At 63.9% G+C, this 56,550-nt stretch carries 51 protein-coding genes and 3 pseudogenes (2 of these 54 only partly in view); 33 read left to right on the top strand and 21 right to left on the bottom strand.

The annotated features are described in order from the left end of the window. Both argJ and V1280_RS28355 read right to left on the bottom strand, forming a co-directional pair. Nucleotides 1-755: the 5' portion of a bifunctional glutamate N-acetyltransferase/amino-acid acetyltransferase ArgJ gene (gene argJ / locus V1280_RS28360; protein ID WP_334531913.1), read on the bottom strand. It extends 487 nt beyond the left edge of the window; the window shows 755 of its 1,242 coding nt (coding positions 1-755); it begins with the start codon at nt 753-755; its stop codon lies off the left edge, out of view. Between the two features lie 105 nt (nt 756-860). Beyond that, nucleotides 861-1,787, bottom strand: a complete 927-nt coding sequence (locus V1280_RS28355) for a peptidylprolyl isomerase (RefSeq protein ID WP_334531911.1) — start codon at nt 1,785-1,787, stop codon at nt 861-863. 352 nt (nt 1,788-2,139) lie between these two features. Between V1280_RS28355 and secA the strand changes: the two genes are divergently transcribed. Beyond that, nucleotides 2,140-4,980, top strand: a complete 2,841-nt coding sequence (gene secA, locus V1280_RS28350; RefSeq protein ID WP_334531909.1) for a preprotein translocase subunit SecA — start codon at nt 2,140-2,142, stop codon at nt 4,978-4,980. A 214-nt stretch (nt 4,981-5,194) separates the two neighbouring features. On the opposite strand, the gene V1280_RS28345 is transcribed toward secA, so the two are convergent. Further along, nucleotides 5,195-5,629 carry a MarR family winged helix-turn-helix transcriptional regulator gene (locus V1280_RS28345; protein WP_234684745.1) on the bottom strand — a complete coding sequence of 145 codons (435 nt, stop codon included), beginning with the start codon at nt 5,627-5,629 and terminating at the stop codon, nt 5,195-5,197. 179 nt (nt 5,630-5,808) lie between these two features. Here V1280_RS28345 and V1280_RS28340 point away from each other — a divergent pair, with 179 nt between their 5' ends. The 7 genes from V1280_RS28340 to V1280_RS28310 all read left to right on the top strand — a co-directional run bounded on the left by V1280_RS28340 (nt 5,809) and on the right by V1280_RS28310 (nt 13,472). Beyond that, the gene (locus V1280_RS28340) at nt 5,809-6,993 is read left to right on the top strand and encodes a substrate-binding domain-containing protein (protein WP_334531900.1); all 1,185 of its coding nucleotides are present in this window, start codon (nt 5,809-5,811) and stop codon (nt 6,991-6,993) included. Nucleotides 6,994-7,146: 153 nt separating this feature from the next. Next, nucleotides 7,147-8,661, top strand: a complete 1,515-nt coding sequence (locus V1280_RS28335; RefSeq protein WP_334531897.1) for an amidase — start codon at nt 7,147-7,149, stop codon at nt 8,659-8,661. Between the two features lie 138 nt (nt 8,662-8,799). Further along, entirely contained in the window at nt 8,800-9,657 is an 858-nt protein-coding gene (locus V1280_RS28330; protein WP_148776439.1) for a branched-chain amino acid ABC transporter permease, read from the top strand. 4 nt (nt 9,658-9,661) lie between these two features. After that, complete coding sequence (locus tag V1280_RS28325; protein ID WP_334531891.1) at nt 9,662-10,876, top strand: substrate-binding protein; 1,215 nt, start codon at nt 9,662-9,664, stop codon at nt 10,874-10,876. Nucleotides 10,877-10,959: 83 nt separating this feature from the next. Beyond that, nucleotides 10,960-12,063: a branched-chain amino acid ABC transporter permease gene (locus tag V1280_RS28320; RefSeq protein WP_334531888.1), complete on the top strand. Its 1,104-nt coding sequence runs from the start codon at nt 10,960-10,962 to the stop codon at nt 12,061-12,063. Continuing rightward, entirely contained in the window at nt 12,053-12,784 is a 732-nt protein-coding gene (locus V1280_RS28315; protein WP_334531885.1) for an ABC transporter ATP-binding protein, read from the top strand. Before V1280_RS28320 ends, V1280_RS28315 begins: the two co-directional genes overlap by 11 nt. After that, nucleotides 12,777-13,472: a branched-chain amino acid ABC transporter ATP-binding protein gene (locus tag V1280_RS28310; protein WP_334531882.1), complete on the top strand. Its 696-nt coding sequence runs from the start codon at nt 12,777-12,779 to the stop codon at nt 13,470-13,472. Before V1280_RS28315 ends, V1280_RS28310 begins: the two co-directional genes overlap by 8 nt. Before the next feature lie 258 nt (nt 13,473-13,730). Here the strand turns inward: V1280_RS28310 and V1280_RS28305 are convergent, their stop codons facing one another. The 5 genes from V1280_RS28305 to V1280_RS28285 all read right to left on the bottom strand — a co-directional run bounded on the left by V1280_RS28305 (nt 13,731) and on the right by V1280_RS28285 (nt 18,908). After that, a complete protein-coding gene (locus V1280_RS28305; protein ID WP_334531879.1) occupies nt 13,731-14,579 on the bottom strand; it encodes a DUF3883 domain-containing protein in 849 nt (282 codons plus the stop codon). A gap of 102 nt (nt 14,580-14,681) precedes the next feature. Further along, entirely contained in the window at nt 14,682-16,193 is a 1,512-nt protein-coding gene (locus tag V1280_RS28300; RefSeq protein WP_334531877.1) for a murein L,D-transpeptidase family protein, read from the bottom strand. 442 nt (nt 16,194-16,635) lie between these two features. After that, nucleotides 16,636-17,598: an acetyl-CoA carboxylase carboxyltransferase subunit alpha gene (locus V1280_RS28295; protein WP_334531874.1), complete on the bottom strand. Its 963-nt coding sequence runs from the start codon at nt 17,596-17,598 to the stop codon at nt 16,636-16,638. A gap of 189 nt (nt 17,599-17,787) precedes the next feature. Continuing rightward, nucleotides 17,788-18,744 carry a site-specific tyrosine recombinase XerD gene (gene xerD / locus V1280_RS28290; protein WP_334531871.1) on the bottom strand — a complete coding sequence of 319 codons (957 nt, stop codon included), beginning with the start codon at nt 18,742-18,744 and terminating at the stop codon, nt 17,788-17,790. A 17-nt stretch (nt 18,745-18,761) separates the two neighbouring features. Then, nucleotides 18,762-18,908 carry a histidine kinase gene (locus V1280_RS28285; RefSeq protein WP_148775412.1) on the bottom strand — a complete coding sequence of 49 codons (147 nt, stop codon included), beginning with the start codon at nt 18,906-18,908 and terminating at the stop codon, nt 18,762-18,764. Nucleotides 18,909-19,078: 170 nt separating this feature from the next. Between V1280_RS28285 and V1280_RS28280 the strand changes: the two genes are divergently transcribed. From V1280_RS28280 to V1280_RS28265, 4 genes are all read left to right on the top strand, one after another. Then, nucleotides 19,079-19,708, top strand: a complete 630-nt coding sequence (locus V1280_RS28280) for a shikimate kinase (protein WP_334531866.1) — start codon at nt 19,079-19,081, stop codon at nt 19,706-19,708. Beyond that, nucleotides 19,705-20,853, top strand: a complete 1,149-nt coding sequence (gene aroB, locus V1280_RS28275; protein WP_334531864.1) for a 3-dehydroquinate synthase — start codon at nt 19,705-19,707, stop codon at nt 20,851-20,853. Before V1280_RS28280 ends, aroB begins: the two co-directional genes overlap by 4 nt. A 42-nt stretch (nt 20,854-20,895) precedes the next feature. After that, complete coding sequence (locus tag V1280_RS28270) at nt 20,896-22,200, top strand: HlyC/CorC family transporter (RefSeq protein ID WP_334531861.1); 1,305 nt, start codon at nt 20,896-20,898, stop codon at nt 22,198-22,200. Nucleotides 22,201-22,317: 117 nt separating this feature from the next. Beyond that, complete coding sequence (locus V1280_RS28265) at nt 22,318-23,421, top strand: ISAs1 family transposase (RefSeq protein WP_334530142.1); 1,104 nt, start codon at nt 22,318-22,320, stop codon at nt 23,419-23,421. A gap of 188 nt (nt 23,422-23,609) precedes the next feature. On the opposite strand, the gene V1280_RS28260 is transcribed toward V1280_RS28265, so the two are convergent. Beyond that, nucleotides 23,610-23,879 carry a BolA family protein gene (locus tag V1280_RS28260; protein WP_234684900.1) on the bottom strand — a complete coding sequence of 90 codons (270 nt, stop codon included), beginning with the start codon at nt 23,877-23,879 and terminating at the stop codon, nt 23,610-23,612. A 135-nt stretch (nt 23,880-24,014) separates the two neighbouring features. Here V1280_RS28260 and V1280_RS28255 point away from each other — a divergent pair, with 135 nt between their 5' ends. Further along, nucleotides 24,015-24,653, top strand: a complete 639-nt coding sequence (locus V1280_RS28255; RefSeq protein ID WP_334531856.1) for a J domain-containing protein — start codon at nt 24,015-24,017, stop codon at nt 24,651-24,653. Nucleotides 24,654-24,940: 287 nt separating this feature from the next. Here the strand turns inward: V1280_RS28255 and V1280_RS28250 are convergent, their stop codons facing one another. After that, complete coding sequence (locus V1280_RS28250; protein ID WP_334531853.1) at nt 24,941-26,035, bottom strand: citrate synthase/methylcitrate synthase; 1,095 nt, start codon at nt 26,033-26,035, stop codon at nt 24,941-24,943. An 80-nt stretch (nt 26,036-26,115) separates the two neighbouring features. Here V1280_RS28250 and V1280_RS28245 point away from each other — a divergent pair, with 80 nt between their 5' ends. Then, nucleotides 26,116-27,345 (top strand): citrate synthase family protein, encoded by a 1,230-nt coding sequence (locus V1280_RS28245; RefSeq protein WP_334531850.1) that lies wholly within the window; start codon nt 26,116-26,118, stop codon nt 27,343-27,345. Nucleotides 27,346-27,561: 216 nt separating this feature from the next. Here V1280_RS28245 and V1280_RS28240 read toward each other — a convergent pair whose 3' ends face one another. Further along, nucleotides 27,562-28,221 (bottom strand): DedA family protein, encoded by a 660-nt coding sequence (locus tag V1280_RS28240; protein ID WP_334531847.1) that lies wholly within the window; start codon nt 28,219-28,221, stop codon nt 27,562-27,564. A gap of 297 nt (nt 28,222-28,518) precedes the next feature. On the opposite strand from V1280_RS28240, the gene cobS reads away from it, so the two are divergent. The 6 genes from cobS to V1280_RS28210 all read left to right on the top strand — a co-directional run bounded on the left by cobS (nt 28,519) and on the right by V1280_RS28210 (nt 35,287). Continuing rightward, on the top strand, nt 28,519-29,517 hold the full coding sequence (gene cobS / locus V1280_RS28235; protein WP_334531844.1) for a cobaltochelatase subunit CobS: 999 nt from the start codon (nt 28,519-28,521) through the stop codon (nt 29,515-29,517). A 145-nt stretch (nt 29,518-29,662) separates the two neighbouring features. Then, a complete protein-coding gene (cobT, locus tag V1280_RS28230) occupies nt 29,663-31,567 on the top strand; it encodes a cobaltochelatase subunit CobT (protein WP_334531841.1) in 1,905 nt (634 codons plus the stop codon). Next, the gene (locus V1280_RS28225; RefSeq protein ID WP_334531838.1) at nt 31,564-32,634 is read left to right on the top strand and encodes an esterase-like activity of phytase family protein; all 1,071 of its coding nucleotides are present in this window, start codon (nt 31,564-31,566) and stop codon (nt 32,632-32,634) included. The genes cobT and V1280_RS28225 overlap by 4 nt, the downstream gene beginning before the upstream one ends. Nucleotides 32,635-32,670: 36 nt before the next feature. Continuing rightward, nucleotides 32,671-33,366: a hypothetical protein gene (locus tag V1280_RS28220; RefSeq protein WP_334531835.1), complete on the top strand. Its 696-nt coding sequence runs from the start codon at nt 32,671-32,673 to the stop codon at nt 33,364-33,366. A 117-nt stretch (nt 33,367-33,483) separates the two neighbouring features. Further along, entirely contained in the window at nt 33,484-34,596 is a 1,113-nt protein-coding gene (locus V1280_RS28215; RefSeq protein ID WP_334531832.1) for an NADH:flavin oxidoreductase/NADH oxidase, read from the top strand. A gap of 280 nt (nt 34,597-34,876) precedes the next feature. Next, entirely contained in the window at nt 34,877-35,287 is a 411-nt protein-coding gene (locus V1280_RS28210; RefSeq protein ID WP_334531829.1) for a hypothetical protein, read from the top strand. Nucleotides 35,288-35,489: 202 nt separating this feature from the next. Here the strand turns inward: V1280_RS28210 and V1280_RS28205 are convergent, their stop codons facing one another. Continuing rightward, nucleotides 35,490-35,735 carry a PilZ domain-containing protein gene (locus V1280_RS28205; RefSeq protein WP_187437594.1) on the bottom strand — a complete coding sequence of 82 codons (246 nt, stop codon included), beginning with the start codon at nt 35,733-35,735 and terminating at the stop codon, nt 35,490-35,492. A 308-nt stretch (nt 35,736-36,043) separates the two neighbouring features. Continuing rightward, the gene (locus V1280_RS28200; RefSeq protein WP_334531822.1) at nt 36,044-37,369 is read right to left on the bottom strand and encodes a DUF2235 domain-containing protein; all 1,326 of its coding nucleotides are present in this window, start codon (nt 37,367-37,369) and stop codon (nt 36,044-36,046) included. Between the two features lie 351 nt (nt 37,370-37,720). Between V1280_RS28200 and V1280_RS28195 the strand changes: the two genes are divergently transcribed. Beyond that, the gene (locus tag V1280_RS28195; protein WP_334519177.1) at nt 37,721-38,944 is read left to right on the top strand and encodes an IS4 family transposase; all 1,224 of its coding nucleotides are present in this window, start codon (nt 37,721-37,723) and stop codon (nt 38,942-38,944) included. A gap of 166 nt (nt 38,945-39,110) precedes the next feature. Here the strand turns inward: V1280_RS28195 and V1280_RS28190 are convergent, their stop codons facing one another. Next, nucleotides 39,111-39,245 (bottom strand): hypothetical protein, encoded by a 135-nt coding sequence (locus V1280_RS28190; RefSeq protein ID WP_334531820.1) that lies wholly within the window; start codon nt 39,243-39,245, stop codon nt 39,111-39,113. Between the two features lie 232 nt (nt 39,246-39,477). On the opposite strand from V1280_RS28190, the gene V1280_RS28185 reads away from it, so the two are divergent. From V1280_RS28185 to V1280_RS28170, 4 genes are all read left to right on the top strand, one after another. Next, the gene (locus V1280_RS28185) at nt 39,478-39,753 is read left to right on the top strand and encodes a hypothetical protein (RefSeq protein WP_334531817.1); all 276 of its coding nucleotides are present in this window, start codon (nt 39,478-39,480) and stop codon (nt 39,751-39,753) included. Then, nucleotides 39,750-40,043: a hypothetical protein gene (locus tag V1280_RS28180; protein WP_334531814.1), complete on the top strand. Its 294-nt coding sequence runs from the start codon at nt 39,750-39,752 to the stop codon at nt 40,041-40,043. The genes V1280_RS28185 and V1280_RS28180 overlap by 4 nt, the downstream gene beginning before the upstream one ends. A 227-nt stretch (nt 40,044-40,270) precedes the next feature. Further along, on the top strand, nt 40,271-40,549 hold the full coding sequence (locus V1280_RS28175; protein WP_148778901.1) for a DUF1488 domain-containing protein: 279 nt from the start codon (nt 40,271-40,273) through the stop codon (nt 40,547-40,549). A 121-nt stretch (nt 40,550-40,670) separates the two neighbouring features. Continuing rightward, entirely contained in the window at nt 40,671-41,366 is a 696-nt protein-coding gene (locus V1280_RS28170) for a hypothetical protein (RefSeq protein ID WP_334531809.1), read from the top strand. Between the two features lie 234 nt (nt 41,367-41,600). Here the strand turns inward: V1280_RS28170 and ftsZ are convergent, their stop codons facing one another. From ftsZ to V1280_RS28155, 3 genes and pseudogenes are all read right to left on the bottom strand, one after another. Further along, nucleotides 41,601-42,857 (bottom strand): cell division protein FtsZ, encoded by a 1,257-nt coding sequence (gene ftsZ, locus V1280_RS28165; protein WP_334531806.1) that lies wholly within the window; start codon nt 42,855-42,857, stop codon nt 41,601-41,603. A gap of 52 nt (nt 42,858-42,909) precedes the next feature. Further along, nucleotides 42,910-43,524 (bottom strand): hypothetical protein, encoded by a 615-nt coding sequence (locus V1280_RS28160; RefSeq protein WP_334531803.1) that lies wholly within the window; start codon nt 43,522-43,524, stop codon nt 42,910-42,912. 117 nt (nt 43,525-43,641) lie between these two features. Further along, nucleotides 43,642-43,802, bottom strand: a pseudogene (locus V1280_RS28155) (DUF2235 domain-containing protein); the annotation flags it as partial. Between the two features lie 139 nt (nt 43,803-43,941). On the opposite strand from V1280_RS28155, the gene V1280_RS28150 reads away from it, so the two are divergent. After that, the gene (locus V1280_RS28150) at nt 43,942-45,039 is read left to right on the top strand and encodes a dsDNA nuclease domain-containing protein (protein WP_334531800.1); all 1,098 of its coding nucleotides are present in this window, start codon (nt 43,942-43,944) and stop codon (nt 45,037-45,039) included. A gap of 162 nt (nt 45,040-45,201) precedes the next feature. On the opposite strand, the gene rpmB is transcribed toward V1280_RS28150, so the two are convergent. After that, entirely contained in the window at nt 45,202-45,507 is a 306-nt protein-coding gene (gene rpmB / locus V1280_RS28145; protein WP_148751926.1) for a 50S ribosomal protein L28, read from the bottom strand. 551 nt (nt 45,508-46,058) lie between these two features. Between rpmB and V1280_RS28140 the strand changes: the two genes are divergently transcribed. The 5 genes and pseudogenes from V1280_RS28140 to V1280_RS28120 all read left to right on the top strand — a co-directional run bounded on the left by V1280_RS28140 (nt 46,059) and on the right by V1280_RS28120 (nt 52,811). Then, nucleotides 46,059-46,868: a DUF3108 domain-containing protein gene (locus tag V1280_RS28140; RefSeq protein WP_334531792.1), complete on the top strand. Its 810-nt coding sequence runs from the start codon at nt 46,059-46,061 to the stop codon at nt 46,866-46,868. Between the two features lie 586 nt (nt 46,869-47,454). Then, complete coding sequence (locus V1280_RS28135) at nt 47,455-50,832, top strand: helicase-related protein (RefSeq protein ID WP_334531789.1); 3,378 nt, start codon at nt 47,455-47,457, stop codon at nt 50,830-50,832. 72 nt (nt 50,833-50,904) lie between these two features. Beyond that, nucleotides 50,905-51,174, top strand: a pseudogene (locus V1280_RS28130) (RNA-binding S4 domain-containing protein); the annotation flags it as partial. A 132-nt stretch (nt 51,175-51,306) separates the two neighbouring features. After that, a complete protein-coding gene (fdxA, locus tag V1280_RS28125) occupies nt 51,307-51,645 on the top strand; it encodes a ferredoxin FdxA (protein WP_140975910.1) in 339 nt (112 codons plus the stop codon). Nucleotides 51,646-51,995: 350 nt separating this feature from the next. Then, a complete protein-coding gene (locus V1280_RS28120) occupies nt 51,996-52,811 on the top strand; it encodes a CarD family transcriptional regulator (RefSeq protein ID WP_334531782.1) in 816 nt (271 codons plus the stop codon). Nucleotides 52,812-52,895: 84 nt separating this feature from the next. On the opposite strand, the gene V1280_RS28115 is transcribed toward V1280_RS28120, so the two are convergent. Both V1280_RS28115 and V1280_RS28110 read right to left on the bottom strand, forming a co-directional pair. Beyond that, nucleotides 52,896-54,287 carry an adenylate/guanylate cyclase domain-containing protein gene (locus V1280_RS28115; RefSeq protein WP_334538442.1) on the bottom strand — a complete coding sequence of 464 codons (1,392 nt, stop codon included), beginning with the start codon at nt 54,285-54,287 and terminating at the stop codon, nt 52,896-52,898. A gap of 120 nt (nt 54,288-54,407) precedes the next feature. Beyond that, a pseudogene (locus V1280_RS28110) lies at nt 54,408-54,538 on the bottom strand (two-component system response regulator); the annotation flags it as partial. A gap of 123 nt (nt 54,539-54,661) precedes the next feature. Between V1280_RS28110 and V1280_RS28105 the strand changes: the two are divergent. After that, on the top strand, nt 54,662-55,267 hold the full coding sequence (locus V1280_RS28105; RefSeq protein ID WP_334531779.1) for a hypothetical protein: 606 nt from the start codon (nt 54,662-54,664) through the stop codon (nt 55,265-55,267). Here the strand turns inward: V1280_RS28105 and V1280_RS28100 are convergent, their stop codons facing one another. Next, nucleotides 55,268-55,975: a hypothetical protein gene (locus V1280_RS28100; protein ID WP_334531776.1), complete on the bottom strand. Its 708-nt coding sequence runs from the start codon at nt 55,973-55,975 to the stop codon at nt 55,268-55,270. A 108-nt stretch (nt 55,976-56,083) separates the two neighbouring features. On the opposite strand from V1280_RS28100, the gene V1280_RS28095 reads away from it, so the two are divergent. Continuing rightward, nucleotides 56,084-56,550, top strand: the 5' portion of a protein-coding gene (locus tag V1280_RS28095; protein WP_334531774.1) for a LysR substrate-binding domain-containing protein. 421 nt of this gene lie beyond the right edge of the window; the window shows 467 of its 888 coding nt (coding positions 1-467); the start codon lies at nt 56,084-56,086; its stop codon lies beyond the right edge, outside the window.

Raw genomic sequence — 56,550 nt, 5'->3', positions numbered from 1 at the left:
GGTGCGCCGTGCTCGGCGGCAGCGCCGGTGGCGAAAGCCAGCAGCGTATCCGAGGTCGAGGTGTCACCGTCGATGGTGACCGCATTAAAGGTGTCTTCGACGCCGGCCTTGAGCAGCGCCTGCAGCGCGGCGGGCGCGATCGGCGCGTCGGTGAAGATGAAGGACAGCATCGTCGCCATGTCGGGGGCGATCATGCCGGCGCCCTTGGCCATGCCGTTGATGGTGACCTTGGCCTTGCCGAGCTTCACGGTCGCGGTCGCGACCTTGGGGAATGTGTCGGTGGTCATGATCGCCTTGGCGGCGGCGAGGTAATCGCCGGCTTCCGCGGTCTCGGCGAGGCGTCCCAGCACGCCGTCGAACTTGGTCGCGTCCAGCGGCTCGCCGATCACGCCGGTCGAGGCCAGGAAGATTTCGCTCTCGCTGCAGCCGACGGCCTTGGCCGCGATCTTTGCGGTGAGCGCCGTCGAGCCGCGGCCGGTCTTGCCGGTGAAGGCGTTGGCATTGCCGGAATTGACGACCAGCGCGCGCGCCTTGCCGCCCTTCAGTTTTGCGCGGCACCATTCGACGGGGGCCGACGGGCACTTCGACTTGGTGAAGACGCCGGCGACCGCCGTGCCCTTGTCCATGATCGCCAGCAGCACGTCGGTGCGGTTCTTGTAGCGGATGCCGGCCTCCGCCGTCGCGAGACGGACGCCCGCGATCACGGGCATGTCGGGAACGTTCTTCGGGGCGAGCGGGGAGACGGTTGAGGACATCGCGGGGCGCCTTGGTGAGGTCTGGATATGCAGATGGCCGGGCGATGATGCCCGGCCATTGCGATGCTTAGATACCCTTGGCGTCACCGAAGTGACAGCAAATTTTTACTTCTTGGCGGGGGGCGCCATCTTGCTGTCGGAGGGCTTGGCCGCATCGGCCGGCTTGGCGTCGGCAGCCGGCTGATCCGTCCGCTCGACCTTGGCTTCGGCGCGGAGCTTGGCGACGTAGTCGGCCTGGGCCTTGCGGGTGACGTACTGCTCGATCTGGGGCCTGACCTGGTCGAACTCCGGCGCCTTGCGGTTGCGCTTTTCCTCGACCTTGATGATGTGCCAGCCGAACTGCGACTTCACGGGGTCGGAGATCTTGCCCGGCTCGAGCGCGAACGCAACAGTCGAAAATTCGGGCACCATCTGTTCCTTGGTGAAGAAGCCGAGGTCGCCGCCGTCGGCGGAGCCCGGATCCTTGGATTTCTTCTTGGCCAGCTCGGCGAAATCCGCGCCCTTGTCGAGCTCGGCCTTCACCGCCTTGGCCTCGTCCTCGGTCTCGACCAGGATGTGGCGGGCGCGCACTTCCTGCTCGCCGGTGATCTGCTTGGAGGCCTCCTCATAGACCTTCTTCATGGCGTCGTCGGTGGTGGCGGCCTTGCCTTCCTGGGCCAGCAGGCTGTCCATCAGCAGGCGATTGCGGGCGAACGCCATCCGCTTCTTGAATTCCTCGCCGTCGGCGACCTTCTTGTCCTCGGCGGCCTTGGCCACGATCTTCATGTCGATCAGGAACGACAGGACGTTGTCCTCCTTGGTCGCCGGGTCCATCTGGGCCAGGCTCGGTCCGAGTTCCTCCTCGGCCATGGCGACGTCGCTTTTCTTGATCTCAACGCCGTTGACCTTCGCCAGGACCGGATCGTCGGCCGCCCGGAGCGGGCCGGCGAACGCCAGGGTCAGCGCCAAGCAGGCTGCCAAGCCAAAGCAGCCAGCCAGGGCGGACGCGTGGCGGAAACGCTGGCCGGTGGTTACCGGGAACGAGGTGGTCATGCAAAATCCTTATGTTGAAGCAGGGGCTGCTTAAGCGGGGCGGACACTCGCCCAATTCAGGGGGGCTTGGCAACGCGAAAAGTCTGTCAAAATGATGAATTAGCCGCAATGCGCCCGCCGTTGACAAGGCCCTGACCGGGCCATATCTCTGCCCGGTCGCGACCATGGCGATGGCGTTTATTTTGCTGCGTTTTTGGCCGTTGAACCCAGACTAGTCCAATTCCCACCCATATGGCGGATGACCCCCGCAGTCCGGGCTCTGACGCCAACAGGCGTCACGGTGAGTTGATAGGCAAGCGGGTGACAACTTCTTGGCTGCAACGCGGTTAAATCGCGAACACAGGAACTAGGCATGATCGGCGCGCTCGCCCGCAAGTTTTTCGGCTCCGCCAACGACCGGCGGGTGAAGGGATATCAGTCCCGCGTCAGCGCGATCAACGCGCTGGAGCCCGAACTCATCAAGCTCTCCGATGAAGAGCTCAAGGCCCGCACCGCCGAGTTCAGGAAGCAGCTCGCCGAGGGCAAGACGCTGGACGACCTCCTGGTGCCCGCCTTCGCCACGGTGCGCGAGGCCGCCAAGCGCACGCTCGGCCAGCGTCATTTCGACGTCCAGCTGATCGGCGGCATGGTGCTGCATGAGGGCGACATCGCCGAGATGAAAACCGGCGAAGGCAAGACGCTGGTCGCAACGCTCGCGGTCTATCTCAACGCGCTCGCCGGCAAGGGCATCCACGTCGTCACCGTCAATGACTACCTCGCCCGCCGCGACTCCAGCTGGATGGGCCAGATCTACGGCTTCCTCGGCATGACCACGGGCGTGATCGTCCACGGCCTCGACGATGCCGAGCGCAAGGCCGCCTATGCCTGCGACATCACCTACGGCACCAACAACGAATACGGCTTCGACTATCTGCGCGACAACATGAAATACCGGCTCGAGGACATGGTCCAGCGGCCGCACTTCTACGCGATCGTCGACGAAGTCGACTCCATCCTGATCGACGAAGCGCGCACGCCGCTGATCATTTCCGGCCCGCTCGACGACCGTTCGGATTTCTACAACACCATCGACGGCTTCCTGCCCAAGCTCGACAAGACCGATTACGACGTCGACGAGAAGCAGCGCACGGTGACGCTGACCGAAGCCGGCATGGAGAAGATCGAGACGCTGCTGCGCGATGCCGGCCAGCTCAAGGGCGAATCGCTCTACGACGTCGAGAACGTCTCCGTCGTGCACCACATCAACCAGGCGCTGCGTGCGCATACGCTATTCACACGCGACAAGGACTACATCGTCCGCGACGACGAGGTCGTGATCATCGACGAGTTCACCGGACGCATGATGCAGGGCCGCCGCTATTCGGAAGGCCTGCACCAGGCGCTGGAAGCGAAGGAGCACGTCCAGGTTCAGCCCGAGAACCAGACGCTGGCTTCGATCACGTTCCAGAACTATTTCCGGATGTATGAAAAGCTCGCCGGCATGACCGGCACGGCGTTGACCGAAGCCGACGAGCTCTTTGACATCTACAAGCTCGAAGTCGTGGAGATCCCGACCAACGTGCCGGTAGGCCGCCTGGACGAGGACGACGAGGTCTATCGCACCCAGAAGGAAAAATACGGCGCCATCCTCGCCGAGATCGAGCGTGCCAATTCGCGGCTGCAGCCGGTGCTGGTCGGCACCGCGTCGATCGAGAAGTCGGAAGTGCTTGCCGAATTCCTCAAATCAAACGGCTACAAGCAGATCGACTTCGGCAAGGAGAACGCGCTCGACAAGCTCTATGCTGCGGCGCGCGCCGGCAAGCAGGCAAAGCTGTTCGCGGTCTTGAACGCGCGCTTCCACGAGCAGGAAGCCTATATCGTCGCCGAAGCCGGCGTGCCCGGCGCGATCACGATCGCGACCAACATGGCTGGCCGCGGTACCGACATCAAGCTCGGCGGCTCGCTCGAGATGCGCATTCCGAAGGAGACTGCGGGCATCGAGGATGAGGCCGAGAAGGCCAAGAAGATCGAGCAGATCAAGGCTGACGTCGAGCGCTTCCGCGACATCGTGCTGAAGGCCGAGGAGACGGTCGAGATCGAGCCGGCGAAGGGCTCGAAACCGGCCAAGACCGTGAAGAAGCCGGGCGGCCTCTACATCATCGGTTCCGAGCGGCACGAATCCCGCCGCATCGACAACCAGCTGCGCGGCCGTTCCGGCCGTCAGGGCGACCCCGGCCGCTCAAAATTCTTCCTGTCGCTGGAAGACGATCTGATGCGCATCTTCGGCTCGGATCGCCTCGACAGCATGCTCCAGCGTCTCGGCCTGCAAGAGGGCGAGGCGATCATCCATCCCTGGATCAACAAGGCCCTGGAGAAGGCGCAGCAGAAGGTCGAAGCGCGCAACTTCGACATCCGCAAGAACCTGCTCAAGTTCGACAACGTCCAGAACGACCAGCGCAAGGTGATCTTCGACCAGCGCGTCGACCTCATGAAGGACGACAGCGTCGCCGAGACCGTCACCGATATGCGCCACGCCTTCATCGACGACCTCGTCGCCAAGCACGTGCCCGAGCATGCCTATGCCGAGCAGTGGGACGTCGCCGGCCTGAAGGAAGAGCTCAAGCGCGTGCTCGATCTCGACCTGCCGGTCGAGGACTGGGCCAAGGAAGAGGGCATCGCCGACGAGGAGCTGCTCAAGCGCATCGAGACCCGTGCCGACGAGCATATGGCGGCCAAGGTCGGGCAATGGGGTCCCGACGTGATGCGTTACGTCGAGAAGACCATTTTGCTCCAGACGCTCGACCATCTCTGGCGCGAGCATCTGATCATGCTCGACCATCTGCGCCAGGTCATCGGCCTGCGCGGCTACGGCCAGCGCGATCCGCTGCAGGAGTACAAGACCGAGGCGTTCAACCTCTTCCAGGAGATGAGCGCGCATCTGCGCGAGGCCGTCACCGCGCAGCTGATGCGGGTCGAGATCGTCCCGCCGGAGCAGGAAGCGCCCATGCTGCCGGCGATGGAAGCGCACAAGCTCAACCCGGACACCGGCGAAGACGAAATGGCCGTCGCCAACGTTTCGCTGGCCCCGCAGGCCACCGACGCCGCGTTGCGCGATCCCAAGAGCCCGGCCAGCTGGGGCAAGATCGGCCGCAACGAGGATTGCCCGTGCGGCTCAGGCAAGAAGTACAAGCACTGCCACGGGCGGTACGGCTAGCGGCTAGCTCTCTGTGATGCGGCTGAGACGCGAAGTTGGCGCCTCAGCTTCCGCTGTCGTCGCCCGGCTTGACCGGGTGACCCAGTACGCCGCGGCTTCTCCGTTCAATCACGACCGTCTCTGGAATACTGGATCGCCCGATTAAATCAGGCGATGACAGTTGCGTGCGTGGCGCGCAGTCGTCGTGCCAGTGAGAAAGCGTGGAGCCGCCAACTCAATTCGAGCTATCGATCAAGCTCTCCAGCAGCCGCTTCAGCTCGCTCGTCGACTTGTCGCCGTAGCTTTCCAGGATATGCTCCTCCTGGTCGACTGCGAGCGAGTTGAGCTTCCTGCACAGCACCTTGCCGCGGTCGGAGATGAACATCAGCACCTTGCGGCGGTCGTTCGGGTCCTGCACGCGATAGACCAGCGTGTCGGACACCATGCGGTCGATCATCTTGGTCAGCGTCGGATGATTGAGGAGCACCGCGTCTGCAAGCTCGCCCATCGAATGGCCGTCGCCGTCCGACAGCACTTTCAGGATGCGCCACTGTTCGACGGGAACCCCCTCCTTGCTCAACCGCAGTTCGAGCTGCCGGTTGATCTCCCGGTTGGCTTGCGCGAGCAGATAAGCGAGGTGTTCGGTGATTGGAGCGTTCGATTTTGCCACGGCTAAGACTTCGTCTTGACCCAAATGAGTGAATGTCTTGCAATCAATGCTGCTTCTATATGCACTTCAATTCTTGAATATTCAATATTTTCAAAATAGGATGATTGCACAACAAAAGGGCGGAAGCCGCGGCCGCCTGCTCAATGTGCTTTCAGGTCTGGTACCGGACAGGAGTTGGCGTGCGCGCGACGGTAAACTTCCCGGCTCACAGCGGTCCGGCGTTGCCGCCGTCCTTGCTGTTCAGGAATCTGTCGTCATCGGCGGCTGATGGTGCGTTGTCGCCCAGCGATCATGCCTTTCTTCGGCGCCGTGGCACGAACAGGCTGCGCGTCGGTTGCTTCATCTGCTGCAGCGGCTCGCCCGGTATCTGGGGGCCGTGCGCCACCAACACCGCGCAGCTCGCGGTCGCCGAGATCAACAGGCGTGGCGGCATTTTGGGGCGCGAGATCGAGCTGTCGATCTATGATGCCGGCGGCCCGCTCGACGGTGTCCTGAGCCGCGCCAAGCAGGCGGTCGTCGACGACGAGATCGACCTCATCATCGGCATGCACACCAGCGCGGTTCGCGTCGCGCTCCGCAAGATCACCACCGCGAACCGGATCCCCTATATCTACACACCCGTCTATGAAGGTGGCGAACTGACGCCGGGCGTCATGGCGATCGGCGAAACGCCGCGCTGGCAGAGCCGCCCTTCGATCCACTGGCTCGCCGACGTCAAGAAAGCGGCGCGCTGGTACCTGATCGGCAGTGATTATGTCTGGCCGTGGCAGTCGCATCGCGCGGTGAAGCGCTACATCAAGGAAACCGGCGGAAGCGTCGTCGGCGAGGAGTTCGTTCCTCTCGGCGAGGACAACCACGAGCCGCATCTGGAGCGTATCCGCGCCGCAAAACCGGACGTCGTCCTGATCTCGCTGATCGGTACCGACAGCATCACCTTCAATCGGGCCTTCGGCGAGTGCGGTCTTGCCGCGACCACGTTGCGGCTGGCCGGTGCGATGGACGAGACCGTGCTGCTCGGCATCGGCGCCGACAACAGCGAGAACATGTTCTGTGCCTCCGGCTATTTCCCCAGTGTCGGTTCGCGCGCCAATGACGATTTCCAAAGCCGCTATCGCCAGATGTTCGGACCGAACGCCGCGCCGATCGGCTCGCTTGGCCAGTCCAGCTATGAGGGCCTCCGTTTCCTTGAAGCTGTCGCCAACAAGGCCGGTTCGTTGGCGATGGGACCGATGCTCGCGGCGGGGCGCAACATCGATTACGGCGGCGCGCGCGGTCGGGTGGTCGTTCGCAACGGTCACGCCCGGATGCAGATGTATCTCGCCGAGGCCGATGGCCTCGACTTCAAGCTGATCAAGCCGGTCTGAGACACCAGCGGCAATCCCGGACAAGCGCCAACGCAAAATAATACTTGAAAAGGAAAATGTTTCCGTTTTGAATGTTTCGGCGAGGCCGGGGGTGCGTGCGTGCCCGGGCGGCCGCGCGCCAACGTTCGTTTCAAGAAACTTCAGGAGAGCGCCGTGCCAGTTGTCCTTCCCACGCCAGCCCAACTTCGCAGCGTCGCCGAGCAGTGCGGCCTCGCGCTGACCGACGACGACGTCGCCTCGTTCCGCGGCCTGATGCAGGGCTCGATCGATGCCTACAACCTCGTCGGCGCCATGCCTGACGAGGTGCCGGCGGTGAAATATCCGCGCACGCCGGGCTATCAGCCGTCGGCGGAAGAGAATCCGCGCAACGCCTGGTATCGCAAATCGACCGTGAAGGGCGCAGCTCACGGCAAGCTCAAGGGCAAGACCGTCGCGCTGAAAGACAACATCATGCTGGCAGGCGTGCCCATGATGAACGGCTCGACCACGCTCGAAGGCTATGTCCCCGATTTCGACGCCACCATCGTCACGCGCATGCTCGATGCCGGCGCCGAGATCGCAGGAAAAGTGCACTGCGAATCCTTCTGCATGTCCGGCGGCAGCCACACCAACGCGGTCGGCGCCGTCCATAATCCCTACAAGATGGGTTATTCGGCCGGCGGCTCGTCCTCCGGCAGCGGTGTCGTCGTTGCCCTTGGCGAAGTCGACATGGCGATCGGCGGCGACCAGGGCGGCTCGATCCGCATGCCGTCCTCGTTCTGCGGCACCTACGGCATGAAGCCGACCTGGGGCCTCGTGCCCTATACCGGCATCATGCCGATCGAGATCTTCGTCGATCACACCGGTCCGATGACGGCGACCGTCGCCGACAACGCGCTGCTGCTCGAAGTGCTCGCTGGCGATGACGGCTACGATCCCCGCATCAAGGCACCGAAGGTCGAGGAATACACCAAGGCGCTCGGCCAGGGCGTCAAGGGCATGAAGATCGGCATTTTGAAGGAAGGCTTTGAGCAGGCGACTGCCGAGGCCGCCGTCAACGAAAGCGTGCGCGAAGCCGCCAAGCGCTTCAAGGATCTCGGTGCCACCGTCGAGACCGTCTCGATCCCGATGCATCTCGTCGGCCCCGCGATCTGGACGCCGATCGGCACCGAGGGCATGACCCAGACCATGATGTATGGCGACGGCTACGGCTTGAGCCGGTCCGACCTCTATTCGACGTCGCTGATGGATTTCCATCGCGGCTGGCGTCGTCAGGCGGACTCGCTGTCCGAGACCACAAAGCTGTTTTTGATGCTCGGCACCTACATCAACAACACCTTTGGCCCCCGCTACTACGGCAAGGCGCTCAATATCTCGCGACGCCTGACCGCGGCCTATGACAAAGCCTTCAAGGACTACGATCTCCTCTTGCTGCCGACGACGCCGATGAAGGCGACCAAGCTGCCGGAGCCGACCGCCAGCCGGGAGGATTACGTCGCTCGTGCGCTGGAGATGATCTCCAACACCGCGCCGTTCGACATCACCCATCATCCCGCGATGTCGCTGCCCTGCGGCATGGTCGACGGCCTGCCCGTCGGCCTGATGCTGGTCGGCCGCATGTTCGAGGAATCCACCATCTACCGCGCCGCGCACGCTTTCGAGCAGATCGGTGACTGGAAGAAGATGTGAGCAAGGCATTGATGCAGACGGACGGAACACCAGAGCGTTTTCGAGCGAAGTGGATACCAGTTCGCGTCAACAAAACGCGTCAAAACAAGAATCTAGAGCCCCGTTCCGATTTCATCGGAACGGGAAAGGCTCTGGCGCATGGCTAACGCGTTCGTCGCGGCGTTCGAGATCCTGAGCTTTGGCGCGATCATCGTCCTGATCGTGCTGGGGCTCGGGATCATCGCCAGCATGATGGGCATCTTCAATTTCGCGCAGGGCGAGTTCGTCCTGCTCGGGGCCTACATCACCTATCTCGCCTACGCCAAGGGCCTGCCGATCTGGACCGGCATGGTTGCAGCACCTTTCCTGGTCGGTGCGCTCGGCTTCGTGCTGGAGGCGCTGATCATCCGCCGCTTCTACGCCGCGCCGATCGTCGCCATGCTCGGCACCTACGCGCTCGGCCTGATCATCCGTGAATCCGTGCGCGGCCTGATCGGCGGTTTCTATCTCACCGTGCCCGAGCCGATCGGCGGCTCGATCGACATCGGCACCATGCACATCTCGGCGTGGCGCTTCACCATCATCGTCATCACGCTACTGGTCATGGTTGGCTGCTATCTTCTGCTGTCGCGCACGAATTTTGGTCTGCGCATGCGCGCCACGCTGGAGAACCCGTCGCTGGCGCGCGCGTCCGGCATTTCGACGCCTTTGATGTACGGCGCCACGTTTGCCTTTGGATCGGCGCTCGCCGGCCTTGCCGGTGCGCTGATCGTGCCGGTGTTCAGCCTCTACGCCGATCTCGGCATCCGCTTCCTGATCCAGGGCTTTGTCGCCGTCATGGTCGGCGGTGTCGGGTCCTTCATCGGGCCGGTCGCCGGCGCCGGCGTGATCGGCACGCTCAGTGCCGCGCTGCCCTGGGTCATGGCGCCTGTCGTCGCCGATGTCCTCGTCTTCGTTCTCGCCATTGCCTTCATCAAATTCCGGCCGCAGGGCCTCATCGCTGGAAAAGGGGTTTAGTCATATGTTCGATCGTCAGCTCTCACGCCGCCGCTTCATGTCCAATTTCGCCTTCGCGTCCGGCGCGGTCGCGACCGGTGTCGGCAGCTGGGTGATCCCGGCGCCCTGGGCCAATGCGGCCGAGGCCCCGATCAAGGTCGGCATCGCGACCGATCTCACCGGTCCGATCGCCTACGCAGGCAACGCCGACGCCAACGTCGCCAAGATGGTGATCAAGGAGATCAACGCGGGCGGTGGCCTGCTCGGCCGTCCGCTCGAGCTCTACATCGAGGATACCGCGTCGAACGAATCGGTAGCCGTCGGCAACGTCCGCAAGCTGATCCAGCGCGACAAGGTCGACATGGTGCTGGGCGGCATCACCTCGTCGATGCGCAACGCGATCAAGGACCCGATCGTGGCGCGCGGCAAGACGCTCTATATCTATCCGCAGCTCTACGAAGGCAAGGAGTGCACGCCCTACCTGTTCTGCACCGGCCCGACGCCGGCGCAGCAGTGTGACGAGTTCATCCCCTGGCTGATCAAGAACGGCGGCAAGAAGTTTGCGCTGCCGAGCGCCAATTATGTCTGGCCGCACACGCTCAACGTCTATGCCCGCAAGGTGATCGAAGCCAACGGCGGCGAGGTCGTGTTCGAGGAGTATTACCCGCTCGACCAGGTCGACTTCTCCGCGACCGTCAACCGCATCATCTCCAACAAAATCGACGTCGTCTTCAACACCGTCATCCCACCGGGCGTCGGCCCGTTCTTCAAGCAGCTCTATGAAGCGGGCTTCCTCAAGAACGGCGGCCGTCTGGCCTGCGTCTACTATGATGAGAACACGCTCAACATCAATCAGGCCGCCGAGATCGAGGGCCTCGCGAGCTGCCTCGACTATTTCAAGGTGCTGACCAAGGAGAACCCGTTCGACGCCAAAATCCAGGCGGCCTACGAGAAGGATTTTCCGGGCAACTTCCTGTTCGCCGCCGGCAGTGCCGCGACCGGTACCTATCGTGGCCTCAAGCTGTGGGAGGCCGCCGTCAAGGAAGCCGGCAAGATCGACCGCGACTCGGTTGCCGCCGCGCTCGACCATGCCAAGATCGCGGAAGGTCCGGGCGGGCCGGCCGAGATGGTGCCGGGCAAGCGCCACTGCAAGATGAAGATGTACACCGCCGTCGCCAAGGCCGGGAACTACGAGATCGTCGGACGCAGCGACGGTCTCGTCGATCCCAAGGAATGCTGAGCCGGACTGTTCTTCACCTCTCCCGACGGGGAGAGGTGAACCCGCGGCCAACTACCGGGCTGACTTACTATGATTAACTCGAAATGCTAAAGTCCATGGGTGCAGCTAAGCAGGCGGTTCACGCCGAAGTCGACGAGGGGGCGGCCGCTCCGGTGATTGAGCACGGTCCGGCGAAGCAAACTTCTTCGACACCAAAAATCCTGCCGATCGTGGAGGGCGTGGTGCTCGTCGCCGCGCTCGTCGCGCCGCTGGTGCTGCAGGATTACCTCACGGTGTTCGCAACGCGCGTCATCATTCTCGCGTTGTTCGCGCTGTCATTTGATCTGGTCTGGGGCTATGCCGGCATCATGAGCTTCGGCCAGGCCCTGTTCTTCGGCTCGGCCGGCTACGGCGTGGCGCTGCTCGCGCGCGATCTGGACATCACCAATATCTTCCTGGTGCTGCCGGCGGGCACGCTGATCGGTCTCACCGTTTCGCTTTTGCTTGGCGGCTTCCTGCTGCTGGGCCGGCATCCCTCCAGCGTGATCTTCGTCTCGCTGGGCACCTTGACCGGCTCCTACGCCGCCGATCGCCTCGCGCGCGGCTGGTATTATCTCGGCGGCCAGAACGGCATCCCCTCGATTTCATCGATGACGCTCGGTGGCTACGAATTCTCGGAAGGCCCGGCGTTCTATTATCTCGTGCTCGGTATCCTCATCGTCGTCTACCTGCTCTGCCGCTTCCTGGTCCGCTCGCAATTCGGCCTCGCGCTGGCGGGCCTACGCGAGAACGAGCAGCGCATCGCCTTCTTTGGCTACAAGGCGCAACACCTGAAGGCGATCATCTTTGCGATCGGCGGCGCCATCGCAGGGCTCGCCGGCAGTCTCTATGCCTTCCACGAGGGTTTTGTCTGGCCCAACATGGTCGGCGTCGTCGTCTCGACGCAGGTGGTGCTCTACGTGCTGTTCGGCGGCTCCGGCACGCTGATCGGCGCCGTCATCGGCACCGTCATCGTCGAGGGCGTCAGCTTCTGGCTGTCGGACAATTATCGCGACATCTGGCCGATCATTCTGGGAGTGTTGCTGCTGCTCGTGATCCTGTTCCGGCCGCTCGGCTTGATCAGTTTTGTCTTGGGCGAGCGTGAGCGTGTCGGCAGCTTCGGGGCCAAGGCCAAGGAAGGCGTCAAGGAGAAGCGCAATGCTCCTTGAAGCCGCTGGCATCTCGAAAATCTTCGGCAAGCTCACCGCGCTCGACGGCGCAGCACTCACCGTCGGCGAGAACGAGTTTCACGGCCTGATCGGCCCCAACGGTTCCGGCAAAAGCACGCTGATGAAGTGCATTGCGGGTGCCGAAGTGCCGACGCAGGGCAAGGTGAGCTTCATCAACACCGACATCACCGCCTTCACGCCGACCGAGCGAGCGCGCGCCGGCATGAGCCTGAAATTCCAGATCACGTCCGTGCTGCCGACGCTGACGCTCTATGACAACATCCTGCTCGCGCTGCAGGCGCAGTCCTCGCTGCTCGACCTCGTGTTCTCGCGCACCAGGAGTGCGCTGCATGATCAGGTCATGACCATGCTGACGCAGTTTCGCCTTGCCGATCGCGCCTTCGATGCGGCGGCGGCGCTGTCGCACGGCCAGCAGCAATGGCTCGAGATCGCAATGGCGCTCGCGGGCAAACCCAAACTTCTTTTGCTGGACGAGCCGACCGGCGGCATGAGCCTGGAGGAGCGCCGCGTGACCGGCGAATTGCTCCAGCCGATCAAGCAGCATTGCTCGCTCGTCATCGTCGAGCACGACCTCGATTTCATCCGCGACATCTGCGATCGGTTGACCGTGCTCGACCAGGGCAAGGTGCTGGCATCCGGCACCGTGTCCGAGATCCAGGCCAACAAATCCGTCCAGGAGATTTATCTGCGCCGTGCCTGAATTTTTGGACATCAAGCATCTCGACGCCGGCTATGGCCGCAGCCAGGTCCTGTTCGACGTCAACCTCGGCATTCCCTGGCGCGGCGGCGTCGCCGTGCTCGGGCGCAATGGCGCGGGCAAGACCACGCTGATGAAGACCATCGTCGGCGAATTGCCGGCGTGGAAGGGCGAGGTCGGCTTCGACGGCCGCGACATCAGCCGCTGCGCGACCCAGGAGCGCGTCCGCGCCGGCATCGGCTACGTGCCGCAGGAGCATTCGGTGTTCGCGCGCCTGTCGGTGCGCGACAATCTCGCGGTCGGCTCGCTGGCGAGCAGGAAGGCCGACGCCGTCGACCACGTGCTGACCATCTTCCCGAAACTCGGCCAGCGCCTCGACCAGCCCGCCGGCACGCTCTCCGGCGGCGAGCGCAAGATGCTCGCCATCGGCCGCGCCATGCTGGGCGATCCGAAATTGCTGCTGCTGGACGAGCCGACCGAAGGCGTCTGGATCGGTGTGATCGAGGAGATCACCGAGCGCCTGATCGAGCTCGCAAAGAATATCGCCGTCATCATCGTCGAGCAGCACCTCGACCTCGCACTCCGCGTCGCGGATTATGCCTACGTGCTGGATCGCGGCAGAGTCGCGCTGCAGGGCGCGGCGGGCGAGGTGAGGGGAAATCCGGAGCTGATGCGGTACCTGGCGCCGTAGGGTTTGGCGTCTATCGCTCTTCCATCTCTCGCAGCGCCCATTCTGGCAGTCCCGTCATCCTGAGGTGCGAGTGGCGCGATGCCCAGGCATCGCGCCGGGAGCCTCGAAGGATGCACGGCCGAGCTGGCAGCCGGGCCGTCGCCCTTCGAGGGCCGCTGAAGAAGCGGCCACCTCAGGGTGACGGTTTTCAATATTCGTACCTGCGATTGGGGGCGGGTCGGTCACATGTCTACCGTGACGCAGGATTCAGAATGGGCGCTATCTCGGCTCTGCAACATACGTCGTTGGTGTCATGAGAAGTGAACCGTCGAGTGGCGGAGCTATCTCAAACATCTGCGCGCGATTGTGAAAGTGAAAGACTCGCCGGATTCGATACTTGTCGCTTCGTTCCGCAGCGACATCGACTTCGCGCCTTGTGAGCCAAAACGCCGTCCGCTCATGCCCACATGTCGTCTTGACCTCCAGCAGTCGCTCTTGGCCGTCAGTTTCAAATGAGCGGATGTCATAGCCGTAGCCGTCTCCGTCCAGATCGGAGACCCAGCGAACACCGCTGGCAAGGTCCTCGCGCCCCGCGCGTCGTAAACGGTCTCGCTCGAACGTCACGACGAATCCCTCGCCGGCCTTGCCCAATTGACGATTCCTGGCGTCGCGCTCAGCTGGGTCGAACTTTCCCATCAAACGGCGGACAGCAGGCGTCAACGTTTTGTCGAGGTCTTCGACGGGTGGCGGGGCAACGAAAGCCGCATCATCGTTAAGCGCCAGCGGTTGAGTGTCGGCATTCGCAGCGTAAAGGAAATCCGGCGTCTGGCCGACGTTGCGCTCGACTGCAGCCACCAAGGCATCCTGATAATGCGCCAAGGGCTTGTAGCCATTGATCCACTGCGCTCCGAGCCTATCGAGAACCGCGGAGATGTTTTGAAGCTTACGCTCGATTGACGCTTCGGAGCGATGGACAGTGGTTAAGAGCTGCCGTCTATTTTGCGCCTTGCTGTAAGCCGCGCGCGCCCTCTCAAGGGCCAACATACGAAAATAGCTTTCAACCACGGCGGAGATCTCACTCTCCGTCCAAGGTGTTCCAGCGATGCCGTCAGCGCGCTCCCGATCCAAGTCTTAGCCCCTTGGAGATAGAGAGTAACAGGGAGGGCACGAGACGCAATCTAGGTGCTTGAAATGCGGTGAGGCAACTTTTCGTTGGAGACTAACGCCCGCTTACTTCACCGCCCCAAACCGGCTGTCGAACGAGTTCGACGATACCACCGGCGCAGCGCCCATCATTTGCGCGGCATCACTCGCGCCATCCGAGACTGATGGTTTCAGCGCGGGGCGCGTTGCGGCAACTTTGGTCTCGGCGGGCTTCGCCGGCTCGACGGGTTTTGCAGCAACCGCCGGGGCGTCCTTGGACTTGTCGTGGCCGGGCACGAACCTCGTCACTGCGGCCTTCAGCTTGGAGGCCGTGCTCGGTGCTGCGGGGGCCGGGGCTACCGACGCGGTGGCTTGCGGCGCGGATGCGGTTGCCGTCGTGTCGGCGGTGCTCAGCCCCATCTTGCGGCCGAGATTGGAGAAGAAGCCGCCGGATTTCTCGGCCGAGGCGACGCGGGTATCGGTCGCGGGTGCGGCGGCCGCGACGACGGGCTCTTCCTGCGGCGTGGCTGCGACTGCGTCGAGATTCGGCTTCGGCGGGTTGACGGTGCCGGGGATCGTGCCCGGCGCCTTCGACATCGCCAGCATCTGCAGCGTATTGCCTTCGGCGCCTTCCGACAGGCCGGTCGAGCCTTCCGGAATCTTCGCCGCAAAAATTTTGTTCATGCCGCCGTCGATGCCGGTGTTCATGCGCGCCACCGGCGTGCCCTTGGCGACGAGCTTGTTGTACTCGGCCTCGTCGCGCTGCTCTTTCTCGCGCACGGCGCTGGCGACGTCCTCGGGGATCACATAGGCCGGGCACTTCGCGGAGGCGTCGAACACGGGATCGCGCTTGGCGTCGGGCGCCTTCGCGGCGTCGAACACGTACTTCTTCTCGCAGAAATCGACCTTCGGCTCCTGCCGCGTCACCTCGAAATGATCGTAGCCTTCCTTGATCATCTTCCAGAAGGCCATGTTCGGATTGTTGCGGTGCTTGGCCATGTTCACCGGCGTCATCTTGAACGGATACGCCTGGAACTGGAACGCCTTCTGGCCGCCGAAGAAGGACTCGCGCCCGAGCGAATAGATCTCGGCGATCTGCTCGTCCGTCATCGCGTAGCAGCCGCGCGACGAACAATCGCCATGCACCATCAGCTGCGAGCCGGTACGGCCGAGCGCCTTGTCGAACGCGTTGGGAAAGCCGGTGTTGAACGAGAGGTAATAGGCCGACTGCGGATTCATCTGGCTCGGATTGATCGAGTAGAATCCTTCCGGCGCCTGGCGATCGCCTTCGCGCACCTTCGGTCCGAGGTCGCCCGACCAGCGGCAGATCGGATAGGTCTTGAGCAGTGCGAACTGGCCGGAGCGGGTCTGCTTCCAGATCTCGAGTTCGGCCTCCGACTTGAACAGGCGGATCAGGATCGGCGATTGCAGATCCATGTCCTTCTCGCCCATCGCGGCGACGAGCTTTGGCGAGACCGGCTGGTTGGCCTTGGCGTTGGTCGCGAGCGAGACCTGGTCGGTGTCGCAGCCGGCCAGCACAATGCTGGCGGCAAGCGCGACCGAAGCCAAAAGCGCACGAGCAAGCGAACGAGAATTCAAGATGGACCCCACAACGTGCCGGGCAAGGAGCGCGAACCCCGATCTTTGGAGCATGGCCTGACCGGTTACCCGGACCTTATTCAGACCAAGCCCCAGCGCTTATGCCCTGAAGCCATTGATTAAAATTCTAACCTCCGCGCCTGATGGTCGCAACCCGACCGGGGATCACGAGCCCGTTGGCGAGCCGGCGTGGTCAACAGAGACTTAAACTGGGCCGTAACTTGGGACGTTTTTGGGCTTGGCAGCCAAACAGCTACTGAGATCGCCGATTTGGGCAGAAAAAGGGTTAACGCGGGGTTACCGGGCAGTCCGGGACAGTCTCGTAGGGTGGGTTAGCGAAGCGTAACCCACCTCTTCTGGCTCCGTGGAGACAAACAAAGGTGGGTTACGCCTTCGGCTAACCCACCCTACGAAGCCAAAAAAGACCCCAAACTAGCCCGAATCAGCCCAGTTTCCGGCCGATATCGAGGAATTTCTGCCGGCGCTGCTTGCGGATGGCGTCGCCGTCCAGGCCCCGCAGCTCGTCGAAGGCCTTGGCGATGGCATCGCCCGTGGTGGCGATCATGGCGGCGGGGTCGCGGTGGGCGCCGCCGACCGGCTCTTTCAGGATGCTGTCGATCACCCCGAAGCGGAGCATGTCCTGGGCGGTGATCTTCATGTTGTTGGCGGCTTCCTGCGCCTTGCTGCCGTCGCGCCAGAGGATGGAGGAGGCGGCTTCCGGCGAGATCACGCTGTAGATCGCGTGCTCCAGCATCAGCACCTTGTTGGCGGTGGTGATCGCAATCGCGCCGCCCGACATGCCCTCACCGGTGATGATGGCAACGTTCGGCACGGTCAGCGCCATGCAGGCATCGGTCGAGCGCGCGATCGCCTCGGCCTGGCCGCGCTCCTCGGCGCCGATGCCGGGATAGGCGCCGGCGGAATCGGCGAGCGATAGCACCGGCAGGCCGAACCGCTCGGCCATCTCCATCAGCCGCACGCATTTGCGATAGCCCTCGGGCCGCGCCATGCCGAAATTGTGCTTGATGCGGCTCTCGGTGGAATCGCCTTTTTCCTGGCCCATCACGCAGATGGCTTCGCCGCGGAAGCGGCCGAAGCCCGCGACCAGCGCCTCGTCCTCGCCGAACTTGCGGTCGCCGGCGAGCGGGGTGAATTCGGTGATCAGGCCCGTGATGAAATCGTTGAAATGCGGCCGCTGCGGATGCCGCGCGACCAGCGTCTTCTGCCACGGCGTCAGGTTCTGATAGAGGTCGGCCAGCGCCTGCGCCGCCTTGTCCTCGATCCGTCCGATCTCCTCGGCGATGTCGGTGCCGGAGGCCGCAAGCGTGCGCAATTCGTCGAGCTTGGAATCGAGCTCGGCGACGGGCTTTTCGAAGTCGAGATAGCTGCGCATCTGGTCTGGCATCAACTCAATATAGAGGGACGGGGCGGAGAGGCGAAGCGAGGTTGGCTTCTCGGAAAGAAGTGTAGCTTCTTCAAGGGTTTGACCTGTGCGCTCCCGGGAGCGCGCCAAATCACGAATAAGGCCACGGCTCTTTCTGCGGAGATGTGGCCGAAGTCAAGGCGGTTTCGGCCGCCGCCGTGCCAGCGGCGGCTACTTCTCCGCCAGCGGGTGCAGGTCGCGCACCAGGCTCTTCAGCCGCTCCTCGACCACATGGGTATAGATCTGGGTGGTCGAGATGTCGGTATGGCCGAGCAGGGTCTGCACGATGCGCAAGTCCGCGCCATTGTGCAGGAGGTGGCTGGCGAAGGCATGGCGCAGCACGTGCGGGGAGACCAGGCGCGCCTGAAGTCCCGAGGCGACCGCGAGCTCCTTGAGGTCGCGGGCAAAATGCTGCCGCGTCAGATGTCCGCTCTCGCCGAACGAAGGAAACAGCCATTTCGAGGCGGCGAGGCTGCTCTTCTTGTCGGCTTTTGCAGCGTCCGTCGCCGCGAGATAATCCGCCATCGCCTGCCGCGAGGCCTCGTTGAGCGGCACCAGCCGTTCCTTGTCGCCCTTGCCGCGCACCACGATCATGCGGGCGTCGCGCTTGGCCGCCGTGCGCGGCAGCGACACCAGCTCGGAGACGCGCAGGCCCGTGGCATAGAGCACCTCGAGCAGGCAGTAGAGCCGCAACGCGCGCAGCCGCTGCGACGGCGAGGCGTCCGCCGCCTCGCTCATCTCCTTGGCGCGGCCAAGCATGCGGTCGACATCTGATATCGACAGCACCTTTGGCAGGCCGCGGCCGCGCTTGGGGCCGGACAGGATCGCCGCGGGATCTTCGCTGCGGATGCGCTCGTTCAGGAGAAAGCGGAACAGGTGCCGCATCGCCGACAGCCGTCGCGCGACGCTGGAGGATTTAAATCCGCGCGCATCGAGGTCGCCCAGATAGTCGCGCAGGACTTGCGTCTTCGCGTCCACAAAGCCGTGGCCGACGCGCGTCAGAAACTCGGAGAAATCGGTGAGGTCGCGGCGATAGGCATCGAGCGTGTTGGGGCCGGCGCCCTGTTCCGCCGCGAGCATGTCGAGGAACAGGCCGGTGAGTTTTGCATCTGAGGGCTTTGCACGCATGCCCTGGAGCGTAGCCCCTATTTCTTGAGAAATTTATCCGGCGGGATCGTCACCGTCATTTCCCGCGGTTTCGGATTGACGAAGTTGGCCAGCGCGAACACCACGCCATAGACGATGCCGGCAAGCACGGCGACGGCCGTCAGGAAGCGGAACAGGCTGGGCATCGGGCAAGGTCTCGGCGAGGGTCTCGAACGGGCAAATTAACCAATGAAATCATCCAACATGTTCGCCGTTTCGTGGCAAGAGTCCTCTGGCGAGGGCCCCGAGGGGGTCGTATAGGTGGCCGGGATGCCGCCTTTGGCGGCAGATTGAGCGAGATCCAGAGCAAGATCCAATGTCCGACGCCGCGTTGCCAGCACAAGCGAGCCCTGAGGCCGACATCCTGTCGGCGCTCGGGACACGTTCGATCGTGCTGGTCGGCATGATGGGCGTCGGCAAGTCGACCATTGGTAAGCGCCTGGCGGCCCGGCTTGGCCTGCGGTTTTTCGACGCCGATGTCGAAATCGAGGTGGCTCACGCTGGCATGACCATCCCGGAAATCTTTACGACCCATGGCGAGCCCTATTTTCGCGACGGCGAAGCCCGCGTGATCGCGCGCCTGCTCGACGGCGGGCCGATCGTGTTGGCGACCGGCGGAGGCGCTTTCATGCGCGAGGAGACGCGGACCCGCATCGGGGCCAAGGCGGTCTCGATCTGGCTCAAGGCGGATCACGACGTCATCATGCGCCGTGTCCGGCGCCGCGCCGACCGTCCGCTGCTTCAGACCGCCGATCCCGAAGGAACCGTGACGCGGCTCCTCACAGAGCGCGAGCCGGTTTACAGCCATGCCGACCTCACCATAGCCTCGCGCGACGTGCCGCACGACAGAATCGTCGATGAGACCATCGAGACGCTGCACGCGCATCTGTGCGGCCAGGCCGCCGTATCCGAACCACCAGCCGACGTCGCGAGTGCGTCAAGATGACTGCGCCTTTGAAACATTCTGATTCCGTCATCGTCGACGTCGCGCTCGGCGATCGCGCCTATGACATCGTCATCGGCCGCGGCGTGCTGGCCTCGCTCGGCGAGCGCGTCGCGGCTTTGCGCCCCGGCGTGCGCACGGCAATCGTCACCGACCGCACCGTTGCAAAGTACTGGCTCGAGCCGGCCGAAGCCTCGCTCGCCGCCGCCGGCATTCCCACCTCGCGCGTTGTGGTCGAGGAAGGCGAGATCTCCAAAACCTATGCCGGGCTGACGAAGGTCAGCGAGGCCCTGATCGCGGCAAAGATCGAGCGCAACGATCTCGTCATCGCGCTCGGCGGTGGCGTGGTCGGCGATCTCGCCGGCTTTGCCGCCGCGATCCTGCGCCGCGGCGTCGATTTCGTGCAGGTGCCGACCTCGCTGCTGGCGCAGGTCGATTCCTCCGTCGGCGGCAAGACCGGCATCAACTCGCCGCAGGGCAAGAACCTGCTCGGCGCCTTCCACCAGCCGGTGCTGGTGATCGCCGACACCGCCGTACTCGACACGCTGTCGCCGCGGCAATTCCGCGCCGGCTATGCCGAGGTCGCCAAATATGGCGTGCTCGGCGACGAGGCCTTCTTCACCTGGCTGGAGAAGAACCACGCGGACATCTTCAAGGGCGGCTCGGCCCGCGAGCACGCCATCGCGACGTCCTGCCGCGCCAAGGCCGGTGTCGTCTCGCGCGACGAGCGTGAGACCGGCGAACGCGCGCTGCTCAATCTCGGCCACACCTTTGGCCACGCGCTGGAAGCCGCGACCGGTTTCTCCGACCGCCTGTTCCACGGCGAGGGCGTGTCGATCGGCATGACCTTGGCGGCGCAGTTTTCCGCAAAGCTCGGCATGATCGGCGAGCTTGAGGCGGCCCGCGTCGAGCGGCACCTCATCGAGGCGGGCCTGCCGACGCGCCTGCAGGACATCGCCGGCTTCGCGCAGGAAGGCCTCGCGGACGCCGACGCGCTGATGGCGCTGATGGCGCAGGACAAGAAGGTCAAACGCGGCAAGCTCACCTTCATCCTGCTGGAGGCTGTGGGGCGCGCCGTCATCGCCAGGGACGTCGAGCCGGCGCCGGTGCGCGACTTCCTCAAGGACAAGCTCGCTCTCAAGGCGTGAGACGCGGCTCAACGGCGCTAAAACAAGAAACCAGAGTGGTTCATGGACTGGCTCGGCTTCACCATCGTTATTTTCTGCCTGCTGGTGTCCGGCTTCTTTGCCGCGAGCGAGACCGCGCTGACCGGCGCCTCGCGCGCCAGCATGCTGCGGCTCTCCAAGCAGGGTAATCGCGACGCCGACGTGGTCTCGCAACTGCTCGACATGCGCGAACGCCTGATCGGCGCGCTGCTGCTCGGCAACAACATCGCCAATATCAGCGCTTCGGCGCTGGCGACTTCCATCTTCACCGCCTGGTTCGGCGATGTCGGCGTACTCTATGCCACCGGCGTGATGACGGCGCTGGTCGTGATCTTCGCGGAAGTGCTGCCCAAGACCATCGCCATCAACGCGCCGGACCGGATGGCGCTCGCGGTCGCGCGCCCGATGCGGCTGACCATGTATGTGCTGGGGCCGCTGCTGCGGGTGGTCGAGGTCATCGTGCGCGTGTTGATGCGGCTGTTTGGTTTGGCCGGCGAGCACCAGGCGATCCTGTCGCCGACCGAGCGCCTGCGCGGCGCGGTCGACCTGTTGCACCATGAGGGCAAGGTCGAGAAGCAGGACCGCGACATGCTCGGCGGCTTGCTTGATTTGCGCGAGCTTCAGGTCTCCGACGTCATGATCCATCGCACCGAGATGATGATGATCAACGCCGATCTGCCACCGGAGGAACTGGTGCGCGAGGTGCTGGCGACCGAATACACCCGCATCCCGCTGTGGCGCGAGAAGCCGGAAAACATCATCGGCGTGCTGCACGCCAAGGATCTCCTGCGCGCGATCCGCGCCGCGGACGGCGACACCTCGCGCATCGACGTCTCCACCATCGCGCTGCCGCCCTGGTTCGTGCCGGAGATGCGCCCCGTGTCCGAGCAGCTCAAGGCATTCCGCCGGCGAAAAACCCATTTCGCGCTCGTCGTTGACGAGTACGGCGAAGTTGAAGGTCTTGTGACGCTGGAAGACATTCTGGAAGAGATCGTCGGCGACATCTCCGACGAGCACGACGTCGTGGTCGCCGGCGTGCGCGCCCAGCCGGACGGCTCCGTCGTGGTCGACGGCTCGGTGCCGATCCGCGACCTCAACCGCGCCATGGACTGGCGCCTGCCTGATCAAGAGGCAACGACGGTTGCAGGCCTCGTCATTCACGAGGCGCAATCGATCCCGGACCGCGGCCAGAGCTTTACGTTCCACAACTTCCGCTTCCGCGTCCTCCGCCGCGAACGCAACCGCATCACCGCGCTCCGTATTTCACCGGTCCCGCGCGATGCGGAAATGGAAGAAGCCAAGCCAAGAAGAGCGGGGACGTCGTTTTGATTTCTTTCTTACCCTCCCCTGGAGGGGCAGGGGAATCGCATGTGAATTTGCGCGAGGTGTTGCGCGGGCCGACAATATGGATTCTGAAGAGGGCTCCCGATTCGCAGAGGGGGCCCCATGCGCAAGATCCGCAATATCTTCAGTACGTTGCCCGATCCGCGTGCACCGAACGCGCTGCACGATTTGCTGGACATCATCGTCATCGCGCTGGCCACGATCCTGTGTGGCGGGCAGAGCGCGACGGACATGGAGGTATTTGCATCGTCCAAGGAAAAGCTGTTGCGGCAATTCCTTCGGCTGGAGCACGGAGTTCCCAGTCACGACACGTTCAGCCGCGTGCTCAACGCGCTCGACCCTGCGGCTTTCGAGCAAGCCTTCCGATGCTTTATGGCAGCCTTCGCCGAGGCCAACGGGATCAAACTCACCGGTGTTGTGGCCGTCGATGGCAAGGCGGTGCGAGGAGCCTACGAGCGGGGCCGCAGCGCTACGCCGCTGCACATGGTCAATGTCTTCGCCACCGAGGCGCGGATGGCGCTTGCTTCGTGCAAGGCACCGGGTCGCAACGAGGCCCAAGGGGCGCTGGACGTGCTGCAAATGCTCTCGCTCGAAGGCTGCATCGTCACGGCCGACGCCCTGCATTGCAATCGCCCCTTCGCCAACAAGGTGCTCGCACGCGGCGCCAACTACGTGCTGGCTCTCAAGGAGAATCAAAGCAAATTGTTTGCGGACGTCGAACGCTGCTTCACCCGCTCGGGCAAGCGCAACGTGGCGCAGAGTCTCGAGCCGAGCACCCACGATCGATCCGAATCCAGACGCGCCACCATCATGCGCAACAGCAGCCTGGGGGTGGCAAACCGCTTTCCCGGAATGGCCGCCATCGCTCGCGTTACCTCGCGCCGACGGCTGCATGGCAAACCAGCCGGAAAACCGGCCGTGCGATATTACGTGTTGTCCAAGTATATGCCTGCAAGACGATTCTTGCAGGTCGTCCGCAGCCATTGGAGCATCGAGAACCAGTTGCACTGGGTCCTGGACGTCGTCTTTGGCGAGGATGCCTGCCGAACCCGAAAAGACAACGGTCCCGAGAACTTTGCGACCTTGCGGCGGAACGCGGTCAACCTCATTCGCGCTCACCCCGCCCGCATCTCCATGCGCCAAAAGGTCAAGCGCGCTGGCTGGGACGATGCCTTCCTTCTCGAACTCATCAGCCACATGCGATAGCCCTGCCTGGAGGGGGAGGGTCGATCGCGCGAAGCGCGAGCGGGGTGGGGTGATCTCTCCACACGGGCACCGTTCGTCGCCGAGGGACTGTCACCCCACCCCGCTGAGCATTTCGCTCCGCTGCATGCCCAGCGACCCTCGAGCGAGCTACGCTCGTCTCGGACCCCTCCAGGGGAGGGTAAGCGAAGTCACCCTTCCCCCGGCGCCTGCGCGTGGATCGCCAGCGCATGCACGCTGCCGGAGAGTTCCGCGGCCAGCGCCGCATTTATCATGCGGTGACGGTCGACCCGGCTCTTCCCTTTGAAGGCCTGAGACACGATATAAACCCGAAAGTGCGTCTCGCCGCTCGGCCGATGTCCGGCGTGGCCCTCATGCAAATGTGACTCGTCGACGACCTGCAGGCTTTCCGGCGTGAAAGCTTCCTGCAACTTGTTGCTGATAGTGTCTTTCATAACCATGACTGCCATTAAAGTGCGCGATCGCACTCCGTCAATGCCGATAGGCCGCCTTGGCGGCCGTTCTTGAGAACGGGTTTCACGCTAATTGCAATGTCAAGACTTGAAGGTTTTTGCATTGCGTAGTCAAAGTTGGTCATGCCGATCGATTCATCAAAGTTCTTCGACTCCATCCGCGTGAAGCCGCGGGGCAAGCAGCCTGAGGTGAAGCCGCGCGATGCCGTGGTCGCCTGCGAATGGACCGGGTGTCAGAACAAGGGCGCGCACCGCGCGCCCAAGGGCCGTGATAACCAGCGCGAGTACTGGCACTTCTGTCTCGACCACGTGCGCGAGTACAACCAGAACTACAATTTCTTCTCCGGCATGAATGCCGACGCAGTCGCGCGCTATCAGAAGGATGCGCTGACCGGCCATCGCCCGACCTGGAAGATGGGCGCCAATGGTGGCGTCAAGAAAGGCGCGGAGGCCGAGATCGACGGCGCCTTCGATCCCTTCAGCATGTTCCAGGAGCTCAACGGCCGCACCGGCTGGCGGAAGGGTCCCGAGGCCGCCCAGCCCAAGGTCGAAACGCGCAAGGTGATGAACGCCGAGCGCAAGGCACTCCAGGTCATGGGCCTCGGCCCAAGTGCGACGCTCGCCGACGTCAAGTCCAAGTACAAGGCGCTGGTGAAGCAGCACCACCCCGACGCCAATGGCGGCGACCGCTCCACCGAGGATCGCCTGATCGAGATCATCAAGGCGTATAATTATCTGAAGACGGTGGTGCGGGAGGCCTGAGGCCTCGCTGTAGCTATTTCCACAAACTCCCCTGTCGTCCCTGCGAACGCACTAGTGGATGCACATATCTTTTCGAGCCGAAAAATCGGGTCGTAATCAATGACTTGGTCGCTACTCAATGACGAAAATTCGCGAAGGCAGCTTCGCAAGAATTCGCCATTTTGCTGCGTTGATGAGCCAAGTCGTTGATAAGACTCTGGAAGATATGTGCATCCACTAGTGCTTTCGCAGGGACGACAGCGGAGCGGGTAGCTCCGCCGTCAATCTCTCCGCTCAAAGCTACTTCCTCACACCTCCGGCATCGCCCCCACATACGACGAGCTCGGCCGGATCAACCGCCCCGTCCGCTGCTGCTCACGCGCATGCGCGGTCCAGCCGGCTGCGCGTGCCACCGCGAAGATCGGCGTGAACGCCTGCCTCGGGATCGCCAGCGCATCGAGCAGAATCGCGGTGAAGAACTCGACATTGGTCTCCAGCGGCCGCTCCGGATTCTTCTTGCGCAACGCCGCGCGGATATAGGCCTCGACCTCGGCGGCAAACGGCAGGTCGGTACCGTTAGACGCGAGCGCCTCGACTGCGGTCTTGAGCACGTCGGCGCGCGGATCGCGCACGCGATAGACACGGTGGCCAAAGCCCATCATCCGCTCGCCGCGTGCCAGCGCCGCATCCACCCAGGGCTGGATCCGTTCGCGCGAGCCGATCGCATCGAGCATTTCCAGCACGGGCTCCGGTGCGCCGCCATGCAGCGGACCGGTCAGCGCGCAATAGCCGGCGGTGACGGCGGCGAACAGATCGGCCTGCGTCGAGGCCACCACGCGCGCGGTGAAGGTCGAGGCGTTCATGCCGTGATCGCTGGCGGTGACGAGATAGGCATCTAACGCAGTGACCTCGCGCGCAGCGGGCGCGCGCCCATGCAGCATGCGCAGCGTATCGGCGGCATGGCTCACGTTCGGATCGGGCGCGATCGGGTCGAGCCCTTTCGCGCGCCGGACCAGTGCGCTCGCGATCACCGGAAACGCACCGACAATGGTTGCCTCATGCTCGAGGCCGTGCTCGGCGCGAAGTCCTGCGACCGCCGCACGAAACCCGTCCACGATGCCCATGCCCTGGGTTGCCGGGAGCAGCTCGGAGAGCCGCGTGAAGGCACGTTCGCGCGCCGCACCCAGGCTCGACCGGACATTGGCTTCGGTGAGGGTGGTCTTGCTGGCGCCGTTCCAGAGCCGGGCGGTGACGCCCTCAAAGCTCGCTTTGGCGGCGAGGCGGCCGACATGCTCGCCGGCAATGATCAGCTCGCCGCGCTCGCCGTCGACATGGCTCAGCACGGTCTCGGCCGCGGGAACGCCGTCCAGCCCGATCTGGCTTTTGGTGAGGTGGATGTTCATGGCCCAAATCTCCTTTGCACTGCACCAGGAGAAAATCGGGCCTCTCGACAGCTTGATCAATCTTGATTACATAAATCAATATGAAAAATTCCGATGGGCTCTACCTCTCTGCCCGGGAAGCCGCGGCCGAGCTCGCGATCTCGCCGGCGACCCTCTACGCCTATGTCAGCCGCGGCCTGATCCGCTCCGAGCCGACGCCGGATTCGCGCAAGAATCGCTATCGCGCCGAGGACGTCCGCGCGCTGAAGGAGCGCCGCGTGCCAACGCCGGAGCCGCGCGGCCTGCGCAGTTTTGACGCCGATCTGCCCGTGATGGATACGGAGATCTCGACCATCACCGAGGAGGGGGCGATCTACCGCGGCGTCAACTGCATCGATCTCGCCGAGAACGACACGCTTGAGCACACCGCAACGCTGCTCTGGGACGTCTCCGACGTCGATCCCTTCGCGTCGGACAATCAGCCTGCGATGTCCGACGAGATGCGTGCGATTGCGGAAGCCGCGCGCCGCGCGGCTCCGATCGATCGCGCCATCGCGGTGCTCGCGCTCGCGAGCAGCGCCGATTCCCGCGCGTTCACCCGCGCGCCCGATGGCCGCGCGATGGTCGGCGCGCGCATCGTCCGGCTGCTGGTCGCGACCATGCTCAATGCCGGGTCTTCAGCCGAGCCGCTGCATCAGCAGATCGCGCGTATCTGGGCAGGCGACAACAAGCACGCGCCCGATCTCATCCGCCGCGCACTGGTGCTGCTGGCCGATCACGAGCTGAACGCCTCGACCTTCACCGCGCGCTGCGCGGCGTCGACCGGGCTCAATCTCTACGATGCCGTCATCGCCGGCCTCGCCGCGCTGAAAGGCCCAAAACACGGCGGCGCCGGCGTGCTGGCCTCGCAGCTGGTCAAGACGCTGGTGGACCGCGACGTCGAGCCGATGGTGCGCGAGCGCGTCGCGCTCGGCGAGCGTTTTCCGGGCTTCGGCCACGGCGTCTACAAGCGCGGCGACCCCCGCGCGCAATCGCTGCTGAACGCGCTTGCCCGCGCCGGCGCGCCACGCAAATTCACCCGCGAGGTGCCTGAGCGGATCGCGGAGGCGACCGGAGAGTTCGTCAATATCGATTACGTGCTCGCCGTGCTGGTGCACGCGCTGCGCCTGCCGGGAGGCAGCGAACTCGCTTTGTTCGCCATGGCCCGCAGCGTCGGCTGGATCGCGCATGCGAGCGAGCAATTGCAGTTCGGCAAGCTGATCAGGCCACGGGCAAGGTATGTGGGACCGGCGCCGGGGCGGAGGATGGGGATTGCGGAGATGAAGAGCTGAGCAAGGTGCACCCAGCGAAGTGCACTGTCACCCTCCCCTGGAGGGGGAGGGTCGATCGCGCGCAGCGCGAGCGGGGTGGGGTGATCTCTCAACACGGGCAGATTTCGATGACGAGAGACCGTCACCCCACCCCGCTACACATTGCGCTTCGCTTCATGTGTAGCGACCCACGAGCGAGCTTCGCTCGTCTCGGACCCCTCCAGGGGAGGGTAAGGACTAAGCCTGCGGCTTGGCCGCCGCGACGACGCCGTTCTGCCGCCGGCGGTAGAACCAGACACCGAGGCCGCCGATGATCGCTACCGCCACCACGGTCAAAATCCACATGTGCTTGATCGGGTGCCCCTCGTGCGGAACCCCGAAATATTGGTGGAAGGCCGACACCGCCAGCACGCCCGGCAGCACATGGGCCGGCGCCCAGACCAGGATCGCAGGGATGTTCACCGCGTAAAACCTTGCCGGCGCCATCCCAAGCGCACCGGCGGTGACCGGCACGAAGGCGCGGATCGGCGGCACGAAGCGGGCGAAGAACACGGCCCAGGTGCCGAAGCGGTGGAAGAAGGTCTCGCTCTCCTCGACCACGCGCGGATAATTGGTCAGCGGCCAGGTGTTGAGAATCTCGCGCTGCTGCCGGTGCCCGAGCCAGTAGGCCGAGCCGTCGCCGATCACGGCGCCAACGGCGGCTGCGAGCAGCACCCATTGCAGTTTCAAATCGCCGCCGGGAACCAGGGCGCTCAGTGCCAGGATGATGGTCGAGCCGGGGATCACCGACCCCACCACCGGGACCGCTTCGAGAAGCGCCGCCAGGAACAGGGTCAGATAGGCCAGCCACACATGGACTGAGACGAAGGATATCAGGGGATCAAGGAAAGAAGTCACATCGTCTCTGTGGTGGGCGGGGGCATTCGGGTTCAGACCCTTACACAAGTAGTGAAGGACGGTGAAAGTGCCATCTGCTTGGGCAGGACGGCTATCCGGGGCGAAATTTGGGCGAGATTTGCAGGGCAGCCTTCCAAAAATCGCGTTCCTTGCCTATCTAAATGAAAACACAACGGAACTTTGATTGGCGCGCGGGCTTCTGCCGGCCCGTCGTCTCTGATAAGTTCGCAGTCGCACCCAGCCGCAGCCAACGTGCAAATAACTGGTCTCGGGACCGCCCGTGGCCTCGGAGGATTGATGACGACCGCCGCCCTGTCCAAAGTTGAGGAAGTTTCCGGTTTGCCCGACATGAAGGTGTCGGTGCGCCAGGTGTTCGGGATCGACACCGATCTCGAAGTGCCGGCCTATTCCGAAGTCGATCCTCATGTGCCTGAAGTCGATTCCGACTACCGTTTCGACCGCGCCACCACGCTTGCCATTCTCGCCGGCTTTGCCCGCAACCGCCGCGTGATGGTGACCGGCTATCACGGCACCGGTAAATCCACCCATATCGAGCAGGTCGCCGCCCGCCTCAATTGGCCCTGCGTGCGCGTCAACCTCGACAGCCACATCAGCCGTATCGACCTCGTCGGCAAGGACTCCATCGTGGTCCGCGACGGCAAGCAGGTCACCGAATTCCGTGACGGCATTTTGCCCTGGGCGCTCCAGAACAACATCGCGCTGGTGTTCGATGAATATGATGCCGGCCGCCCCGACGTGATGTTCGTGATCCAGCGCGTGCTGGAAGTCTCCGGCCGCCTGACGCTGCTCGACCAGAACAAGGTGATCAAGCCGCATCCGTCCTTCCGCATGTTTTCGACCGCCAACACGGTCGGCCTCGGCGACACCTCGGGCCTCTATCACGGCACCCAGCAGATCAACCAGGGCCAGATGGACCGCTGGTCGATCGTCACCACGCTGAACTACCTCGCCCATGACGAGGAAGTGGAGATCGTGCTGGCGAAGGCCAAGCACTATCGTACCCAGGAAGGCCGCGACATCGTCAACAAGATGGTGCGCCTCGCCGATCTCACCCGTAACGCCTTCGCCAATGGCGATCTGTCGACGGTGATGAGCCCGCGCACGGTGATCACCTGGGCCGAGAATGCCGACATCTTCAGCGATATCGGTTTCGCGTTCCGCGTCACCTTCCTGAACAAGTGCGACGAGCTCGAGCGTCCCTTGGTCGCCGAATTCTACCAGCGCTGCTTCAATGCGGAGCTGCCGGAATCATCGGTCAACGTGGCACTGTCCTGATCTCTCTCGCGGTGTGTCGTCCCGGTGAAAGCCGGAACGGACGCCGCGAGGTCTCTCGATGAAGCGACGCTGATCATTTTCCCTGACGCACCAACCGTCGGTGGCTATGGGTCCCCTCCTACGCGGGGACGACGGTGAGATCGAGATGAGCACGCCCTCCAACTCCAAATTCCGCAACACCAAGGAAGCGCCGACCGAGCCGTTCAAGCGCTCGGTGGCATCTTGCCTGAAGGCGATCGCGAAATCGCCCGAGCTCGACGTGAGCTTTGCGGCCGAGCGCCCGGGCCTCGCGCCGGGCAAAGCCCGCTTGCCCGAACCCGCTCGAAAAATGACAAAACGCGATGCGGCGATCGTGCGCGGTCACGCCGACTCCATCGCCCTCAAGATCGCCTGTCATGATGCAAAGCTGCATCGCAAGCTGATGCCCGGCAATCCGCAGGCACGCGGCGTGTTCGAGGCGGTCGAGCAGGCTCGCGTCGAGGCGATCGGCGCGCGCCGCATGGCCGGCGTTGCCAAGAACCTCACCGCGATGCTCGACGATCACTTCCATCGCGGCAAGTTCGACGAGATCACCGACCGCGCCGATGCGCCGCTGGCCGACGCGCTGGCGATGCTGGTGCGCGAGCGCCTGACCGGCATGGCACCGCCAACGGCCGCCAAGAAGATGGTCGATCTCTGGCGCCCCATTCTCGAAGACAAGATCGGCAAGCGGCTCGACCGGCTCGATAACCTCGTCGAGGACCAGACCAGGTTCGGCGACGCCGTGCATGATCTCTTGACCGCGCTCGAGCTCGGCGACGAGCGCAGCGCCGACAGCGAAGACAATGACGACAACGACGAGAACCAGGACGGCGACAACGATCAGTCCGGCGCCGAGGGTTCGCCCGATTCCGATGCCGCGCAGGAGATGAGCGCCGACCAGGCGCAGGCGTCGTCGGAAGAGATGAGCGACAGCGCGATGGAAAGCGCGCAGGCCTCGACGTCGGATACGTTCGACGACGGCGAGCTCGGCGACGACGAGACGCCGGGCGAGGCGACGCGTCCGAACGCGCACGGCAAGAACGAGCCGCGCGGGCCGGAATATCACGCGTTCGCGCCCAAGTTCGACGAAGTCATCGCGGCCGAAGATCTCTGCGACCATGACGAGCTGGAGCGCCTGCGCGCCTATCTCGACAAGCAGCTCGCGCATCTGCAGGGCATCGTCGCCCGCCTCGCCAACCGCCTCCAGAGGCGTTTGATGGCGCAGCAGAACCGCGCCTGGGAGTTCGATCTCGAAGAGGGCATCCTCGACCCCGCGCGCCTGTCGCGCGTGGTGACCGATCCCCATCATCCGCTGTCCTTCATGCACGAGAAGGAGGCGACGTTCCGCGACACCGTGGTGACGCTGCTGCTCGACAATTCCGGCTCGATGCGCGGCCGCCCCATTACGGTGGCCGCGACCTGCGCCGACATTCTCGCGCGCACGCTGGAGCGTTGCGGCGTCAAGGTCGAGATTCTCGGCTTCACCACGCGCGCCTGGAAGGGCGGGCAATCGCGTGAGGCGTGGTTGGCCGCCGGCAAGCCGGCCAGTCCCGGCCGCCTCAACGATCTCCGCCACATCATCTACAAGTCGGCCGACGCCCCGTGGCGTCGTGCGCGGAAAAACCTTGGCCTGATGATGCGCGAGGGGCTGCTGAAGGAGAACATCGACGGCGAAGCGCTGGACTGGGCGCACAAGCGCCTGCTCGGCCGGCCCGAGCAGCGCAAGATCCTGATGATGATCTCGGACGGCGCGCCGGTCGACGATTCCACGCTGTCGGTCAATCCCGGCAATTATCTCGAGCGGCACCTGCGCCACATCATCGAGGAGATCGAGACCCGCTCGCCGGTCGAGCTGATCGCGATCGGCATCGGCCATGACGTGACGCGCTACTATCGTCGCGCGGTGACGATCGTGGACGCCGAAGAGCTCGGCGGCGCCATCACCGAAAAGCTCGCCGAACTCTTCAGCGAGACCAACACCGCGCCGACGCAACCGGCCAATCGCCCGCGACGCAAACTGCATTCGTGAGCACGCATCAATCCCGCCGCTTCTTTCTCGGCCACGCGGCGGCGGGATTTTCCACTCTCTTAACTGCTCGGCTCGCCCACGCGCAGTCCGCGCCAAAGCCGGCGCAGCCTGAGCACGCCGTCACCGAGCCTGTCGGCATCGAGGTCAATGCGCGGCCGATTCCGAGTTTCGAGCCGCGCGACCGTTCGCGCACGCGCTTCGGTCGGCTCGTCTATCGCAGCGGTCTGGTGCTGACCTCGCCGCATCGCGGCTTTGGCGGCCTGTCCGGCCTCCGCTTTCTTGATGACAAGGGCGAGCGCTTTCTCGCGCTGTCCGATCAGGGCACCTGGTTTACAGGCAGCATCCGCTACACCAGTGGCAAGATGATCGGGCTCGACGATGTCGAGGCCGCGCCGATGCTCAACGCCGAGGGGCGGCCGATCACGGAGAAGCGGCTCTGGTACGATACCGAGTCGCTCGCGCGCGATGGCTCGCAGGTCTATGTCGGGCTCGAACGCGTCAACCAGATCATGCGCTTCGACTTCGCCAAGGGCGGCACGCGTGCCCGTGGCGAGGTGGTGCCGACGCCGCCTGCGTTGCGAAAACTGCCCTACAACAAGGGGCTCGAGGCGCTGGTGTTCGTGCCCAGGGACATGAAGGGCCAGCCGCTCGCGGGCACGCTGATCGCGATGTCGGAAGGCGGCTTCGATGCCGACGGCAATCTGATCGGATTTTTGATCGGAGGTCCCTCGCCTGGCCAGTTCAGCATCAAGCGCACCGACAAGCAGTTCATCAGCGATGCCGTGCTGCTGCCGTCGGGCGAGCTGCTGATCCTCGAACGCAAATTCTCCTGGTTCACCGGCATCAACATCCGCATCCGGTCGATCCCCCTGAAGACCATCGCACCCGGCGCATTGGTCGACGGCCCAGTGCTGTTCGAGGCCGATCTCGGCCACGAGGTCGACAACATGGAAGGCATCGACGCCCACGTCACCGCGGAGGGCGAGACCGTGCTGACGATGGTGTCGGACGATAATTTCTCGCTGCTCCAGCGCACCCTGCTGTTGCAGTTCACGCTTGTAGAGTAGGTTGAACGTCGGCTCCCCCTGCGCCGACACACAACCATGCCCCACCGCCGCGCCATCCTCGCCATTCTCCTCAGCTTCGCCGTGTCGCCGGCTCTGGCCACGGCCGAGCATCAGTATGGCAAGAATGAATACGCCATCATCCAGGGCGGCCGCGCGCCGAATGGAAAACTTTCCGTTGCCGCCCATGGCGGCGGCGAGGCCGGCAGTGACGGCTTTCGCATGTACCTGATGGCGGAGCCAGGCCATCGCAAGCTGATGACGCTCGACAACGTCAACGACGACAACATCGTCGACACCGCGCCGGATGCCTTCCACGCGGCATGGTCGAGCGACTCGCGCACTGTCGCCGTGTCGTTCCGCAGCGAGCGCCACATCGTCACGCTGAACATCTATGCCATCGACGGCAATCGCGCGAAGCTCGTCGACGGGCCGGACCTGTTCCGCGACGCCACCGGCCGCACCGTCGATCGCGTCAATGACGGCGACATGCGCACCTCCGTGCCGGCGCTGAATTGGCTGTCGCCGCGCCGCTTCCACCTCACCGAGTATCGTGTGTTCGTGGAAGACGACACTGCGCTCGCCGATAAACTTGGCCCTCTCGGCAAAGCGAGCAAGCGTGACGGCGGCGGCAACACGATCCAGTTCTCGGCCGAGGCCGATGGCGAGTTACTCCCCGACGGCCATATCCGCATGGGCAAGCCGCAGCCGGGGAAGTTTGAGGTGCTGGATTAGGACGCCCGCAATGCATGGCCCGGCCTGTGGCCATGCCGCCCGCGCGACTGGCAATTCGCGATTCGGCTACTAAACTTCATGCAATCGCTTCCATTCCTCAGTTTCCGGATTCCCCGCATGAGCGCCCTGTTTTCCCCGATCAAGCTGCGCGGCCTGACTTTGAAGAACCGCCTGGTGGTGTCGCCGATGTGCCAGTATTCGGCCGAGGACGGGGTTCCCACCGACTGGCATTTCACCCACATCAACAATCTCGCGCTGTCGGGCGCGTCGATGTTCTGCATCGAGGCGACCCATGTCGAGGCGATCGGCCGCATCACGCCGGGCTGCCTCGGGCTCTACAGCGACGCGTCTGAAGCCGCGCTGAAGCAGATCCTCAGCTCCGTGCGCAAGCATTCGGGCACCGCGATCGCGATGCAGCTGGCGCATGCGGGCCGGAAAGCGTCGAGCGCGCGGCCCTGGGACGGCGGCCAGCTCATCCCCGAGGCGCAGGGCGGCTGGCAGACGGTGGCGCCGTCGGCGCTGCCGCACAAGGAGGGCGAGGCCGCACCGCTCGCGCTCGATGCCGCGGGGCTGAAGCGCATCCGCGAGGCCTTCGTCGACAGCGCGAAGCGCGCGATGCGCATCGGCATCGACGCGATCGAGCTGCACGGCGCGCACGGCTATCTCATGCATCAATTCCTGTCGCCGATCTCCAACAAGCGCACCGATGAATATGGCGGCGCGCTCGAAAATCGCATGCGCTTCCCGCTCGAAATCTACGACGCTGTCCGCAGCGTTTTCCCGCGCGAAAAACCGGTCGGCATGCGGGTGTCGTCGACCGATTGGGTCGAGGGCGGCTGGGATCTGGCGCAGACGATTGAGTTCGCCAAGGCACTGAAGGCGCGCGGCGTCGACTGGATCGACGCCTCCTCCGGCGGCGTCTCGCCGCAGCAGAAGATCACGCTCGGTCCCGGCTATCAGGTGCAGTTTGCGGAGGCCATCAAGCGCGAGACCGGATTGCCGACCATCGCGGTGGGCCTGATCACGGAGGGCAAGCAGGCGGAGGAGATCGTGTCGTCCGGCAAGGCCGACATGGTCGCGCTCGCCCGCGGCATGCTCTACGACCCCCGCTGGGGCTGGCACGCCGCAGCCGAGATCGGCGGCGAAGTCGAAGCCCCGCCGCAATATTGGCGCTCGCAGCCGTCGACGCAGAAGGCGCTGTTCGGCAAGACCACGTTCGGGGCGCGGTAGTCGATATCTGAGGCGCGAGGACCGCGCCACACACTCGTCATTGCGAGGAGCACTTGCGACGAAGCAATCCAGTATCCCTCCGCGGAAAGACTCTGGATTGCTTCGCTGCGCTCGCAATGACGGGGGGAGGCAGGCGTGCACCACATGCCCAGATCGCGTCTCGGCGACATCAGCACCCCTCACTCATCCCCCACCTCACGCATCCGTAACTCCCCCAACCTTCCACCGGCCGCAAAACAGGCCTAACCTCCGCAGCCGTCAAAGCTGCGCGAGGCCCGCCATGCGATTTCGTGTCCGCAAGACTGCCCATGTGCTGGAACGGATTGGCCTCGCGATGGCCGGCGCTGCGTGCGGGCTGTTCGTCGGCGCCTATGTCGGATCGTCGATCGCCTCGCTCACCACGCAGGGCTTTCTGCTGCTGATGATGCTGCTCGGTGCCGTCGGTTTCTATCTCGGCATCGACACGCCGCAGTTGCCCTTCGACGAAGCGCACAGCCACATCGACGCCGCGGAACTTCTGAGCTCCGCCGGCACCCTCTGCGCCACGCTCGCGGCCCTTGCGTCAGTCGCCGTCATCGTGCTCCGGCTGGAGGCCGACGGCGCGCCGAGCTGGCTGGTGCTGCTGGGCTGGATCGCGGGTGTGGCGATGCAGATCGTCGCAGGCGCGAAAGCGCGGATGCGGGCGGTGTGATGGGCCTGTTGTAGCAAGAGACCGTGCGGCGAGGTTCGCTGCAACCTCTCCCGCTTGCGGGGGAGGTCGGCGCGAAGCGCCGGGTGGGGGCTCTCTCCTCTGGGGGAATCTCTCTGCGGAAACACCCTCTCCCCAACCCTCTCCCGCAAGCGGGAGAGGGGGCGCACCTCCAGCGCGGCGACGCTCATGAATCCAGCGCCCTCTAAAACACCACGCCCACCCGCGTGCCGCGCTTCCAGGCGATGCGGCAGCGTTTCTTGGTGTTGACGTGCAGCAGCTCGAACCTATCAGGGATCTTCACCTGGCCGCCGAGATCGATGCAGGCGCCGCCCGGCGAATAGTCCACCAGCGTACAGACGATGATGGGCGCGCGCGGGTCGGTGATGATCTTGGCCTGGCGGGACACGAGGCCTGAGGGTTTCACACGGGCATGTCGGCGCGGATGCATTGGCACTCTCCTCCAATACCGCGGACAGCGCGGTGGCAGGTTCCGAGTGTGGAGGAGCAGTTGATGCGATCACGCTAAGGTCTGCGGGAGAATTTTAATGAAAAGTAGCCGCGATTGAAGAAAGCGGCGGTAGCGGGGTGGGGTGTCTTTCCCTCTCCCCCTGCGGGAGAGGGTGGATCGCCGCGCAGCGGCGAGACGGGTGAGGGGTATCGCGCGGCATACGAAGCTCTCGCGTTCGCGGAAACAACCCCTCATCCGGCGCTTCGCGCCACCTTCTCCCGCAAGGGGAGAAGGGAAGGGCTCCACTATCACCCCGTCACGATCTCCCCCGCATCCGCCTCGACACCGGGGCCCGGCGGCACCGGCATCGGCACCGTCACAAAATCCTTCGGCATATTCACCGGCCGATAGTCCGGCTCCACCGCCATCCGCTTCAGCACGCTCTCATGCACATGCGCGCCCTCGGGGATCAGCCGCGGTTCGCAATCGGGAATGTAGAAGCCGAGAAAAACCTTCCGCTCCGGCCATTCCTTGTAGGTCGCGCTCTTCGGCAGATATTCCAGCACGCGCCAGGCCGCCCTCATCGAATTGTGCAGCACGCCGGCCTTGCCGGTAAAAGCCGGCGCGACGTAGTCAAACTGCGAGTTCTTGCGCTGAACGCCCCAGGCGAGCTGGTTCACGGTTCGCGTGTTGAAGTTCAGCCCGCACCTAGCTGCCTCGTCGATCATCCAGATCAGCGGATATTTCGATTCGGCGCTTGTCGCCTCGGGATAACCGCCGCCGACGTCGCAATGCACGCCGGCGAACCACACTTGCAGGATGTCCTGCGGCACCTTTTTCTCGTCGGGCACGTAGCGGTTGCTCCAATAGTCCTGCGGCTCCTCATACTCTTTCAGGCGGAACATGCAGCGCCGCTCGTCGATCGCGATCGCCTGGCGGAAGATGTGGACACTCGGATTGCGCAGCGTGTAGGCCAGCTCCTCCAGGCTCGGCCAATAGAGTCGGTCGGCGCGCGGCACGATCACGCTAGCCACCGTGTCCCAGACACCGACGAAATGGATGGTCGGCCAGCGCGACGAGGTGATGCGCGCGAACTGGGTTGCGAGATCGAACTTGTCCTTCGCCAGCGGCCCCTGATCGTCGACGGCGACGTCCTTGAGGTCCTCGATGTCGTTGCCGCGTCCGGTGCCGGAATATTGCTTGTAGGCGATGAAGCCCGAGCCTGCGAGGTTGGTCTGCTCCGGCGAGATCAGGCCGATTTTGTGGATCAGCCCCGCCAGCACGCGAACCGTGTAAGCACCGCGCGAAAAACCGAACAGATAGATGCGGTCGCCCGGCGCGTAATGCTCGACCAGGAAGCAATAGGCGCTGAGCACGTTGTCATCGAGCCCGTAGCCGGTGGCGAGCCCGAGCACCAGCTTGACGTTGGCCTTCCAGCGACCCCACGTCGACGGCTCCGTCACCGTGCCGACGCCGGGATCGTAAAACACCATCTGCCGCGGCTGCGTCTTGTCGGTCTTGCGCAGGCAGCGATAGAGCTTCAGGACGTTGGAGATGTTTTCCGAGATCTCGTTGCCGGTGCCGTCACAGCAGATGACGAGGTTCTTCGGCTCGGTTGTGCGCGCGTGCTCCACAGGTCTACCCCTCCCGGTAATGCTACCGGGGCGAGCATAGCAAAAAACCGCGACGGCGAGGAGACGGGGGTGGGCTTTCCCCTCTCCCCTTGTGGGCTAGTGTGAGCACACATCTTTCCGCGATTTATCAATCATTTGGGACTTGAGCGGGAGGAATCGATTGTGATTCTTTAGCTGCTGTCGCGATTCTCACGAGAAGGCGGTAGCGGAGATGAATCTTGGACATTTTGGCGACGCGCGTCTTAAAAAAATGGCGCGCGGCTGTTGCAGCGCGTGTCGGATCGACAGACGATCTGCCTGCGTCGGCTTGGCGACACGCGCGCTGAGCAGGTTGCATTCCGCCGATTTGTGGTGAACGACCGGGTCACGGTCTCGAAGATGGTGCTGCATCAGAGGGCGCGGGTGGCCGAGGCCAGCGCCGATCGTCATGTCCTGGTGATCCAGGACACCAGCGAAATCAATTATGAGAGCCAGCGCGGACGCAAACGCGGCCTTGGCACGGTTGGTAACGGCCGCGATGTCGGGTTGTTCGTGCATCCGATGCTGGCGGTGGATGCCGAACTCGGACATTGCCTCGGTCTGCTCGATGTCCAGGTCTGGCGGCGCTTCAAATCCAAGAGCAAGGATTATCGCAAGCAGCCGATCGAGGAAAAGGAGTCCTACCGCTGGCTCAAGGGTCCTCAGCGGGCCAAGGCGGCGCTGGGCAAGGCCGCCGACGTCACGGTGATCGATGACCGCGAAGGCGACATCTACGAGAAATGGGCTCGTCTGCCGGACCGGCGCACCCAGCTTCTGACGCGCGCCTGCCGCGACCGCGCGATGGTCGATGGCGGGACGCTATTTGCGGCCATGGCGGAGCTGCCCGAAAAGCACAGCTACTCGCTCGATCTGCCGGCGCGGCCTGGCAAGAAGCGTCAGGCGCGGCAGGCCTGTCTGACCGTGCGCTTCGGGCGCGTCCGAATCCGCCGCCCGCAATCCTGCCCCGATCGGGATGCTCCGGAGGAGATCGAATTGTCCGCCATCGAGGTTATGGAGCGCGATCCGCCCGCCAAGGAAACGCCGGTCCACTGGCGCTTGCTGACCACCCATGCCGTCGACACGGTCGCACAGGCGCTGACTGTCATCGGCTGGTATCGGCAGCGCTGGCACATCGAGCAGCTGTTCCGGACCGTCAAGAGCCAGGGACTGAAGATCGAAGAGAGCGTCGCCGAAGAGGGCCAAGCTCTGGAAAAACTCGCCGTCATCGCATTGATCGGCGCAACGACCTGTATGCAGCTCGTGCTCGCACGCGCTGCTTCACTCCATGACCAGCCCGCCAGTCACGTCTTCGACGACAGACAGATCGAAGTGCTCGAAGTGCTCCAGGGCAAACTCCAAGGTCGCACCATCAAGCAGCAGAACCAGTATCCGCCTGGAACCCTCGCCTGGGCCGCCTGGACGATCGCTCGTCTCGGCGGATGGACGGGCTATGCGACCGAGCGATCCACAGGGCCAATTACCATGTCCCACGGCCTCACACGCTTCAATGCCATCGCAGAAGGATACTTCCTCGACGAAGATGTGTGCTCACACTAGCCCCTTGTGGGAGAGGGTGGATCGCCGCGAAGCGGCGAGACGGGTGAGGGGTCTCTCTCCCCGAACACGCCTCTCACATTGTCATGCGCGGAGAAAACCCCTCATCCGGCGCTTCGCGCCACCTTCTCCCACAAGGGGAGAAGGAAGAAAGTACGTGCTTGTTACCCTACTTCTTCTTCCCCTGACCGATCTCCGGCTGCCACGCCGCGTCCTTGCGGCTCGGTGCCGCGGCGGTCGCCTTGACCTTGTCCTTCTTCGGCTTCTTGGCTTCGCGATTGCTGCGTTGCTGTCCCTTGGACATGATTTTCGTCTCCTCTGGAGGTTTCGAATGAGCTCGGTTCGACCGATCGCAACACGCATCCCGCGGCTCGCGTGCAGGCGCATATGAGAGGTACGCCTGCCTCGCGCCGATAGCGAGGACTAAAACGCCGCGCGCAGCAGTGCTGATAGTGCTGGCTATCACGGCGCATAAAGCGCATGGTTGCAACCAAGCTGGCGTCGGTTGGGCCGCTCGCGCAGGAAGGCAGGCGTGCATGACCATCCGTTCGCGACGGGAAACCGTCACGTTCAGGCATCCTTTCCGCATCCACGGCATCGATCGGATGCTGCCTGCCGGCAGCTATCAGGTAATCGCCGACGAAGAGACGATCGTGCGTGAGATGTTCTCGGCCTGGCGCCGTGTCGGCACGTCGATCGTCGTGCCCGTCGACGGCATGCCCGGTTCCATGGAGACGCTGTCGATCCGCGCGCCCGATCTTGCGAATGCGCAACGCAGCGACGCGAGCGTCGTCCAAGAGCGTCGCCCATGACTGACATTCCCGTCGAACTCGACAAGCATCGTGGCCTCGCCGCCCAGAAGGCGACCGACCTGCGCCGCGCGCTGGCCGATGTCGAGAGCAATGTCCGGCAGCTGCGCGAGCGCGAGGCCGATCTCGAAAACCGCCTGATGACGGTGCCGGCCACCTCCTGGGCTGAGGCCGCCGTGAAGGCGCGCTACCTCCTCAACCTCTACGCCGCAAGCCTCCCCTCCGAGGACACCCGCCACCGCGCGCTGGTGGCCGCCCTGTTCGACGACTTTGCGAGACTTGGCGGAGACTGAGCAGCCGCGGGGTACACCTCTCCCGCGTGCGGGAGAGGTCGACGCGCCCCGGGCGATGCGAAGCATCGTCCCGCGCGCGGCGGGTGAGGGCTCTCTCCTCATCGGGGTTCTCGCCTGCGGAGACACCCCCACCCCAACCCTCCCCCGCGAGCGGGAGAGGGAGCGAACCACCGCCGCAGCAGCGCGTTCAGTTCTCAGGAAACAGCTCGCGTAAAAAGGAGTAACCCATGACCCTCACCAGCGGCCGTTTCATCGGCCACGAACAGGACCGCGGCATCGTCCAGTTCTCGATGCAGGACGGCGCGAAGGAAATCGCCTGCGCGATCTCGACCTCCGCGATGGACGACCTCGAACGCGGCCCGCGGACCCGCCCCAGCGAGCGCGAAGCCCAGTTCACCCGCCTCCGCGACCGCATCGAAGCGCAAGCGGCGAGCAAGTACCGCGCGACGGAGTTCGAGGGCACGCCGCCGGGGATCGTGCTGCGGAGCATTGATTTTCGGGGGTAGGGGTTACCTTGTCGAAGGCGACTCGGCGCGCCGGCATGATGCCCCCTGGCAGCATCGGTTGTTGACATTAACCATCTGTTAACCATGCGGTCGCCTAATGGTGGCAATGGGGGGATTCACCATGCCGGCCCAGGTGACGCGACCGAAGTTGACGCGACCGAAGTTGATGCCTGTTTCGGCCGATCCGGCCATCCGGTCGGTGGCGAGGCTGGCGGTACGCGCCAGGGCCGTCCTACAGGGCAAAACGCCTGTCCTACGGAGCAAAGCCATGTTCGGAAAGGACGACTTAGTGGACCATCTCAGCCGCGATCTCGATCGCGCGCGCGGAAGACGCGATGCACTCGCTTCCGAAGCCACGACCCTGACGGCCCAGATCGCCGAAATCGAAGCCCGCCTTTCGGAGGAGAAGAAAAGGCGGGAGCGCGAGCGCGTCCTGGGCGAGATCGAAGCGATCAAGACGCGAATCATGCAAGCCGCCGGCGCGTTTGCACCTGTCGTCGACGGTCTCTCCAGGGCGATCGAGCAGGCTACGGCGGTCGTGCCCGAGGCGCGCGAGCTCAATAGTTTCCTGGTGTCGGTGGCCAGCGAGATCGACAGCGTGCTCGATCCCCTGTTGCGCGAACTGGATCAGCGCGCGGATGCGGTGCGAGCAGGACAGGCAGTGCCGGACCTGCCGAGTTCGGCCAATGAAGCGCCGCCCATCGAGCTGCCGAACGACACCAACGAGCGCCTGCTTCGCTTCCCGGCGTGGCTGTCCCGTGACAAGGAGGCGGACAAGACGGAAACCGCAGAGAGCCCGCGCAGCACGGCAGCGTGAACCTGGCGGGTGGCGTCCTAGCGGCGCCTTCGAGACGTCCGCCAAAGCGGGGAGTTGCTGTTTGCTCCGTCATTCCGGGGCGCGCCTCTTGGCGCGAACTACGGTGCGCAATTGCGCACCTGAGAATCCATCCCTCAACGGTCACTGCGGCTAAATGAATCCTCAGATGCGCAATTGCGCATCATAGCTCGCGACTTCGTTGCGCCCCGGGATGACGACCTGTTGTTGGACCGCTCAGTTGGCGGCGCGGCGCAGGAAGGCCGGGATGTCGAGAACGGCCTCGTCGGGCGCATTGCGCGCGGGGGCGCGGCCGGAGGGATGGAGCGGCTGAATTGCCGCGTGGCGCGCATACTCCAGGCCCGGCCTTGCCGGTGGCCCCACGGGGTGATGCGGCTGCGGGCGGAGCGGCGGGCTTTCCACTTGCGGAAGGGGTGCGCTGCGCTCGATGCGATCGGCGATGCGCCGGCCGTCATTGCGCAGCCTTCCGGCGAGTTGGGCGAGGGCGGTTTCCACCGGCACCGCCTGCTCCGCGTCGAGATTGTCTATGCCGGTCGCCACCACCGAGACGCGGACGATGCCATCGAGGCTTTCGTCAAAGGACGCGCCGACGATGATGTTGGCATCCGGGTCGGCCTCGTCGCGAATGCGGGTCGCGGCTTCGTCGACCTCGTACAGCATGAGATCCTTGCCGCCGGTGATGGAGATGATGAGGCCGCTGGCGCGCTTGATCGAGGGATTCTCGATCAACGGATTGGAGATCGCGGCCACGGCGGCGGCAAGCACGCGCTTCTCGCCCGAAGCCTCGCCCCGTCCCATCATGGCCTTGCCCTTCTCCTTCATGACGGAGAGGACGTCGGCAAAATCGAGATTGATCAGGCCTTCCTTGACGATGAGGTCGCTGATGCAGGCGACGCCCGAATAGAGCACCTGGTCGGCAAGGGCGAAGGCATCGGCGAATGTGGTCTTCTCGCTGGCCACCCGGAACAGGTTCTGGTTCGGGATGATCAGGAGGGTGTCGACCGTCTTCAGCAGCTCCTCGATGCCGGCTTCGGCGAAGCGCATGCGGCGCTGGCCCTCGAAGTAGAACGGCTTGGTGACCACGCCGATGGTGAGAATGCCGAGCTCGCGCGCGGTCCTCGCGACGATGGGTGCGGCCCCGGTGCCGGTGCCGCCGCCCATGCCGGCCGTCACGAACACCATGTGCGCGCCGGTCAATTGATCGCGGATCGTATCGATCACCTCTTCGGCTGCGGCGCGTCCCAGTTCCGGCTGCGAGCCGGCGCCGAGGCCCGCGGTCACGTTCGTGCCGAGCTGGATGAGGCGGCTTGCCTTCGACATGGCCAGCGCCTGCGCGTCGGTATTGGCGACGACGAACTCGACCCCCTGCAGCCCGGCCGTGATCATGTTGTTCACGGCATTGCCGCCGGCGCCGCCGACGCCGAACACGACGATGCGGGCCTTCATTTCATGGATATCGGTGGTGCCTGCCATTTTTCCCTCGCGATTGCTCCGGCAAGCCGGGGATTAAAGAAAGTCTCGAATGCTACCTGCGGGCCATGCGGTCTGCTTGCACGATCGAAGCGGCCAGATGTCCCAAGCGAAGCGCGGCGTGTCCCGCGAGCGAGCCGCCAGTGCGGCAATCGGTCCGCAGCGCCGCCATTTCGTCTTCCAGTCGTGTTGCCCACGCATTGGCTGCCTTCGTCTCGGCGCTCGCCTGCTGCAGCTCGACGGCGAGGCGCTCGGCGCGCTCACGCTCGCGCTCGAACACCGCCCTGTAGGCGGTTGCGACGTCTTCGAGCCGCGCGATCTCCGCCTTGAAAGCCTCGGTCTCAGAAGCGTTTTCGAACGAAGTGGATACCGGTTCGCGCAAGGAAAACGCGTCAGAATAAAAACCTAGAGCCCCGTTCCGACACTGTCGGAACGGAAATGGCTCTAACGCCTCGATCCTTGCCATGGAGACATCGATGCAGTCTGCCCGGCGGCCCGTTCGCGGGCGGGGCGTGTACCGCAGCTCGGAGAAATCAACCCTCACCAGCGCCTTGCCGTCATCCGAACGCGAGCGCGGCAGGCGGCGACGTCTCGCCAGCGACCGCGCGGCCTCGCGCGAGAAATTGAGGCGGGCACCCAGATCGGCATATGTCAACAACGCAACAGACATCGGCGCTTCTCCTGGAGCGAACCGGGAAGGCATTTCGGGCTAATGATGGCTGGACGATTACAGCAGGCTAGGCTGCGTTGGTTAATGCATGGTTAACACGCGCGCGATGCTGTTTACCGGTGCCGTCACCGTGCCGCCCCCCGGGGATCGGAGAGCACCATCTGCCGCGCGGCTGCGTCTTGGCGGCCTTGCGCAGGCAGCGAGAGCTTCAGCACTTTGGAGATGTTCTCCGAGATCTCGTTGCCGGTGCTGTCACCGCAGATGACGAGGTTTTCCATCGCAAAGACCCTAAATATTTATTGCGGATCGGAAAAAGTAGAAAGTAGTATGTACAACCTATGGGTTAGATTGCATCTTTTATAGATATGCCATTGCACTTTTGCCCCGCGTTAGCAGGGAGAACTGTTTGGATTTTGAATGCGAAAGAGTCTCTTGGAAGCCTTGGTTGAAAAACCTCAGAGAGAGACCTCGGGATCTGATACGTCTGCGCGGTTTGACTATCAAAAAGGCTGGGCGTTCTGTCAGATGCTCCGTAGACACATGGAACAGGCCGACTATTTAGTGGCCTTCGAATTCCACGATGACGTGGTTTTTCTAACGCCGAGTGCTGCTCCGACAAGGGCTGAATTCTTCCAAGTAAAGACATCAAGCTCGGCGAGCCCTCGAAAGTTGGCCGGCTTGCTCTCTCGCCCGAAAAACTCGAACTCAATTTTGGGCAAGATGTTTCTGAATTTCGACGGCTTGCTTTCTGAGCATGAGCTCCAAGTGATCCTTGTTTCAAATATAGCCTTCGAATTCGCGGGAAATGACATATCGGCTACTGAGCTGCCAACAAGCCTTCGGACCAAAATCATTGAAAAACTGAAGGACGAGATTTCGGGCTTCGCAGAAGACCAAGGTAATTTTGCGAAGGGCCTCAAGGCGATACGTGATGGGGGCAAAATCTCTCAACACGAGCTCGAAATTTTGGAGCCGGTGTTGCAGGCCGGGCATGCCGCGGCGCATCGTGGCTGGGCGCCGACTAGAGAGCAGCTAGCGACTATTCTCGATACGGTAGAAGGATTGTTACATCGGCTGCTTGTCTTGCCCAAGTTGGCCGAGGAGCTTGAGGAGGCTGTGCCCTCCAGAGGGGGCCCAAAGACCAAGCAGGTAGCAACATTACCTAACATCAAGGCCAAGATAGATGCAGCGCCTAAGGATCTGCGTGCCGTGTACGATGATCTCGCGGGTCGCTTAAAGGCATTAGGGGATGATGTATCGGTTCATCCGCAGAAGCACTACATCGCGTTTCGGCGCAGGCGTAACTTCGCATCAGTTCAAATCTACAATCGAAAAAAGGTCGTGCGCCTCTATCTCAATCTCGACCCGGACGAGGTCAAGGTGAGCGGTTTGGCTGTACGAGATGTTCGTCAATTGGGACACTTCGGTACAGGCGATGTTGAGATCACGATCCATACAAAAAAGGACGTCGAGATGGCCGGCAGCCTCCTCAAGGCAAGTTATGACGCCTCGTAGGGCAAATATTGATCGTGATTGAGCTCAGAGCAATCGATGCTGCCTTTCAGCCTCTCAAAAACAAAAACGGCCGGATCTTTCGATCCGGCCGTAACGCAAACTCTACTCGGCTAAGCCTACGCCACGCGACGCAACCTAGCCCCCGCCCAATTCGGAAATCTCTTAGCTGGCCTTCTTGACCGGCGCGTCGCCGACCTTCTTCTGGATGGCGCGCTTCAGCTCGAGGGCGCGCGGCGACAGGACGTCGGCCTTGGCCTTGAGCAGGAAGGCGTCGAGGCCGCCATTGTGGTCGACGCTCTTCACCGCGTTGGTGGAGACGCGCAGGCGCACGTTGCGCTCCAGGGCTTCGCTGATGAAGGTCACGTTGACCAGGTTCGGCAGGAAGCGGCGCTTGGTCTTGATGTTGGAGTGGCTGACCTTGTGGCCGACGAGGGGGCCCTTGGCCGTCAGTTCGCAGCGGCGAGACATCTCACTAATCCTTGTTCGAGCCCCCAACGAGTTGCGGCCGCCATCCGGGGCGCCACGGGGGCAAATTCTCTGTCCTTGCAGGGAGCGGGCGGACGTATAGGGGGGAAGGGGCGGGTAGTCAAGGATTTGGGCGGTCTTTTGGCTCGCGCCGCTGCCAGTTCCCCCTCGCCCCGCTTGCGGGGAGAGGGTTGGGGTGAGGGGGGCTCTCCGCGGGGGCGGTGAGAGTTGACGGGCGATGTCTAGCAGCGCCCTCGCGGGAGAGTCCCCCTCACCCGGAATCCGCGCGTCCCGCGCGCATTCCGGCCTCTCCCCGCAGGCGGGGAGAGGCGAAGAGCGATCACCAAAACGGCAATGTTTAAAACGCCTTACCATCACATAAAGGGCGCAATCCACGCCGAAAGACTCCGGTGAGTTCCCGGCTTATCGCGCCCGGATGCATTGCTTGCGGCCGGATTCGGCTTAAGTAACAAACACTCGCTTCCCGATTGGATCGTCTCGTGCACACGTCCCCCCTCTTTCCGCCCCGGCTGCGCTCAGCCGGCAGGCTGGCCTTGGCCGCTTTGGGCGGGCTGGTGCTGGTGTGGGCGGCGGAGCCTGCGGCAGCCCAAGGCAAGCTCGAGGCGCAGTATGAGGCGACGCTATCGGGCATTCCGGTCGGCCGCGGCGCCTGGAACATCGATATCCAGGACGACGTGTTCTCCGCTGCGGCCTCCGGCGGCACCACCGGCATTCTGAAATCGTTTGCGGGCGGGTCCGGCACCGGCGCCTCGCAGGGCCGCGTCGTCAATGGCGCGCTGGTTGCGTCGGCCTACCAGGCTTCCACCACCACCTCGAAGAAGACCGAAGAGATCCACATCACGCTCGACAAGGGCAATGTGAAGGAGTTCGGCATCATTCCGGAGCCGCCGGTCGATGCCGACCGCATCGTCGTCACCGAGGCGCATCGCCGCGGCGTGTTCGATCCGATGACGGCCTCGCTGGTGCGCGTACCCGGTACCGGCGATCCGCTGTCGCCGGAGGCCTGCCACGGCAGCGCGCCCGTGTTCGACGGCCGCATGCGCTACGAGCTGAAGCTCGATTTCAAGCGCATGGAGACCGTGAAGGCGGAGAAGGGCTATCGCGGCCCGGTCGTGGTCTGTGCACTGTATTTCGTGCCCGTCGCCGGCTACATCCCCGACCGCCCCGTGATCAAATACCTCGCCGCCCAGCGCAACATCGAGATCGCCTTCGCACCGGTCGCCGGCACGCGCATTCTGGTCCCGTTCTGGCTGAAGGTTCCGACACCGCTGGGACCCGCGATGCTGGAAGCGACCAGCTTCATCGCCACCGCCCAGCCGCCCAGGGTCGCGAAGACGCAGTAGGGGGCGCGGCCGCGCGGCCCCCTAGTCATATCAACGACTTACCTACTGTGCATGGGGTTGTTTTCGCGAAAGTGAGTTCAGGGCCTTCGATCCCCGGGAATCCATTTGACTCCTCCCCGATTCTGATTCGACTCCGCGCCATCCCCAACTTAACGGAATCCGTCACCACATCGTCGCTTGTGCGGCGTCCCAAAACTCCATCTAGTGCGATGGAAACAGAGTCCCGCGACATGTTGCGTGAACGTAACAGGACTCAGGGGAGAGTCAGCGATTCGGCCGCGATTCGTTCTAGAGTCGTTCCGAAGCTTAAAGCCACAGGGAAAAGCGTCGCAAAGTGAGACAGTTGCGCGGGATTTGGACGACTCTCTCGTCCCCCTCGCCCCGTTCTTACGGGGAGAGGATTGGGGTGAGGGGCTGCTTCCATGGATGCGGTGACAGATGGACTCGCGGAGAGCCCCCCTCACCCGGCGCTAACGCGCCGACCTCTCCCCGCAAGCGGGGCGAGGTGACTTCCAAGCGCTTCTCACTGCCCAGCCCCAAACAGCACTGACATTCGCCCTATCAGCCACTACCTAATCATTCAGACATGGCCTTTTCTTCTTCCCCCTTCGCCTCCGAGCGCGCGCTGTCCGATCGAGTGCCTGGCGCTGGCGTCACTGCGGTGCTCGGGCCGACCAACACCGGCAAGACCCATCTCGCCATCGAACGGATGCTGGCGCATTCCTCGGGCATGATCGGGCTGCCGCTGCGGCTGCTGGCGCGCGAGGTCTATAACAAGATCGTTGGCCGCGTCGGCGCCGACGCCGTCGCGCTGGTGACGGGCGAGGAGAAGATCAAGCCGAAGAACCCGCGTTATTGGGTCTCGACGGTCGAGGCGATGCCGCGCGACCTCGACGTCTCCTTCCTCGCCGTCGACGAGATCCAGATCGCCTCAGATCTCGAACGCGGCCACGTCTTCACCGACCGCATCCTCAACCGCCGCGGCCGCGACGAGACGCTGCTGCTGGGCGCTGCCACCATGCGCCCCATTATCGAGCGGCTGCTGCCCGGCGTCTCCATGATCACCCGGCCGCGGCTGTCGCAGCTCGAATTCGCCGGCGACCGCAAGATCACGCGCCAGCCGCGCCGGACCGCGATCGTCGCGTTCTCGGCCGACGAGGTCTACGCCATCGCCGAGCTGATCAAGCGCCAGCATGGCGGCGCTGCCGTGGTGCTGGGATCGCTGTCGCCGCGCACGCGCAATGCGCAGGTCGAGATGTTCCAGAACGGCGATGTCGACTATCTCGTCGCCACCGACGCCGTCGGCATGGGCCTCAATCTCGACGTCGACCACGTCGCCTTTGCCTCCGACCGCAAGTTCGACGGCTACCAGTTCCGCCGCCTGACGCCGGCCGAGTTCGCGCAGGTCGCCGGCCGCGCCGGCCGCGCCACGCGCAACGGCACTTTTGGCACCACGGGCCGCTGCGGGCCGTTCGAGCCTGAGCTCGTGAACGCGCTCCAGAACCACATCTTCGACCCCGTGAAGATGCTGCAATGGCGCAATTCGAAGCTGGATTTCTCCTCCCTCGGCGCGCTCCAGGTCTCGCTGAACCTCGGCCCCGGCCATGAGGCGCTGACGCGGGCGCCCATCGCCGAGGACATGCGCGTGCTCGATCATGCCGCCCGCGACGTCGAGGTGCGCGATGTCGCGCATGGCAAGGAAGCGGTGGAACGGCTGTGGGAGGCCTGTCAGGTCCCGGACTACCGAAAACTGTCGCCGGCGGCCCATGCCGAACTCGTCACCACGCTCTACGGCTTCCTGATGCAGAAGGGCTGCATCCCCGATTCCTGGTTTGCCGCCCAGATCGACCAGGCTGACCGCATCGACGGCGATATCGACACGCTGTCGGCCCGGATCGCGCAGATTCGCACCTGGACCTTCGTCGCCAACCGCCCGGACTGGCTGAAAGACCCGGAACGCTGGCAGGGGATCGCCCGCGAGGTCGAAAATAAATTATCGGATGCGCTCCATGAACGCTTGACTGAGCGTTTCGTTGATCGCCGGACCAGTGTATTGATGCGCCGCCTGCGGGAGAACACGAGCTTGAATACGGAAATCGGCAAGACCGGCGAAGTCATCGTCGAAGGCCACGTCATCGGCCGCCTCGATGGCTTCACCTTTGCACCGGATGCGGCGGAAGCCGGCTCCGATGCGAAAGCCTTGCAGGCTGCCGCGCAAGCGGTGCTCGCCGGCGAGATCAACACGCGCGCCGAAAGGCTCGGCAACGCGCCGGACGATCAGTTCGTGCTGACCTCGGACGGCACCATCCGCTGGACCGGCGATGCCGTGGCGCGGCTGACCGCCGCAGAGGAGGCGCTGCACCCGCGCATCCGCATCATCTCCGACGAGCGTTTGACCGGTGCGCCGCGTGAGAAGGTGCAGGCGCGGCTCGACCTCTGGCTCAAGACGCATATCGAAAAGCTGCTCGGACCGATGTTCGAGCTGTCGAAGGCCGAGGACGTCACCGGCATCGCCCGCGGCATCGCCTACCAGCTGGTCGAGGCGCTCGGCGTGCTGGAACGGCCGAAGATTGCCAACGAGCTGAAGGATCTCGACCAGCCCTCGCGCGCGACGCTTCGCAAGTACGGCGTCCGCTTCGGCGCCTATCACATCTATTTCCCCGGCATTCTGAAGCCCGCCGCGCGTGCGCTGGCCGCGCTGCTGTGGGCGCTGAAGCAGGACAATGTCGATCTCTCGGCACTGTCGGGTGCGCAGCATCTGGCATCGTCGGGCCGCACCTCGTTCCCGGTCGACAAGCAGCTGCCGCGCGATGCCTATCGCGTGCTCGGCTACAAGCAGGCCGGCGAGCGCGCCGTCCGCGTCGACATTTTGGAGCGCCTGGCCGATCTGATCCGTCCGGCGCTGGCCTGGCGCGACAACGCGCCCGGCGAAAAGCCCGCCGGTGCGTTCGACGGCCGCGGCTTCGTGGTGACGCAGGCCATGACCTCGCTCACCGGCTCCGCCGGCGAGGATTTTGCCTCGGTGCTGCGCGCGCTCGGCTATCGCATGGAGAAGCGTGCGCCGCTGCCGCCGAAGCCGGCCGCGCCCGCTGCCGAGATGCCGGCTGCTGAAGCGTCCGTCGAGACGCCAGCGACCGAGGAGGCCGCTGCGCCGGTGGACGCCGTGATCGAAGCCGCAGCCGAGCCAGTCACCGTCGAAGACGCGCCCGGCATGGAGCAGCACGACGAGCCCGTGCACGAAGAGCCTGCGCTCGAAGCTTCGCCCGAAGCGCCTGTCACGCCCGAAGATGCCCCCGGTATCGCGCCGCCGGCGGAAGAGGCTGCTGCTGAAGAGACTGCTGCTGAAGCGGCTCCCGCCGAGATCGCTGCAACTGAAGCCGCTGCATCGCCCGATGCTGCTGCGCCCGTCGAGGCCGCTGCTGTGCCTGCCGAGCCAGAGCTCGTCGAAGTCTGGCGTCCCGGTGGCCGTCACGAGGATCGCAAGCCGCGCCACGAGCGCCATCGCCATCAGCGTCATAACAACCAGCCGCGTCCGCAGGCCGGGGCTGAGGCCGGTGTTGCGCCAGCGGAAGGCGAAGCTGCGCAGGCCGCCGACGGTGAGAAGCGCGGCGAGCGTCATCGTCATGGCGGCGGTCGCAGGGATGGCGGCAGGGATTTCCGCAAGCCGCGCGAAGGTGGTGAAGGCGCGCCGCGCCAGGAAGGGCGGGACGACAAGAACCGCAGCTTCCAAGGTCGAGATCAAGGCAAGGACCGCGACAACAAGAAGTTCGGCGGCGATCGCGACAAGGGCCGCGACAACCGTGGTCGCGACCGCGACAAGGGCCGCGATCGCCAGGGCGGTCCGTCGCTGCGTCCCTACGCCTCGAGCGCGAATCCGCGCGAGCGCGATCGCCCGGTCGATCCGAACTCGCCCTTCGCGAAGCTCGCTGCGCTGAAGGAGCAGCTCTCCGGTCGCAAGGAGTAGCACAGCGTTTTCAAGCGAAGTGCGGAGCGGTTCGCGTGAAGAAAACGCGTCAGAAGGAATAGAGCCACGACCGAGCGGCAGCGCCTCGACAAATGGCTGTGGCACGCGCGGGTGGTGAAGGCGCGCACCTCCGCGGCTGAGCTGGTCGAGTCCGGACACGTCCGCATCAACGGCACGCGCGAGAAATCGCCGGGCCACGCGATCAAGATCGGCGACGTCATCACCGTCGCGCTCGATCGCACCGTGCGCGTGTTGAAGGTGACCGGATTCAACGAGCGCCGCGGCGATTCAGCCTCGGCGCGCGTGCTCTACGAAGAGCTCGGCGACGTAAAGCGCAATTAATTGCGCTTCGTATTCATTTCTTGGTCGATCAACGGCATAAAGCCGTCATGATCGGGGCTTCCTGATCTTGCAGCGCCGGGCCATCCGCGCTACGCAAGCCGCGACTTTTAGAAGAGCTTTTCGGAGCGTTGGATGACTTACGTCGTCACTGAAGCGTGCATCAAGTGCAAGTACACCGACTGCGTCGAGGTCTGCCCGGTCGACTGTTTCTACGAGGGCGAGAACATGCTCGTCATCCATCCTGACGAGTGCATCGATTGCGGCGTGTGCGAGCCGGAATGCCCCGCCGACGCCATCAAGCCGGACACGGAACCGGGCCTGGAAAAGTGGCTGGAAGTGAACACCCAGTATGCCAAGAGCTGGCCGAACATCACCCAGAAGAAAGAATCACCCGACGACGCGAAGGAATTCGACGGGATGGAAGGGAAGTTCGAGAAATATTTTTCTCCAAACCCCGGCTCCGGAGACTAAATTCCGGCGCAAACTTAACCCTAATACCTTCGTCAGCGTCGAAAACCAGCCCTGAAGACCCCTAAATCATTGATTTTTGCGGGAAATGTGCTATATTGGGCACATTAAGCTGAACCCCCGATCAGCCCAGTTGGCCCCGTTGGGTTCCCGTGAAACCAAATGTCGAACAGGGGCGTGGCAGTTTCCGCGCGCAGGCTGTGTCACAGAAAACGCGTAAAAAGAGTACTTCAGCGAGGGCTTCCCATAAGGAGGCCAAAAAAGTCGCCGCGGCCAGCCGTAGCGCATCCAAGGGTCGGGCCGCTGCCAAGGCGCCGCCGGCTGCAAAGTCCTCGAAGAACAAAAGAAGCGCAATGCCTAACAAGACTGCCAAACCGGCCGCGAAAGCGACCGTTGCAAAGCCTGCTGCTGCCAAGGTTCCCGCTGCCAAGGCTCCCGCTGCCAAGCCTGTTGCTCCGAAGGCTCCTGTTGCTGCCGCCCCCGCCAAGGCCCCCGTTGCTGCTGCCAAGCCGGTCGTGAAGGCCGCTGCACCCGCGCCGAAGGTCGAGGAAAAGAAGGTCGTGACCCAGCGTCAGGGCTTCAAGGCCAATGAATTCGTCGTCTATCCCGCTCACGGCGTCGGCCAGATCCTGGCCATCGAGGAGCAAGAGATCGCCGGCGCGAAGCTCGAGCTGTTCGTCATCAACTTCATCAAGGACAAGATGACGCTGCGCGTTCCGACCGCCAAGGTCGCCAACGTCGGCATGCGCAAGCTGTCCGAGCCCGCGCTGGTCAAGAAGGCGCTCGAGACCCTCAAGGGCCGCGCCCGCGTCAAGCGCACCATGTGGTCGCGCCGCGCCCAGGAATACGAAGCGAAGATCAACTCGGGCGATATCGTCGCGATCGCGGAAGTCGTGCGCGACCTCTATCGCTCGGAGTCGCAGCCGGAGCAGTCCTACTCTGAACGTCAGCTCTATGAAGCCGCGCTCGATCGTCTCTCCCGCGAGATCGCGGTGGTGCAGCACTCGACCGAGACCGAAGCGGTCAAGGAGATCGAGGCCCAGCTCGCCAAGAGCCCGCGCCGCAACGCCAAGGCGGAAGCCGCGGAAGGCGAGGGCGATACGGATGCCGACGGCGATACCGACGAGACCGATGGCGACGGCACCACCGTCGCCGACGAGGCCGCGTAAGCGGCTCGTCAAGGCAAGAGATCAAAAGCCCGGCCGCTTGGCCGGGCTTTTTTGTTTGTGATGCAACGGCGCTCGAGCCTTGCCCTACGGCGCCGCGCGCGGCTGGGTCCAGATCGCGATCGGCCGCTCGAGCCCGCGGATCGCTTGAGGATCCAGGGCGATCAACGATGCAAATGTCTCGGCTGTGCTGCCGAGCTCCAGCTTGGCGCGGCTGACGAGATCATGGCTTGCCACCAGCGCGCAGTCGAGCGTGCGCGTCAGTGCTTCGAGGCGGCTTGCGGCGTTGACGGTCGCGCCGATCACGGCAAATTCCAGACAGGTGTGCCCGATGTCGCCGAGCACCACCGGCCCGTAATGCAGGCCAAAGCTGACGTGCATCGGCGGCTCACCGGATGCTCTTCGCCGCGCGCTCCACCCGTCCGCCGCCGCAATCATGGCCTGGGCGCAGCGCAGCGCGTTGCTTGCGTCGTGCGTGCCGGCGAAGGGCGTGCCGAATGTCGCCATCAATCCGTCACCCAGATATTTGTCCAACGTGCCGTCGTGACGGAAAACCTCCTGCTCCATCAATCCGTGGAATTCGCGCAACGTCCGCACCACCTCCTCCGGGGGACGCACATCGGCAAAGGCCGTGAACCCGACGATATCCACGAACAGCACCGCGACGTTCTGCGTGCGCACCTGCTTCAGTGGCTCGTCGTGCTTCGACAATTCCGTCACGACGTTGGGTGAGAAGTAGCGCGCAAGATTGCCGCGCTCCCGTTCCACCGCGGCATGCCGGATCAGCAGATCGTTGCTGCGACGGACGGCGAGCGCCAGCGTCACGGCGACGATCATGAAGACGACGATCTCCTGGATGCGGAGGCCGAATCCGATCGCAGCGGGCGAGATCAGCGCGAACAGCCTGTGATCGCCGCCCACCGCGTCCGCAATGCGGGCGGTCAGTGCGGGATCGCGATCAGGTTGCCACCACACCCAGGCCAGGCCGATCACCCAGAGCGCCGCGGTCCATGTCCCGACCGCAACCACGGTTCGCCAGGAATAGGCCAGCGGGGCGGTCGAGAGCAGCACGAAGAAGTAGATGAAGTTGCCGAAATGGTATTGCATCGGCACCGGCCAGTGCGTCGTGCCGAAAGGGTTCGGGACGACGATGACGAATGTGAGCAGCGCCAGGTCGCAGAACAAAAGCGCCAATTCCGACCGCGACACGCCGACCCGCCCAACCCTGACCTGGGCCCAGCCGATCAGTGCGAACAGGCCGAGCAGCGCCACGTAGTAGAGCTGCTCCCAGGCCGGGTTGATGGCCGGCAGCAGGCAGGCGATGACGGCCAGCGCGACATAGCGCGCCCGCACGGCCAGTTGCAGGCCCTCCTGCTTGGCGGATGCGAGTGCGGCCTGCGCGAACTGGACGGTTTCGGTCTCGCGCTGGCTGCGCGCGCGTGAAGGCGCGGCAGACGAGTCGAGGCGCTCGACGAGCATTGTCACGGGGCAGTCTCCTCGCTTGGGCCGTTGCAGCACAACGTCGGCCGCCAGCCGCCGCATTCGACAGTCTAGTGATGCATAGCCGCGAGGTCATCAGCTGAGGTGAGTGTGTTTCCCCCGCGCGTCGAGCGCGACTTGGGTGTTGCCTTCGGCCTTAAAACCGCTTCGATGTCGTCGATGTTCGACGGCTTTGCCAGATAGTGGCAGGTTCCTGACTTGATAGCTTCCATGGCGGTGGAGATGCTCGATCATTGGTCCCGGTGAACCCGAAGCCGGTTCGCAGGCACTGATGAAAGCAATAGGCAACGCAGCTTTCACAGATGGCCAGGCCGATCTCCCGCGTCCTTCAGTCCTGCCTCCTCCTGTGTTGCATGACCTTTCCTGCTGCACCTGCCGAGCGCATCGTATTCAAACATGAAAATGCCGCTGATCTGCGCGGCCTCGTCAACGTGTTGAGCGCCTTCCGCGCCGCTTGCCTTGCCGAGCCCGTGACATCGGGCCTGCCAACCCAGCTTGTCCCCGACGGCTATCGCATCGTCACCCGCGCCGTCTACATGTGGGGCAAGGAGGACGGATCGTTTCCGGATACCGCCACCCTGTCGAAGACCGGCGAGGAGGACAGTGATGTTGCCGGCGGCTACCCCATCATCGATTTCACGCTTCCGACTGCAAAACTGCCCGACGGTGCATGCAGCGTCAGCTGGAAGCGGCGTTGGAGGCAGGACTATCCCGACGGCGCCAGTCGCCTGAGCCTCGACATGGCAGCGTCCCTTTCGGCGCGCGTGTCTTACTATCTGGATGCGACACTGCTCTCGAAGCCCAACGACGTCTTCGCCATCGCCGACAGCTATAGCGACCTGACGACGTGGCGGACGGAATGCAAGGCAACCAGGCTTTGCCGCTTTGACGTCAATGCGCGCTTCGATCAGCAGGGTATTGACGTCACGATCATGTTGCGGGGAGAGGTGGAGAAGTAGTCATTTCCTGACCAACGGAATCTGCAAATTGGTCGGCCGGTTCTGCTCAGTGTCGAAGCCACGGCCGTCGATGTTGCGCGCGCCCCAGAACAACAGGTCGCCCCTGAGATAGACGAGGTCGTACTCCATGAAGTTCGTAGCCTCCGCGAGTCCGAAGGGAGCGAAGGTCTTGCCAAAGATGCTTTGGGTTGCGTTGACGACCCACGGCGCGTATCCGGCGGAAGCGACTTTGTTGAGCACGTCGGCGAACCCCTGCGCCAGCGGCGTAACTTCGTAGGTTTCGTCCGCGATGAAGTCGACTTTCTGCGCACCCGGTGCAATCGGATGCGCGCCGCGCCACTGCATGTGCCCGCCGATCCTGATCCGTGCGAGCGGCACGGCACCGTAGGGATCGGCCGAGTTGACGATTTCGAGCTCGAAGCGGTCGGACGGCTGATATCTGAAGCTGCGCTTGAGGTAGAACGGCTTGAGCGAACCATCGGGATTCTTCGCCGCGCTCGGCCGTATCTCCGGTGCAATGCTCTCCCAATTGCCGAGCATCGCCTGCTTCAGTCCTGCCACGTCCTGTTCCATGCCGGTTGCCTTCGCTTGAGTATTGGGGGATTGCGGTGCCGCCCCGCCAGCTCCCGCCAGCGCGAGGATCAGCATCGCTGCTTGAATGGCTTTGAACATGCGGAGCTCTTTTTCCCATAACGGCGCCTGCGGCATGCCCTGCTTGCCAGGCAGACCTCATTCACGGTGGCTATACGGTGCGCTAGCTCCGCTGAACAAGACTTTGTAAGCTGGCCTCATGCCTGTGAGATATGGGAGATCGTGATGGAGCTTCGGCATCTCCGCTATTTCGTCGCCGTTGCCGACGCAGGCAGTTTGACCGTTGCCGCCGAGAAGAAGCTGCACACGTCGCAGCCGTCGCTCAGCCGGCAGATCCGCGATCTCGAGCAGGAGGTTGGGGTTTCCCTGATGAGCCGCAGCGCCCAAGGCATCGCGCTGACGGCGGCCGGCAAGGCCTTTCTCGAGCACGCCAGAATGGCGCTGCTTCAGGCGGAGGCTGCCAAGGAAGCGGCGCTTCGTGCCGCGCAGCCCCCGCAGCCCGCTTTCTCGTTGGGCTTTCTATCGGGTGCCGAAATCGACCTGCTGCCCGAGGTGGATCGCGTTCTGCGCGACGCATTTCCCGGCATCGACATCCGCCTGTCGAGCGATTACTCGCCCTCGCTTGCCAAGGCCCTGATGCGGCGAAAGCTCGATGCCGCTTTCATCCGGCCGGAGGAGCATATGGAAGATCT

The organism is Bradyrhizobium sp. AZCC 2230 (assembly GCF_036924495.1).
GTDB lineage: Bacteria > Pseudomonadota > Alphaproteobacteria > Rhizobiales > Xanthobacteraceae > Bradyrhizobium > Bradyrhizobium rifense.
This window is presented reverse-complemented; position numbering and strand designations above follow the sequence as displayed.

Excerpts from the sequence above, each read along its gene's own strand:
- V1280_RS28355 (WP_334531911.1), bottom strand. The coding sequence starts at position 1,787 with ATGACCACCTCGTTCCCGGTAACCACCGGCCAGCGTTTCCGCCACGCG.
- secA (WP_334531909.1), top strand. The coding sequence starts at position 2,140 with ATGATCGGCGCGCTCGCCCGCAAGTTTTTCGGCTCCGCCAACGACCGG.
- V1280_RS28330 (WP_148776439.1), top strand. The coding sequence starts at position 8,800 with ATGGCTAACGCGTTCGTCGCGGCGTTCGAGATCCTGAGCTTTGGCGCG.
- V1280_RS28325 (WP_334531891.1), top strand. The coding sequence starts at position 9,662 with ATGTTCGATCGTCAGCTCTCACGCCGCCGCTTCATGTCCAATTTCGCC.
- V1280_RS28320 (WP_334531888.1), top strand. The coding sequence starts at position 10,960 with ATGCTAAAGTCCATGGGTGCAGCTAAGCAGGCGGTTCACGCCGAAGTC.
- V1280_RS28315 (WP_334531885.1), top strand. The coding sequence starts at position 12,053 with ATGCTCCTTGAAGCCGCTGGCATCTCGAAAATCTTCGGCAAGCTCACC.
- V1280_RS28295 (WP_334531874.1), bottom strand. The coding sequence starts at position 17,598 with ATGCCAGACCAGATGCGCAGCTATCTCGACTTCGAAAAGCCCGTCGCC.
- xerD (WP_334531871.1), bottom strand. The coding sequence starts at position 18,744 with ATGCGTGCAAAGCCCTCAGATGCAAAACTCACCGGCCTGTTCCTCGAC.
- V1280_RS28285 (WP_148775412.1), bottom strand. The coding sequence starts at position 18,908 with ATGCCCAGCCTGTTCCGCTTCCTGACGGCCGTCGCCGTGCTTGCCGGC.
- V1280_RS28280 (WP_334531866.1), top strand. The coding sequence starts at position 19,079 with ATGTCCGACGCCGCGTTGCCAGCACAAGCGAGCCCTGAGGCCGACATC.
- aroB (WP_334531864.1), top strand. The coding sequence starts at position 19,705 with ATGACTGCGCCTTTGAAACATTCTGATTCCGTCATCGTCGACGTCGCG.
- V1280_RS28270 (WP_334531861.1), top strand. The coding sequence starts at position 20,896 with ATGGACTGGCTCGGCTTCACCATCGTTATTTTCTGCCTGCTGGTGTCC.
- V1280_RS28265 (WP_334530142.1), top strand. The coding sequence starts at position 22,318 with ATGCGCAAGATCCGCAATATCTTCAGTACGTTGCCCGATCCGCGTGCA.
- V1280_RS28260 (WP_234684900.1), bottom strand. The coding sequence starts at position 23,879 with ATGGTTATGAAAGACACTATCAGCAACAAGTTGCAGGAAGCTTTCACG.
- V1280_RS28255 (WP_334531856.1), top strand. The coding sequence starts at position 24,015 with ATGCCGATCGATTCATCAAAGTTCTTCGACTCCATCCGCGTGAAGCCG.
- V1280_RS28250 (WP_334531853.1), bottom strand. The coding sequence starts at position 26,035 with ATGAACATCCACCTCACCAAAAGCCAGATCGGGCTGGACGGCGTTCCC.
- V1280_RS28245 (WP_334531850.1), top strand. The coding sequence starts at position 26,116 with ATGAAAAATTCCGATGGGCTCTACCTCTCTGCCCGGGAAGCCGCGGCC.
- cobS (WP_334531844.1), top strand. The coding sequence starts at position 28,519 with ATGACGACCGCCGCCCTGTCCAAAGTTGAGGAAGTTTCCGGTTTGCCC.
- cobT (WP_334531841.1), top strand. The coding sequence starts at position 29,663 with ATGAGCACGCCCTCCAACTCCAAATTCCGCAACACCAAGGAAGCGCCG.
- V1280_RS28220 (WP_334531835.1), top strand. The coding sequence starts at position 32,671 with ATGCCCCACCGCCGCGCCATCCTCGCCATTCTCCTCAGCTTCGCCGTG.
- V1280_RS28215 (WP_334531832.1), top strand. The coding sequence starts at position 33,484 with ATGAGCGCCCTGTTTTCCCCGATCAAGCTGCGCGGCCTGACTTTGAAG.
- V1280_RS28210 (WP_334531829.1), top strand. The coding sequence starts at position 34,877 with ATGCGATTTCGTGTCCGCAAGACTGCCCATGTGCTGGAACGGATTGGC.
- V1280_RS28205 (WP_187437594.1), bottom strand. The coding sequence starts at position 35,735 with ATGCATCCGCGCCGACATGCCCGTGTGAAACCCTCAGGCCTCGTGTCC.
- V1280_RS28190 (WP_334531820.1), bottom strand. The coding sequence starts at position 39,245 with ATGTCCAAGGGACAGCAACGCAGCAATCGCGAAGCCAAGAAGCCGAAG.
- V1280_RS28185 (WP_334531817.1), top strand. The coding sequence starts at position 39,478 with ATGACCATCCGTTCGCGACGGGAAACCGTCACGTTCAGGCATCCTTTC.
- V1280_RS28180 (WP_334531814.1), top strand. The coding sequence starts at position 39,750 with ATGACTGACATTCCCGTCGAACTCGACAAGCATCGTGGCCTCGCCGCC.
- V1280_RS28175 (WP_148778901.1), top strand. The coding sequence starts at position 40,271 with ATGACCCTCACCAGCGGCCGTTTCATCGGCCACGAACAGGACCGCGGC.
- V1280_RS28170 (WP_334531809.1), top strand. The coding sequence starts at position 40,671 with ATGCCGGCCCAGGTGACGCGACCGAAGTTGACGCGACCGAAGTTGATG.
- ftsZ (WP_334531806.1), bottom strand. The coding sequence starts at position 42,857 with ATGGCAGGCACCACCGATATCCATGAAATGAAGGCCCGCATCGTCGTG.
- V1280_RS28160 (WP_334531803.1), bottom strand. The coding sequence starts at position 43,524 with ATGTCTGTTGCGTTGTTGACATATGCCGATCTGGGTGCCCGCCTCAAT.
- V1280_RS28150 (WP_334531800.1), top strand. The coding sequence starts at position 43,942 with ATGCGAAAGAGTCTCTTGGAAGCCTTGGTTGAAAAACCTCAGAGAGAG.
- rpmB (WP_148751926.1), bottom strand. The coding sequence starts at position 45,507 with ATGTCTCGCCGCTGCGAACTGACGGCCAAGGGCCCCCTCGTCGGCCAC.
- V1280_RS28135 (WP_334531789.1), top strand. The coding sequence starts at position 47,455 with ATGGCCTTTTCTTCTTCCCCCTTCGCCTCCGAGCGCGCGCTGTCCGAT.
- fdxA (WP_140975910.1), top strand. The coding sequence starts at position 51,307 with ATGACTTACGTCGTCACTGAAGCGTGCATCAAGTGCAAGTACACCGAC.
- V1280_RS28120 (WP_334531782.1), top strand. The coding sequence starts at position 51,996 with ATGCCTAACAAGACTGCCAAACCGGCCGCGAAAGCGACCGTTGCAAAG.
- V1280_RS28115 (WP_334538442.1), bottom strand. The coding sequence starts at position 54,287 with ATGCTCGTCGAGCGCCTCGACTCGTCTGCCGCGCCTTCACGCGCGCGC.
- V1280_RS28105 (WP_334531779.1), top strand. The coding sequence starts at position 54,662 with ATGACCTTTCCTGCTGCACCTGCCGAGCGCATCGTATTCAAACATGAA.
- V1280_RS28100 (WP_334531776.1), bottom strand. The coding sequence starts at position 55,975 with ATGCCGCAGGCGCCGTTATGGGAAAAAGAGCTCCGCATGTTCAAAGCC.